The following is a 49,930-nucleotide window of genomic DNA, read 5'->3' as shown; positions in this document are numbered from 1 at the left end:
TGGCGCCGTATACCTAACTCGACGAGGTGTAGACTAGGTGCTCGACGCCGCCATGGCGGCATGCTTCCAGCACGTTGATGAAGCCGACCAGGTTGGCCTCGATGTACGCGTACGGATTGGTCAGCGAATAGCGCACGCCGGCTTGCGCAGCGAGGTTGACCACGCGCTGCGGGCGGAAGTCGGCAAATGCGCCCTCGAGCGCCGGGCGATCCTCGAGCGAGGCGCGCACGAAACGGAAGTTCGCATGCGGAGTCAGCCGGGCGAGCCGCGCTTCCTTGAGCGTGGGGTCGTAGTAGTCGTTGAGGTTGTCGTAGCCGAGCACTTCGTCGCCACGCGCGAGCAGGCGATGGCTCAGCGTGGATCCGATGAAGCCGGCGGCGCCGGTGACGAGTACGCGCATGAAGGGCCTTGGACGGTTCGGAGGGAGGGACCGACGGTAGGCGGAGCCGTGTCTACAGGCTGTCGTCGACCGCCGCGCGCGGCAAGGCGCGCTTGACGTCGAATAATACCGCGCCGGGCTTGCCGAAGCCGCGGATGCCGTCCGCGCCCAGGGCGATGAACTCGCGGTGCGAGACCGCCAGGATCACCGCGTCGTACTTGCCCGCTTCGGGCTGCGCGACCAGCTCCAGGCCGTACTCCTCGTGCGCCTCGGCCGGGCTCACCCACGGGTCGTGGATATGCACGTTGGCGTTGTAGCTGCGCAGTTCGGCGACGATGTCCACCACCCGGGTGTTGCGCAGGTCCGGGCAGTTCTCCTTGAATGCCAGGCCCAGGATCAGCACGTTGGACTGCGTGGTCTGCAGGCCGCGCTGGCCCATCAGCTTGGCCACGCGCTGGGCCACGTGCCCGCCCATGCCGTCGTTGATGCGGCGGCCGGCCAGGATCACGTCCGGGTGGTAGCCGATCTGCTGGGCCTTGTGGGTCAGGTAGTAGGGATCCACGCCGATGCAGTGGCCGCCGACCAGGCCGGGACGGAACGGCAGGAAGTTCCACTTGGTGCCGGCGGCTTCGAGCACTTCATGGGTGTCGATGCCCAGGCGATGGAAAATCAGCGCCAGTTCGTTGATCAGGGCGATGTTGACGTCGCGCTGGGTGTTCTCGATGACCTTGGCCGCTTCGGCCACCCGGATGCTGGAGGCCTTGTGGGTGCCGGCGACGACGATCGCCCCGTACAGCGCGTCGACGAAATCGGCGACCTCGGGGGTGGAACCGGAGGTCACCTTGGTGATGGTTTCCAGGCGGTGCTGCTTGTCGCCCGGGTTGATGCGCTCGGGGCTGTAGCCGGCATAGAAATCGTCGTTGAACACCAGTCCGGATTCGCGCGCGATGATCGGCACGCAGACTTCCTCGGTGGCGCCGGGGTAGACGGTGGATTCATAGATCGCCACGCCGCCGGGGCCGATCGCGCGGCCCACGGTGCGGCTGGCCGACTCCAGAGGCCGCAGGTCCGGGCGCTTGTACTCGTCGATGGGGGTGGGAACGGTGACGATGAAGACGTTGCAGCCCTTCAGCGCCTCGGGATCGTCGCTGAAGTCGAGCAGGGCGGCTTCCTTGAGCTCGGCCTCCGAGACCTCCAGGGTGTGGTCGTGGTGGCGGCGCAGTTCCTGCACGCGCTTGCCGTTGATGTCGAACCCCAGCGTGGGGAAGCGGCGCCCGAAGGCCGTGGCGAGCGGAAGGCCGACGTAGCCAAGGCCGATGACGGCAATCTTGACCTGGTCGAGCGCGGGCAGTGAGGCATTCATCAAGCGTCGTTCCCCTGTGGTGGACATGCGCACCGCTGGAAGTCTAGCGGGTGTGTACGCCGGGAAACGCGCAAACCATCGCGGAGAGGACACGCCGGATGGATTTGGCGGCGGGTTGGCCTGTCCGGCGCGGTCCTCGCGTATCAACCGGTGGAGCATGGCCCATCCCGGGCCGCGCCATGGAACGAATCGACAGGAACGGGGCATGCGGATCCTGCTGTGCGGCGGCGCCGGCTACATCGGGGCCCATACCTATGTGGAACTGGTGGCGCGCGGTCATCGCGTGCACATCGCCGACAACTTCTCCAACAGTTCGCCGCGGGTACTGGGCCGGCTAGAACGGATTACCGGCCAGCCGCCGGTGTGCCATACCCTCGATCTGCGGGATCGCGCCGCCATCCACGCGCTGTTCGACACCCATGCGTATGACGCGGTCGTCCATTTCGCCGCGCTGAAGTCGGTGGGCGAATCCTGCGAACGTCCGCTCGACTATTTCGAGAACAACATCGGCGGCACCATCCACCTGCTCCAGGCCATGCGCGACGCCGGCGTGCGCCGCCTGGTGTTCAGCTCATCGGCCACCGTCTACGGGGATCCGGAGCGGGTTCCCATCCATGAAGAAGCGCCGTTGCGGGTCACCAATCCCTACGGGCGGACCAAGCTGGTGATGGAGGAACTGATCGGCGACCTGTGCCGGGCCGATCCGGATTTCCAGGTCGTGAACCTGCGCTACTTCAATCCGGTCGGGGCCCACGTCTCGGGGCTGATTGGCGAGGACCCGGCGGGCATCCCCAACAACCTGATGCCCTACATCTGCCAGGTCGCGGTCGGCCGGCGCGAGCGCCTGAGCATCTTCGGTGGCGACTATCCCACCCGCGACGGCACCGGCGTGCGCGACTATATCCATGTGACCGACCTGGCCCGCGCGCATGCCGACGCGCTGGCCGCCCAGGCGCATGCGGGCGGCAATCTGACCGTCAACCTCGGGACCGGGCAGGGCGTCAGCGTGCTGGAACTGGTCCGCGCCTTCGCACGAGCCTCCGGACGGGACATTCCGTACGAGATCGTCGGTCGTCGCAGCGGCGACGTGGCCGAGGTCTATGCCGATCCGACGCGGGCACAGGCACTGCTGGGCTGGCGGGCGGGATTGGATGTCGACGCCATGTGCGAGGATGCCTGGCGCTGGCAGTCGATGAATCCGCGAGGCTACGAGGCCGCCTGAACCGACATCGCGCCGGAGCGATCCGCGCCGGGACGCTGGACGCTGCCGGCCTGTTCGCGGAGAATCCGCCGGACGGAGCCACCGACTGCTTGTCTTGCCACTGGAACGCGCGAACCGCATCGACGAGCACACCCGGAGCCGTTTCGGCTTCCGCACCTATCGGATGCGGGTGCTCGGGCTGGGCCTGGGCACGATCTGCGTCGGCGCGGTCCTGCACGACCATGGCGACGGCATCGCGCCGTGGCTGCTGCTGCTGTTCAATGGCCTCATCTGGCCGCACCTGGCCTACTGGCGGGTCCGCCGCAGCCACGACCCGATCAACGACGAGTACCGCAACCTGACCCTCGATGCCGCGATGGGCGGGTTCTGGGTGGCGGTCATGCGCTTCGACGCACTGCCGAGCACGCTGCTGGCGGTGATGCTCACGATGGACAAGATCATCATCGGCGGGCCGCGGTTCGGCGCGCGCACGCTGGGCGCGATGGCGCTTACGTGCCTGGCGACCAGCGCGGCCATGGGATTCGCCTTCGAGCCGCTGACCAGTTACGGCGTGGTTCTGGCCTGCCTGCCGTTCCTGGCGGTTTATCCGATGGCGATCGGCTTCGCCACCCACGCGATTTCGCGCAAGGCCCAGCAGCACAAGGAACTGCTGGAAAAGATGGCGCGCTTCGACGCCGCCACCGGCCTGATGAACCGCCAGCAGTGGCTCTACGCGGTATCGGTCGAATTGAACCGCTACCAGCGCGCGCGCCGGCCGGCGGTGCTGGTGCTGATCGACATCGACCACTTCAAGCAGATCAACGACACCCGCGGCCATACCGTCGGCGACAGCGTGGTGGAGGAATTCGCCCGGCTGATGAAGGCCTGCCTGCGCGATGGCGATACCGGCGGGCGCTATGGCGGCGACGAATTCGGCATCGTCATGCCGGATGCGCAATGGGAGGACGCGATCGTCGCGGCCGAACGCCTGCGCCGGCAGGTGGCGGCCTATGCGTTCACCCGCGACGGTCTGCGTTGCACGGTCAGTATCGGCCTGGCCGAAATCAGTCCCTCGATGGCGACCGTGAGCGACTGGATCGACGCCGCCGATCGCGGCCTTTACCAGGCCAAGCGCAAGGGCCGCGACTGCATCGTGGTCGGTTGAATCCTCAACCCTCGTCCTGTCCGCACAGCGCGGCGGCGACGGCGTCCGGTTGTTTCATCCAGGCGAAATGATCCGCGCGCGCGCCCAACGTGCTCGCGCCCAGCCGGGTGACGTGCTTGCGCCCGCGCGGGAACTTGGCGAGCAGGCCGGCCAGCGATGCCGGCGGCGCCAGCCAGTCGCGTTCGAACAGCACGCCGCGGATGGCCGGGGCAGCGGCGGCCATGACCGCCTCCAGATCCGCGTCCAGGCTGGCGGCGGCGTAGTGGCCGCTCAGGCCGACGGTGGCCCAGTCGCCAATCAGGCCGCGCGCTTCCTCGCCGCCGAAACCGAGCCGGCGACCCGGAAACGTGCCGCGACGGCGCGCGATCCAGATCGCGAACTGGTAGAACCAGGGCAACAGCCAGCCGCGCGGCGGGGCGAACGTCTTCCAGTACGGCGTGCCGCTGGCGACCAGCCACAGCCGTTCGAAGTCCTGCGCGTGCAGGCCCAGGTAGCAGGCCGCCAGTTGTCCGCCCAGGCTGTGCCCGCCGATGATGGTCCGTCCGCCGGCCCCCTGCGCGCGCATCGCCGCCTGGCTGGCCGGCAGATCCACGGCCAGCAGGTCGCGGTAGCCCCAGTCGTGCCGGCGATCCGGTCGCAGGCTGCTGCTGCCATTGCCGCGCCACTCATGCAGGTAGACCGCGATGCCGCGGGCCGCGAGCGCCTCGGCGAACGGCAGGTAGTGGCGGGCGGCCACGCCCAGCGCGGGCAGCCACAGCAGCTGCGCGCGGATCTGTTCCGGCACGCGCGCGGCCAGCGTCCAGCGGTGGCCATCGTCGCTCAGGACCGGCAGTTCCAGGGCGCGGATGCTCATGGGCGGGGCGAGGCTCCGAAATGATCCAGGACGAGGATCGCGCTGCGGCCGGGCCGATAGCCTTGCCGGAGCGCGGCATGCACGTAGTCGGAAGCGGCGAAGCAGGCGTCGGCCAGCGACATCCCACGGCACAGGTTGGCCGCGATCGCCGAAGCCAGCGTGCAGCCGGTGCCGTGCGCTTCCAGCGCCAGCCGCGGATGGGAAATGGCGCGCACGCCCGTCGCGTCGGCGAACAGGTCGGTGACGTCGCCGGTGCCGGGCAGGTGGCCCCCTTTCAGGAATACCGCCCGCGCGCCGAGTCCGAGCAGCGCCCGCGCGGCCGCATGCATGTCTTCCACGTTGGTGATGCGCCGGCCGAGCAGCAGCTCGGCTTCCGGCAGGTTGGGCGTGACCACGTCGGCCATCGGCAACAGGTGTTCGCGCAGCGCCTGCAGGGCGCTGTCCTCCAGCAGCTTGGCGCCGCTGGTGGCGACCATCACCGGATCCACCACCACGAACGCCGGCGCGCGTGCGCGCAGCACGTCGGCGACGGTGCCGATGACTTCGGCGGTGGCCAGCATGCCCAGCTTGGTCACGCGCACGTCGAAGTCGTCGAAGCAGGCGTCCAGCTGGGCACGCAGGAAATCCATCGGCGGCACGTTCACCGCGGTCACGCCACGGGTGTGCTGGGCGGTGAGGGCGGCGATGGCGGACAGCCCGTGCACGCGATGGGCGGCGAAGGTCTTGAGGTCGGCCTGGATGCCCGCGCCACCCCCGGAATCGGAACCGGCGATGGTGAGGGCGGAGACCACGGAAGGCAGCGTCATGGCCGGTATTGTGCCATCCGCCCGCGCCCAGGCCGCGTCAGGGCAGTGCCCGGTGCCGCGTCCAGTGCCGGTAGATCACGTACCCCAGCCCGGTCATGCCGGTCAGCAGCGCCGGCGCGAACAGGGCTTCATAGCTCCAGCGGCGGAACAGCCAGGCGCCGATCACGCCACCGACCAGGAATCCGCTGATGATCAATCCGCTCAGGGTCAATCGTCGCATCGGCAGCGGGCGACCGCGGATCAGATGGCCCAGGCCGATGCCCAGGTCGGTGAACATGCCGCTCAGGTGGGTGGTGCGGACCAGCGCGCCGCTGTAGGTGGTGACCATCGCGTTCTGCAATCCGCAGGCGGTGGCGGCCAGCAGCCCGCCCCAGATCTGTTCCTGCTGGAACAACGGCACCGACGCGGCCAGCAGCAGGGCTTCCACGGTCAGCACCACGCCATAGCGGCGGCCGAGCCGCAGCGTCTGGTCCTGGATGATCAGGCCGCTCAGGGTGGCGCCGAGACAGAAGGCGATCAGCACGCCCCAGAGATGCGCGATGGAACGACCATCGCCCGCGGCCAGCGCGGCGCCGAGCAGGCTGGTCGTGCCGGTGAGATGACTGATGGCCTGGTGTTCGAAGCCCAGGAAGCCGATGACGTTGACCATGCCGGCCACGCAAGCCAGCGCTATCGCGCCGATCCAGACCCAGCGCGGAAGATGCATGCCCATGTACAGGACGGAGTCGCCGAACCAGGAATGAGTCTAAGCGATCGGGTCCGGGTTCGCCTGCCGACGGACGCGATGGCGATGCCGGCGGTTGCCGGTATCGCCATTGCGGTTGCGATTGCGGGAGACGCCGCGCGCTCTACAGCACTTCCGACGCGTAGTCGGCCAGGCGCGAACGCTCGCCGCGGCGCAGGGTGATGTGCGCGCTGTGCGCCCAGACCTTGAACCGATCCACCGCGTAGGTGAGGCCGGAGGTGGTCTCGGTGAGATAGGGCGTATCGATCTGCTCGACGTTGCCCAGGCAGACGATCTTGGTGCCCGGCCCGGCGCGCGTGATCAGGGTCTTCATCTGCTTCGGGGTCAGGTTCTGCGCTTCGTCCAGGATCAGGTAGCGGCTCAGGAAGGTGCGTCCGCGCATGAAGTTCATCGAGCGGATCTTGATCCGGCTGGCCAGCAGATCGTTGGTCGCCGCGCGTCCCCATGCGCCGCCTTCCTGGTTGTGGGTCAGCACTTCCAGGTTGTCGGTCAGCGCGCCCATCCACGGCGTCATTTTTTCTTCCTCGGTACCCGGCAGGAAGCCGATGTCCTCGCCGACGCTGACGGTGGCGCGGGTCATGATGATCTCGCGGTAGCGCTGCTGATCCATCGTCTGCGCCAGTCCGGCCGCCAGCGCCAGCAGGGTCTTGCCGGTGCCGGCGGTGCCGAGCAGGGTGACGAAATCGATTTCCGGATCCATCAGCGCGTTCAGCGCGAAGTTCTGCTCGCGGTTGCGCGCGGTGATGCCCCAGACCGCGTGCTGGCCGTGGCGGAAATCGTCGACGATGGTCAGCGTGGCCTTGCGGTCCGCGCCGACCTTGACCACGCGCAGTTCGACCTCGTCGTCGCCGGGCAGGTACAGGTACTGGTTGGGATACCAGTCCTCGTCGTCGGCCAGGGTGATCTCGTAGCTGGTGCGGCCCTTGTCGCTCCAACTGCGCAGATCGGCGTTGTGCTTGTGCCAGAAATCCTCGCCCAGCTCGGTGGCGCCGGTGTACAGCAGGCTGAAGTCGTCGAGCGCGCGATCGTTCTCGTAGTCCTCGGCGGCCAGCCCGCTGATCGAGGCCTTGATGCGCAGGTTGATGTCCTTGGACACCAGGATGACCGGGACTTCCGGATGTTCCTCGCGCAGTTCCAGCACCGACGCCAGGATCTTGTTGTCCGGCGCCACGGTGCCGAAGGTGCGGCCCGGCTCCACCGGCTTGACCTGGAAGTACAGCTTGCCGATCTGGCCGCGCGACTTCAGCTGCAGGCCCTGCGGGTGGGTCAGGGTGATGCCGGCCTGGATGTGATCGGCGCCGGCGCCGACGATCAGTTCGTTGAGGAAACGGCTGACCTGGCGGGCGTTGCGGCTGACTTCGGAGGTGCCTTTCTTGGCGTTGTCCAGTTCCTCGATCACCTGCATCGGCAGGAACACGTCGTGTTCTTCGAACTTGAACAGCGCCGTGGGGTCGTGCATCAGCACGTTGGTGTCCAGCACATAGATGCGCTTGCTTCGGGTCATTCAGGCAGCCTCATGGAGGATGATATGTGTGAACACGCGTCGCGGAGAGCGCACAGCAGCGAACCACCACGCCCGCCGCGACACGGGATGGTGGAACAGGTGGAGAACGGTTCGATCACTGGGTTTGGAGCGCCTTCAATGCGTCCAGCACGGCCTGGGCGTGGCCGGGAACCTTGACGCCGCGCCACTCCTGCGCGAGGCGGCCGTCGGGAGAGACCAGGAAGGTGCTGCGGACCACGCCCAGCACCTTGCGCCCGTACATGTTCTTCTCGTGGATCACGTCGAACGCCTGGCAGAGTTTCTCATCGCCATCGCTGACCAGCGGGAACTTGAAGCCCTGCTTGGCGCAGAAATTGTCGTGCGACTTCACCGAGTCGCGCGACACGCCGAGCACGGTGGCGTTCAACTTCTTGAACTTCGGCAGCAGCGCGTTGAAGTCCAGGCCTTCGGTGGTGCAGCCGGGCGTGCTGTCCTTGGGATAGAAGTACAGCACCAGCCATTGGCCGGCGTAGTCGGCGAGGGTGGCGTGTTCGCCGCCGGACAGCGCCAGCGGCAGCTTGAGGGTGGATTTCGGTAGTGGTTTGCCGACGGTGGCCATTTGATGCTCAGGCATTCAGGGCGGGAGCCGGGCCAACGTCCATGCCATCGTATGTGCCGATGCCGTGGTCCGAGGCCAACGCGTAGAAATGCTGATTGCGCTCGTGTAGCGACAAAACGGTGTGCGATTCGACGCGTTCCACGTGCAGGAAGTAATACTTGTCCTGTCCTTCGTCGAGTTCCGGTACGAACAAATCGACAAACGAGTAGCCTTGCTGCTCCAATGTACCTTTCAGGACCATGAGCTGTTCGGGCGATGAGTCCGTGAAGAAATAGCCCCACAGCATCGGGCCATCGATATCCCAATCCGTCTTCTCGCGGATATCGCTGAACATCGCTTCGAGCGTCGGAAGGTCGATCGCCATCAGAACTTCATCGGATCCATGATCGCGTCCAGGTTCAGATGGTCGCAGAATTCGAGGAAATCGTCGCGCAGCGCGGCGATGTGCATGTTGGCGGGCACCCCGATGGTCACCTGCGCGGAAAACATCTCCGCCCCGGTCTGCATGGCCCGGTAACGGGTGCTCTGCAGGTTTTCGATGGTGATGCCCTGGCGGTCGAAGAAGTCGGCCAGCTGGAACAGGATGCCCGGCTTGTCGGCGGCCACCACTTCCACGATGTAGGGCAGCAGGTTGGACTGCACGACCTTGGGGCCGGTGCGATACCAGACGAGCTTCAGGCCCTCCTCGCGTTCCAGCCGGGTCATCATCGCTTCCAGCTTGGCCACCGAGTCCCAGGAACCGGTCGCCAGGGCCGTCACCGACACGTCCCGGCCCACCGTGGACAGGCGGGCATCGACCAGATTGCAGCCGCTGTCCGCGATCCGGCGCGTCACCGCCAACAGCGGGGACTCCGGATGCGTCGTGTAGGCGTTGATCAGGAGGTGATTTTCGTTCGGCGAAGGCCGGGGCGTGGGATCGGTCAAAGCGGCTTCCGGCAAGGCGGCGAGTCTGAATGGCACCCCGGGCGGGCACCCGGCACGGGATCCAGCATACTTGCCCGCGCTTTCACGCCGCAAGTAACATCGCAGGGTGCGCGGACGCCGCGCGGCCCCCTGTTCCACAAGACGTTCAAGAAGGCAGACGCTTGTCCCTTTCCGGCAGCATTACCGCATTGGCCACGCCGTTCACGGCGACTGGCGACCTCGACCTCGACGCCTGGCGCCGGCTGCTCAAACAGCAGTTGGACGGCGGCACGCAGGGCGTGGTCGTCGCCGGTTCGACCGGCGAGGCGGCGGCGTTGTCGGACGAGGAGTTCGAGCGCCTGCTGCGGAGCGCGGTGGAAATCCTCGGCGGCCACATTCCGGTGCTGGCCGGCACCGGCCAGATGAACACCGCCAAGACCATCGCCCAGACGCGCCGCGCGCAGGCGGCCGGCGCCGAGTACGCGCTGGTGGTCACCCCGCCTTACGTGCGGCCGACCCAGGCCGGCCTGATCGCGCACTATCGCGCGGTGGCCGAGCAGGGCGGTCTGCCGGTGGTGCTGTACAACGTGCCGGGCCGCACCGGTTGCGACATGCTGCCGGAAACGGTCGCCGAGCTGGCGCCGCATCCGCACATCGTCGGCATCAAGGAAGCCCGCTCCGAGCCGGAGCGGATGACCGCGCTGCTGGCGCTGCGCAACGACGGTTTCGTTGTCCTCAGCGGCGACGACCCCACCGCCGGCCGGGCCATGCTGGCCGGCGCGGACGGACTGATTTCGGTGGGTTCCAACGCCCTGCCACGCACGTTCCGCCGGCTCTGCGCCCACGCCCGCGCCGGCGATGCCGCGGCGGTGGCCGCGCTGGATGCGGAACTTGGCGAGATCTACGGTTTTCTCGGGGTGGAATCCAATCCCATCCCGGTCAAGGCGCTGCTGCAGCGCCAGGACCTCGGCGCGGGGCTGCGGTTGCCCTTGCTGCCGTTGTCCGCCGCCCATCAGGACACCGCGGATCGGCTGGCCGGACTGGCCCGTCGACTCGAAGAAGAATCCAGCCGCGAAACGATCGCGGCCTGAACCCAGGAGAACACCATGCGTTTTTCGCCTTCGCTCATGCGTCCGCTCGCCCTCGCGCTGCTGGCCGTTTCCGTGGCCGGCGGCCTGTCGGGCTGCAAGTGGTTCAGCAAGAAGGGCGCCAAGGGCGACTACGCGCTGAGCCCGGAAATGCGTCCGCTGGAAGTGCCGCCGGATCTCAACCTGCCCAGCAGCGCCGGTGCGATGACCCTGCCCAATACCGCCTCGCAGGTGCAGTCGCAGGGCCAGGGCAGCGCGCCCGCGGCGGCGTCCAACACCGGCTTCAACACCGCCGGCAGCCGCGATGAGGCCTTCGCCAAGGTCGGCGACGCGCTGGGCGGCATCGAAGGCGTGACCGTCGCCAGCCGCGCCCAGTTGCTGGGCACCTACGACGTGAACTACGAAGGCAGCAACTTCCTGGTGCGCGTGGTCGGCCTGCAGAATGGCGCCTACGTGTCCGCGGTGGATCCGCGCGGCCTGCCCGCGCAGGGCGAGGCGGCCACCAAGCTGATTGCCGCGCTGAAGGCCAAGCTCGGCAACTGAGCGCCCGGGCGGCGGTCACGAAAAAGGCGCCTTCATGGCGCCTTTTTTCTTGGTCGGATCTCCATGTCCGTGAAGACCCGGAGGGACGGGTATCAGCGTTCCAGCAGCGGCAGCTTGCCGGGCTTGCCTTCCCACTCCTTGGCATCGGGCAGCGGTTCCTTGCGGGTGGTGATCACCGGCCAGGCCTTGGCCAGTTCCGCGTTTAACTGCACGTAGCTTTCCTGCCCGGCCGGCACGTCGTCCTCCGGATAGATCGCGTTGATCGGGCATTCCGGCTCGCACAGGGTGCAGTCGATGCACTCATCGGGGTCGATCACCAGGAAGTTCGGACCTTCGTGGAAGCAATCCACCGGGCAGACTTCCACGCAATCGGTGTATTTGCATTTGATGCAGTTCTCGGTGACGACGAAGGGCATTGGCAGAGCATCGAAACGGGAAACCCGGCAAGTTTAAAGCAACGCGCTCATCGGGATGACATCGAGAGCGGTTCGTGTCGCGCCAGCCATGCATCCCGGCCGCAGTTCGTGCGACCAGCAATCCGGGCACGCCCGGAAAAAGCCATCCCTGTTGCCGGCGGGGTGGGAGCGGGTTGTTCCGTTACGGCCTGATTTTTGATTGTCAGGACGGTTGTTGTCCTGAAAATGGAACAACCCATTGGTCGGCCAGCTGTTTATCCTGCCGGTCCGGAACCGCATCCTTGCGCCCAACGTTTCCCGTGGAGGTTCCCGATGATCACTTTGCGTCCGGCCGCCGAGCGCGGCCACGCCAACCATGGCTGGCTGGATTCCTGGCACAGCTTTTCCTTCGCCGGCTACTACGACGACAACCACGTGCACTGGGGCCCGCTGCGGGTCATCAACGAGGATCGGGTGGAAGCCGGGCGCGGTTTCGGCCAGCACGGCCATCGCGACATGGAAATCATCAGCTATGTGCTGGAAGGCGCGCTGGGCCACAAGGATTCGATGGGCAATGCATCCAGCATCGTGCCCGGCGACGTGCAGCGGATGAGCGCCGGCACCGGCGTGCAGCATTCGGAGTTCAACTACAGCGAGTCCGGTACGACCCATTTCCTGCAGATCTGGATCATTCCGGATCGGCAGGGCGTGCCGCCGTCCTGTGAGCAGAAGGCGTTCTCCGCCCAGGACAAGCAGGGCCGCCTGCGCCTGATCGCCAGTCCGGACGGCGCCGACGGTTCGGTGGGTCTCCATCAGGACGCGCGGGTCTACGCCGGGTTGTTCGACGGCGACGAAAAGGCCGAACTGCGGCTGGCCGAAGGCCGCCTGGGCTACGTGCACGTCGCGCGTGGCGAGGTGACGGTCAATGGCCATGCGCTGGCGGCCGGCGACGCCCTTTTGTATGAAGGCGAGCCGCTGGTCTCCGTGGCCGCCGGGCGCAGCGCGGAAGTGCTGGTGTTCGATCTGCCCCGGATCTGAGTCGGGAAGGCCCGGGCGACGGCGTCGCCCGGGGCCATCCGGCGGGGCGGGAGTGGGATAATGCCGGGCGATCGTTTCCGACCGGAATTCCCGCTCCATGTCGCACCGTCACTGGGTGGCCGCGTCCATCCGCCGAATCGAGGCCGACTTCAATCGCTCGGCCGATACCCATCTGATTCCGCTGTCGCTGCCCGGCTATCCGGACATCGATTTCTATTTCAAGGACGAATCCAGCCATCCGACCGGCAGCCTGAAGCACCGGCTGGCGCGTTCGCTGTTCCTGTACGCGCTGGCCAACGGCTGGCTGCGCGAAGGCGCGCCCGTGATCGAGGCGTCGAGCGGATCCACCGCGGTGTCGGAAGCCTATTTCGCCCGGCTGCTGGGGCTGCCGTTCATCGCGGTGATTCCCGCCAGCACCTCGCCGGAGAAGATCGCCGCCATCGAATTCCAGGGCGGGCGCTGCCACCTGGTCGAACGCGCCTGCGATCTGGACGAAGCCTCGCGCCAGCTCGCGCGCGAGACCGGCGGGCATTTCATGGATCAGTTCACCTATGCCGAGCGGGCGACCGACTGGCGCGCGAACAACAACATCGCCGAATCGATCTTCAAGCAGATGGCGGCCGAACCGCATCCGGTGCCGGCCTGGATCGTCTGCAGCCCGGGCACCGGCGGCACCGCCGCCACGCTCGGGCGCTACGTGCGCTATCGCCAGCACGCCACCGACATCCTGTGCGCGGATCCGGAGATCTCGATGTTCTATGACGGCTATCGGGAAGCGCTGGCGGGCCGGCCCTGGCGTGACCTGGCCAGCACCGGCGGCTCGCGCATCGAAGGCATCGGCCGGCCACGGGTGGAAGCGAGCTTCCTGCCCAGCTGCGTGGACGCGATGGTCAAGGTGCCGGACGCGCTCTCGCTGGCGGCGATGCGCGAGGTCAGTGCGCGCCTCGGACGGCGCGTGGGTGGTTCCACCGGCACCAACTTCGTCGGCGTGCTGTGGGCGGCTCAGCGGATGAAGCAGGCCGGGCGCGCCGGCGCCATCGTGACCATCCTGTGCGATGCCGGCGAACGCTATGCGCACAGCTACTACGACCCGGCCTGGTACGCGGACAGCGGCATCGACGTGGACGACAGCGACAAAATGATTGCCGCCACGTGCGCCGGCCAGCCTTTGCCCGATCTGCCCTGGGTGGCGCAGGCGACCGGCTGAAAGCTTGCATCCCGGCCTGTCGCCTCCACCTTGGACAGGCATTCCCGTGACCCCGATGCCGATTCCTGGAGTTCCGACGTGACCCTTCCGCTGCTCGACTTTTCCGGCCTGCCGCGTTTCGACGCGATCCGCGCCGACCAGATCACCCCCGCCATCGAGCAATTGCTGGCCGAAGCGGAGGCGGCGGTGAAACGGGCGGAGACCGTGACGCCGATCAGCTGGGACGCATTCGTGGTGCCGCTCGACGACGCGACCGAACGCCTGTATCGGGCCTGGGGCCAGGTCACCCACCTGCAGGCGGTGGTCAATACGCCGGAACTGCGCGAGGCCTACAACGCCAACCTGCCCAAGGTGACCCGGTTCGGCAGCGCGCTGGGCCAGAACCTGGCGCTGTACGCGCAGTACAAGGCGCTGGCGCAGGCGCCGGAAGCCGCCGGTTACGACGAGGCACGGCGCAAGACGCTGGAAAACGCGCTGCGTGATTTCCGCCTCGGCGGCGCCGAGCTGGATGAAGCCGGCAAGGCGCGTTTCACCGCCATCCGCGAAGAGTTGTCGGCATTGTCGGCGAAGTTCTCCAACAACGTGCTCGATGCCACCGACGCGTGGGCGCTGTATGTCGAGGACGAGGTGCGGTTGGCCGGATTGCCCGCGGACGTGCTGGCCGCCGCCCGCGCGCAGGCCGAAAAGGAGGGACGCGACGGCTGGAAGCTGACCCTGCAGATGCCGTGCTATCTGCCGGTGCAGACCTACGCCGAGGACCGCGACCTGCGCGAACAGCTCTATCGCGCCAGCGCGGTACGCGCGTCCGAACTGGGCGGGGATGCCGGCCTGGACAATGGTCCGCTGATCCAACGCATCCTCGCGTTGCGCGCCGAACTGGCGGCGCTGCTGGGATTCGCCAGCTACGCCGATTACTCGGTCGCGACCAAGATGGCCGAAAGTCCGCAGGCGGTGCTGGCCTTCCTGCGCGACCTCGGTGGCCGGGCACTGCCGCATGCGCGGCGCGATCGCGCGGAACTGGAAGCGTTCGCGCGCGACGAACTCGGTTTGGCGCAGTTGGAAGCCTGGGATCTGGCCTGGGCCAGCGAAAAACTCAAGCAGGCGCGCTACAGCTATTCCGGGCAGGAAGTGAAGCAGTACTTCACTGAGCCGAAAGTGCTCGCCGGCCTGTTCGATCTGATCCACACGCTGTATGGCCTGCGGGTCGAACCGGATCAGGCGCCGGTCTGGCATCCGGATGTGCGCTTCTACCGGCTCAGTGACGACGAAGGCCGCCTGGTCGGGCAGTTCTACCTGGATCTGTACGCACGCGAGGGCAAGCGCGGCGGCGCCTGGATGGACGATGGCCGCAATCGCCGCGAACGCGGCGCGGGGCAGGGCGCGCAGACGCCGCTGGTGTATCTGGTCTGCAATTTCGGCCGCGGCGCCGATGGCAAGCCGGCCACCTTCAGCCACAACGAAGTGACCACCCTGTTCCATGAAATGGGCCACGGCCTGCACCAGTTGCTGACCCGGATCGGCGAACTGGCGGTGGCCGGCATCAACGGCGTGGAATGGGACGCGGTGGAACTGCCCAGCCAGTTCATGGAGAACTTCTGCTGGGAATGGGAGCGTGTCCAGGCGATGACCGCGCACGTGGACACGGGCGCACCGCTGCCGCGCGATCTGTTCGAGCGGATGCTGGCGGCGAAGAATTTCCAGAGCGGCATGGCCACCGTGCGGCAGCTCGAGTTCGGCCTGTTCGACATGCTGCTGCATGCCGGCGGGCTGGACCCGACCGGTGACGGCGTGCTGGCGCTGCTGGAACGCGTGCGCGACGAGATCGCGGTGAACCGGCCGCCGGCATGGAACCGCATCCCGCACCAGTTCAGCCACATCTTCGCCGGCGGCTATGCGGCCGGTTACTACAGCTACAAATGGGCCGAAGTGTTGAGCGCCGATGCCTACGCGGCCTTCGAGGAAGCGCCGGCGCGGCTCGCGGAAACCGGTGCCCGGTTCCGCAGCGAGGTGCTGGCGCGTGGCGGCAGCCGTGGGGCGGCGGAGAACTTCCGCGCGTTCCGCGGCCGCGAGCCACGCATCGACGCGCTGCTGCGGCACAGCGGCATGGCGTGAGTCGAGGGGAAGGGACGCCGGCGGAAACGCCGGCCCCGGAACGACACGGGCCCCGCGGGCCCGCATGGTGTTCAGCCGGTTTGGCGCTCCCTAGGGGACTCGAACCCCTGTTTTAGCCTTGAGAGGGCCACGTCCTAACCACTAGACGAAGGGAGCGTTTGGGTGATGCCGGCGAAGCGCATTAGTATATGCGGCTACCCCGGCCTTCGGCAATCGCCCGCGCCGGGGCACGAGACCACCTGACGGAACCGCCACCATTACCCCGATCATCGCCCTGCGCACCATTCCCCGCGACCAGCACCCGATCTCGCGCAAGGACATCAGTCCCAATGCCCTGCGCGTGCTGTACCGGCTGCGCGACGCGGGTTTCGCCGGCTACCTGGTCGGCGGCGCCGTGCGCGATCTGCTGGTCGGCGGGCATCCCAAGGATTTCGACGTCGCCACCGACGCCACCCCGGAGCAGGTCAAGCAGTTGTTCCGCAACTGCCGCCTGATCGGCCGCCGCTTCCGCCTGGCCCACGTGGTGTTCGGCAGCGAGATCATCGAGGTCGCCACCTTCCGCGCCAACAGCGACGACGGCAGCGGCGATCGCGAAATGGAGAACGGCCGGCTGGTGCGCGACAACGTCTACGGCACCGTCGAGGACGACGCGATCCGCCGCGACTTCACCGCCAATGCGCTGTACTACGCCATCGAGGATTTCTCGGTGCGCGACTATGTCGGCGGTTTCGAGGACGTGCAGGCCCGCACGCTGCGGCTGATCGGCGATCCGGAACAGCGCTATCGCGAGGATCCGGTGCGCATGCTGCGCGCCGTGCGCCTGGCCGCCAAGCTCGGCTTCTCGATCGAGGCCGCCACCGCCGAACCGATCGCCCGGCTGGCGCCGTTGTTGTCCGACGCCGCGCCGGCGCGCCTGTTCGAGGAAATCCTCAAATTGTTCCTGTCCGGCCACGCGGTCGCCAGCTTCGAGGGCCTGGAGCGGTTCGGCCTGCTCGGCGTGCTGCTGCCGGAGACCGCCACGGCGCTGGCGTCCAACCGCAGCGGCGCGCTGCGCCGGATGCTGGTCGAAGGGCTGGCCGGCACCGACCGGCGCGTGGCCAATGACGAGCCGGTCTCGCCGGCGTTCCTGTTCGCGCTGCTGCTGTGGCCGGCGTATTGCCGCGCGTTGATGGCGCTGCAGGCGCAGGGCGTGCACGCCGAAGAGGCGCAGCGCCGCGCCGCCGATCGGGTGACCCTGCACCAGCTCAACACGGTCGCGCTGCCGCGCCGCTTCTCGCTGCCGATGCAGGAAATCTGGCTGCTGCAGACGCGCTTCGGCAACCGCCAGCGCAAGCGGGTCATGCGCCTGCTCAGCCACCCGCGTTTCCGCGCCGCGTTCGACTTCCTGGTCCTGCGGTTGTCCGCCTCCAGCGAACATGCCGAGGACGTGGCGTTCTGGCGCGAGGCCCAGGCGCAGTCGCCGGAGGTCCTGGCCAACTCGCTGGTTTCCATGGCGGGCGCCGCGGACGAGGAGGGCACCGCCCCGGGCCGCCGCCGCCGCCGTCGCCGCCGTCGTACCGGCGCCGCTTCGCCGGAATGATCCCGCCAAACGTGGCCTTCGTCGGCCTGGGCGCGAACCTGGGCGACGCCCAGGCCAGCGTGCGCGCCGCCGCGGCCAGGCTGGGGCAACTGCCGGCGACCGAGTGCCTGGCGTTGTCCCGGCTGTACCGCACGCCGGCCTGGGGACTGGAAGCGCAACCGGATTTCATCAACGCCGTGGCCATGCTCCGTACCGGACTGGAACCGCTTGCACTGCTGGAGCACCTGCTCGCGGTGGAGCGCGACTTCGGTCGCGATCGCAGTCGCGAGCAGCGCTGGGGGCCACGCCGGCTGGATCTGGATCTGCTGCTGTTCGGGGATCGGGTGCTGGATGTACCCGGCCTGCAATTGCCGCATCCGCGCCTGCACGAACGCGCCTTCGCGCTGGTGCCGTTGCTGGAGGTGGCGCCGGATGCCTGGATTCCCGGCCACGGTTACGCACGGGACGCACTGTCCGGCCTGGAAAAGTCGAACATCCAGCCGTTATGAGGGGATAATGCATCCCCATGAGCACTCACGCCGATAGCAAGCCCTGGACCGTTCCCGCCCTGGCCGAAGCCAAGCGGGACGGACGCAAGCTGGTCATGCTGACCGCCTACGACGCCGGCTTCGCCCGGGTCTTCGACGCCAACGGCGCCGACCTGATCCTGGTCGGCGATTCGCTGGGCATGGTGGTGCAGGGACACGATTCGACCCTGCCGGTGAACACCGCCGACGTCGTCTACCACACCGCCGCCGTCGCCCGCGGACTCAACCGCGCGCTGCTGATCAGCGACCTGCCATTCCAGTCCGACGCCACGCCCGAGCGCGCGCTGGACGCATCGATCGCGCTGCTGCAGGCCGGGGCGGAGATGGTCAAGCTGGAAGGCGCCGGCCACAAGCTGGACGTGATCCGCTTCCTGGTCGAACGCGACATTCCGGTATGCGCGCACCTGGGCCTGACCCCGCAGTCGGTGCTCAAGTTCGGTGGCTACAAGGTGCAGGGACGCGACGAGGCCGCGGCCGCGCGCCTGCGCGCCGACGCCCGCGCGGTGGCCGACGCCGGCGCCGCGCTGCTGGTGCTGGAATGCGTGCCGTCGCCGCTCGCCGCCGCCATCACCGCCGACATCGCCATCCCGACCATCGGCATCGGCGCCGGTCCGGGCTGCGACGGCCAGGTGCTGGTGCTGCACGATTTCCTCGGCCTGGACACCGGCCACCGGCGCCCGAAGTTCGTCAAGGATTTCCTCGCCGAGGGCGGTTCGGTCGCCGGCGCGGTGCGTGCCTACGCCGACGCCGTGCGCGACGGCAGCTTCCCCGACGCCAGCCATTCCTACTGAGCCGCGCCATCGCGCGGTGATCCAGCGGCCTTTCCTGCGGACACCTTCATGCTAGAAACCATCACCGAACTGCACGATCTGCGCGCCCGCGTCAGGCAATGGAAACGCGAGGGCCTGAAAGTCGCGCTGGTGCCGACGATGGGCAACCTGCATGCCGGTCATTACTCGCTGGTCATGCTGGCGCGGCAGTACGCCGACCGCGTGGTGTCCAGCGTGTTCGTCAATCCGACCCAGTTCGGTCCGAACGAGGACTTCACCCGCTACCCGCGCACGCCGGAAGCGGACATGAGCGGTCTCGAAGGCGCCGGCTGCGATGTCCTGTGGTTGCCCACGGTGGAATCGATGTACCCCTTCGGCGTGGAACTGGCCGCCCGGGTACACGTGCCCGGCGTCAGCAGCCTGCTGGAGGGCGCGCATCGCCCGGGCCATTTCGATGGCGTTTGCACCGTGGTGAGCCGCCTGTTCAACCAGGTGCAGCCGGATCTGGCGGCCTTCGGCAAGAAGGACTACCAGCAACTGGCGGTGATCCGGCAGATGGTGGCGGACCTGGCGTTCCCGATCGAACTGCTGGCCGGCAGCATCGTGCGCGAAAGCGATGGCCTGGCGATGAGCTCGCGCAACCAGTACCTGTCGGCGGACGAGCGTCCGCGCGCCGCGGAAATCCGCCGCGTGCTCACCGCCATGCGTGACGGCATCGTGGGGGGAACCCCGCGCGCCGAGGTCGAAGCCGACGCCGCCCGCCAGCTGACCGCGGCCGGCTTCGTGGTGGACTACACCACGGTGCGCCGCCCCGACCTGAGCGAGCCGGCCGACGGCGAGCCCGGCAGCCGGGTCGCGCTGGTCGCCGCCCGCCTGGGCCGGACCCGGCTGATCGATAACCTGGAGTGGTGAGCGCGGCGCCCGCCGCCTGCTTCCACGCCCGCGCGTTACCGCTCGCCGCGTCCACGGCGGCGGCCTCCGGCCGCTGCTAAACTCCCGCTTCCTCCGTGGTCCGTTCCCCCGCCATGCAACTCAGCCTGCTCAAGACCAAAATCCACCGCGCCACCGTCACCCACGCCGAACTCAACTACGAAGGCTCCATCGCCATCGACGGCCTGCTGCTGGACGCCAGCGGCATCCGCGAGTTCGAGCAGGTGCACATCTGGGACGTGACCAACGGTGCGCGGTTCTCCACCTACGCCATCCGCGCCGACGAAGGCAGCGGCATCATCTCGCTCAATGGCGGCGCCGCGCGCCACGTGCAGATCGGCGACCTGATCATCATCGCCGCGTTCGCCGGCATGAGCGAGGAGGAAGCCGAGCGCTTCCAGCCCAAGCTGATCTACGTCGATGGCAGCAACAAGATCACCCACACCAACCACAGCATCCCCAAGCAGGCCGCATGAGCCAGACACCGGGTTTCGACGCATTGCAGTCCCACGCCACGCGCCTGCGCGGGCAGTCCCTGCCGGCGCTGCTGGCGCAGGATCCGGCGCGCGCCACCGACTTCGCTCTGCGCCACGGCCCGCTGTATTTCAACTTCGCCCGCCAGGGCTATGACCGCGACGCGCTGTCGGCGCTGATCGCGCTGGGCGAGTCGCGGGATCTGAAGGGCGCGTACCGGCGCCTGTTCGACGGCGAGAAGGTCAACGTCACCGAAGGCCGCGCCGCGCTGCACACCGCGCTGCGGGGCAATCACTCCGGCGCCGCCGCCGCGCGCGAGGCCTTTGCCACCGCCAGCGCGGTGCGCGAACGCATGGCCGCGCTGATCGCGGATCTGGAAGCCGGCGACGTCACCGACATCGTCAGCGTCGGCATCGGCGGTTCCGACCTTGGCCCGCGGCTGGTCGCAGACGCGCTGCGCGGACCGTTGCCGGGCCGCTTCCGGGTGCATTTCCTCTCCAACGTCGACGGCGCCGCCGCCCAGCGCGTGCTGGCGCCGCTGGATCCGCGCAAGACCGCGGCCATCCTGATTTCCAAGACCTTCGGCACCCAGGAAACCCTGCTCAATGGCGGCATCCTGCGCGACTGGCTCGGCGGCAGCGATCGGCTGTATGCGGTCAGCGCCAATCCGGAGCGGGCCGCCGCCGCGTTCGCGATCGACGCCGCGCGCGTGCTGCCGATGTGGGATTGGGTGGGCGGCCGCTATTCGCTGTGGTCGGCGGTCGGCCTGCCGATCGCGCTGGCGATCGGTTTCGAGCGCTTCGAGGCGCTGCTGGCCGGCGCCTCGGATTTCGACGCGCACGTGCTGGATACCGCGCCCGCCGACAACATCGCGGTACGCCACGCGCTGACCGCGATCTGGAACCGCAACGCGCTCGGCCATGCCGCGCACGGCGTGATGACCTACGACCAGCGCCTGGCGCTGCTGCCGGCCTACCTGCAGCAACTGGTGATGGAAAGCCTGGGCAAGTCGGTGAAACTGGACGGCAGCCCGGTCGGCGTGGACACCGTCCCGGTCTGGTGGGGCGGCGCCGGCACCGACGTGCAGCACAGCTTCTTCCAGGCGCTGCACCAGGGCACCGGCATCGTGCCGCTGGATTTCGTCGGCACCGTCCGCAACGATGATCCGTACGCGGAGAACCACCTGGCGCTGATGTCCAACCTGCTGGCGCAGACCGAGGCGCTGGCGAACGGGCAGGGCAGCGAGGATCCGCACCGCGCGTATCCGGGCAGCCGTCCGAGCACGCTGATCCTGCTGGATGCGCTGACCCCGCAGACCCTGGGCGGCCTGATCGCCATGTACGAGCACAGCGTGTACGCGCAGTCGGTGCTATGGGGCATCAACGCCTTCGATCAGTTCGGCGTGGAACTGGGCAAGCAACTGGCCAACGGCCTGTTGCCGGCGCTCAAGGGCGAAGCACAGGCGAGCGACCCGGTCACCCGCGTGCTGCTGGAAGAGTTGCGCAAGCGCGGTTGATTCGAGCGGGAAACGCCTTGTAGGAGCGACGTGAGTCGCGACGACGGAAACCATCCGGTCGCGACTCACGTCGCTCCTGCGGGGCTGGGCTCAGCCGAGCCCGTGCCGTTGCAGCGCCCACGCCACGTGTTCGCGCACCAGCGGTGACGCATCGTCGCGGCGCGAGGCCAGCGCGGCCAGCACGTCCGGCGTCGTCGGCGCGTTGCCCAAGGCCACCGCGATGTTGCGCAGCCAGCGCTCATGGCCGCTGCGGCGGATCGCGGAGCCTTCGGTGCGGCGCAGGAATTCGGCTTCGTCCCAGGCAAACAGCTGCGCCAGGGTCGCGGTGTCCAGATCGTTGCGGGCGCGGAAATCCGGCTCGTCGTGGCGTTTGGCGAACTTGTTCCAGGGACAAACCAGCTGGCAGTCGTCGCAGCCGAAGATGCGGTTGCCCATCGGCGCACGCAGGTCTTCCGGTATCGCGCCGTCATGTTCGATGGTCAGGTAGGAGATGCAGCGCCTTGCGTCGAGCCGGTACGGCGCGGTGATCGCCTGGGTCGGGCAGATCTCGATGCAGCGCATGCAGGTGCCGCAGTGCGCGCTGGCGGGCGCGTCGACGGGCAGCGGCAGATCGACGTAGATCTCGCCGAGGAAAAACCAGGAGCCGCCATCCTTGTCGATCAGGCAGGTGTGCTTGCCGATCCAGCCGAGCCCGGCGTTGCGTGCGAGCGCGCGTTCCAGCACCGGCGCCGAATCGACGAACACGCGGTGGCCGAATGGCCCGATTTCCTCCTGCAACCGATCGGCCAGCCGTTGCAGGCGGTTGCGCATCAGCTTGTGGTAATCGCGTCCCAGCGCATAGCGCGCCACGTAGGCGCGTTCGCCGTCGGCGAGCGTCCGCCAGGCGTCGTCGCCGTCGTTGCGGCCGTAGTCCAGGCCCACCGAGATCACCCGCAGCGTTCCGGGCAGCAGTTCCTGCGGGCGGCTGCGCTTGTCGCCGTGACGCGCCATCCAGTCCATCGAGCCGTACAGGCCCTGCGCCAGCCAGTCGCGCAGATGGTCCTCGTCCGGCCCCAGTTCGACGCCGGCGATGCCGCAGCGCTGGAAACCGAACTCGCGCGCCAGCCCACGCACCCGCGCGGCGAGCGCGGCGGGGTCCGGCGGGAAGGCGGGCGCGGTGGAAGACATGCCGCAAGTATAGAATCGGCCGCATGTCCGGCAGCTTTCCCCTGTACGACACCCGTGCCGCGCGCGAACTGGACGCGCGCGCCAGCGCCCGCCTGGGCGGGGATCCGTACGTCCTGATGCTGCGGGCGGGTCAGGCGGCGTGGCGTCACCTGCTGGCGGAATGGCCGCAGGCGCAGCGGATCGTGTTGGTGTGCGGGCCCGGCAACAACGGCGGCGATGGCTACGTGCTGGCGCACCTGGCGCGCCGCTCCGGCCGCGCGGTCGTGGTGGTGCATCTGGACGAGCACGCGCCGCGCACGCCGTCCAGCCAGCGCGCCTGCACCGACTACATCGCCGCCGGTGGACGGGTGGAGCTGTTCGACACGCTCCTGCCCGCCGCGGATCTGGTGGTCGACGCGCTGTTCGGCATCGGCCTGTCGCGCCCGCCCGATGCGGGAGCCGCGCGGTTGATCGAGGCGATCAACGCGCAGAGCGCGCCGGTGTTCTCGCTGGATGTCCCCAGTGGCGTGGACGCCGATCGCGGACACGTGCCCGGCGTGGCGGTGCTGGCCTCGCGCACGCTGCAGTTCATCGCCGAGCATGTCGGGTTGCGGACCGGCGACGCGCTGGAATACACCGGCGCGTGCGCGCTGGACGAACTCGATGTTCCGGACGAGATCTACACCGATATCGCGCCCGCGGCGAACGGGCTGGGACAGGGCGCGCTCGCGCGCTGGCTGTTGCCGCGGCGGCGCAATACCCACAAGGGGGAATCGGGACGGGTGCTGTGCATCGGTGGCGATCACGGCAGCGGTGGCGCCATCGCACTGTGCGCGGAGGCGGCCTTGCGGGCCGGCGCCGGCCTGCTGCGGGTGGCCACGCGCGAGCGCCACGTCGGACCGATCCTGGCGCGCAGACCCGAAGCGATGGTGCGCGCGGTGGAATCCGGCGAGGACCTGGCACCGCTGCTGCCGGCGGCCGACCTCATCGCGCTTGGGCCCGGACTGGGACAAGGCGAGTGGGGCCAGGGCCTGTACGAACTGGCGTTGCGCGCGGGAAAACCCTGCGTGCTGGATGCGGATGCGCTCAACCTGCTGGCCGCTCATCCACACGAGCTGCACGACGCGATCCTGACGCCGCATCCCGGTGAGGCCGCGCGCTTGCTGGGCGTGGACACGCGCGAGATCCAGCAGGACCGCCTGGCCGCCGCGCGTGCGCTGGCCGAACAGCATCGCGCCGTGATCGTACTCAAGGGCGCGGGCACGATCATCGCCGCGCCCGAGGTCATCCCATGCGTGCTCGATGCGGGCAATCCCGGCATGGCCGTCGGCGGCATGGGCGATGTGCTGACCGGCATCATCGCGGCGCTGCGTGCGCAGGGACTGGCGGCTTTCGATGCGGCGCGCGCCGGCGCGTTGCTGCATTCGCTGGCGGCCGATGCCGCCGCCGCCGAAGGCGAACGCGGTTTGTTGCCCTCGGATCTGATGCCGATCGTGCGTCAGCTGGCCAATCCCTGAGCACCGGGCGAACGCTAGAATCGCGACATGGAATCCCTGTCCCTGTTTCTTTCCGACAGCGACGCGACCGACATGCTCGGACGCGCGCTGGCCTTGAGTCGGCCCGCGAGCGCCGTCGTCCATCTGCAGGGCGACCTGGGCGCTGGAAAATCCACGCTGGCGCGCGCGTTGCTGCGGGCGCTGGGCGTGCAGGGCGCCATCCGCAGCCCCACCTACACGCTGGTCGAACGTTATCCGCTGGATGACGGTGAAGCGTGGCATCTGGATCTGTACCGCATCGGTGATGCGGGGGAACTGGATTTCCTTGGGTTGGACGAGGGCAGCGCCACGCTCTGGCTGGTGGAATGGCCCGAGCGCGGCGGGGCAGGCTTGCCGGCCTGCGACCTGCGGGTGCGGCTGGCGGTGGACGGAATCGGCCGTTCGGCCCGGCTGGAAGCCCTCAGCGGGCCTGGCCGGGACTGGCTGGCGCGCCTGGCGGAAGATCGCCAGTTGCCTCGATCACCTGTCCAGGCGGTGTAGGAAGATCCGGCAGGTCACGGATTATTAAGGGAAAACTTCTTGCATTCCGGCGCGGTTGGTGCTTGAATCCGCCGCATGCGCCCGGGGAAGCCTCCATTCCAACGTCTTCGCATCGCCGCCCTGGGGCTGGCGATGGCGACGGCGTGGGCCGGAGCGGCCAGCGCCGGCGAGGTCAGCGCGGTCCAGCTGAGCAACGGTGCGACCGGTACCCGGGCGGAAATCCATCTGCAGGGCAAGGGCGAATTCAAGACCCTGGCCCTCCACGGCCCGGAACGCCTGGTGGTGGATCTGCCGGCGTCCAGCGCCGCGCGCGGCCTGAAACTGCCGGCCGGCCAGGGCGCGGTCACCTCGGTGCGGACCGGCCAGCCCAGCCCGGGAACGCTGCGGGTGGTGTTCGATCTGGCGGGCCCCATCACCGCGCTGAAGCCGCGCGTGGAAAACGCGGGCGATGGCGCGCGCCTGGTCATCGAATGGCCGGGTGACGGTCCGGCCAACACGGTCGCCAAGGCGCCCCCGTCGACGGCTCCCGCATCCACATCTTCTTCCACGCCGACCGGGTCGCCGGCGTCGGCCGCGCCCGCGCCTTCGGCGGGGCAGGCCACCGCGGCCCTGGCGGCGCAGGTCGCGCAGCAGGCCAATGCACCGTCGCCGCGGGCACCGGAGCAGGCGCCGGCCTCGCCGTCGCCGCAGGCGATTCTCAATGGCCAGCCCACCGCCCAGGTCGTACCGACGCAACCGAACACCGCCGGGGTGACGCCGGGCGGCGTGCCGTACACCATCGCAACCGGAAAGCCGGCCACGCCGGCGCCGGAAGAACAGACCGCCGCCGCGGCGCCGCAGGAACCCGCGCCCAAGGTCGGCATGCGCGCCGGCATGCGTCCGCTGATCGTCGCCATCGATCCCGGCCACGGTGGCCAGGATTCGGGCGCGGTCGGCCAGGGCGGGACCTACGAGAAGAACGTGGTGCTGGCGATCGGTCGCGAACTGGCGCGCCAGATCAACGCCACGCCGGGCATGAAGGCCTACATGACGCGCGACAGCGACGTCTTCATTCCGCTCAACATGCGCGCCCGCAAGGCCCGCGCGGCCGGTGCCGACATCTTCGTGTCCATCCACGCCGACGCCGCGGAAAACCGCGCGGCGCGCGGTTCCTCCGTGTACGTGCTGTCGCTCAAGGGCGCGTCCTCGCAGCGCGCGCGCTGGCTGGCCGACAAGGAAAACGCCTCCGACCTGATTGGCGGCGTCGCCCTGCAGAAAGTCGACAACACGCTGGGTTCGGTACTGCTGGATCTGGCCCAGAGCGGGCACATGCGCGCCTCGGAAGACGCCGCCAACCATGTGCTCGATGGCCTGAAGCGGGTCGGCAACAACCACAAGCCGAACATCGAACGCGCCAACTTCGCGGTGCTGCGCACCTCGGACATGCCGTCGATGCTGGTGGAAACCGCCTTCATCTCCAATCCGGACGAAGAGAAGCGGCTGAAGGATCCGGCCTACCAGCGCAAGGTCGCCAGCGCCGTGCTGGATGGCGTCAACACCTACTTCACCCGCCAGCCGCCGCCGGGCACGCTGTTCGCCGCACGCGCGCAGGCCGAAGCCGAGGCGCGCAGCGCCGCCGCGGGTGGCGCCGCCGGCGCGCCCTGAGCGCCCCGCGCCGGGGCAGCGCTCGGCTATCATCCGCATTGACTTCCCGCGACGGCGAACGCGCCGCCCCGACGTGCCGATCCGCCAACTGCCCGACACCCTCATCAACCAGATCGCCGCGGGCGAGGTGGTGGAACGCCCGGCGTCGGTGGTCAAGGAACTGGTTGAGAACGCGCTGGACGCGGGCGCGCGCCGCATCGACATCGATCTGGAGGATGGCGGCATCCGCCTGATCCGGATCCGCGACGACGGCGGCGGCATTCCCGCCGCGGAATTGCCGCTGGCGATCTCGCGCCATGCCACCAGCAAGATCACTTCGCTGGATGATCTGGAAGCCGTGGCCACGCTGGGGTTCCGTGGCGAGGCGCTGCCGTCGATCGCCTCGGTGAGCCGTTTCCTGCTGACCTCGCGGCGCGCCGGCGACGCACACGCCGCGGCGTTGCGCGTGGATGGGGGACAACTCGGTGAAGTGACGCCCGCACCGCATCCCCCGGGCACCACCGTCGAGGTGCGCGACCTGTTCTACAACGTGCCGGCGCGGCGCAAATTCCTGCGCGCGGGCCGCACCGAACTGGGCCACATCGAGGAGTGGCTGCGCTCGCTGGCATTGGCGCGCCCGGAGATCGAACTGCGGGTGGGCGTGGACGGCAAGCCGTCGCGCCGCTATCGGCCGGATGGCACCGATCCACTCGCGCGTGTGCGCGAGACCCTGGGCGAGACCTTCGTCGAACAGGCCCTGCGCATCGAACACATCGCCGCCGGCCTGCGCCTGCATGGCTGGATCGCGCAGCCAGGCTATTCGCGCGCGACCGGCGATCAGCAGTATCTGTACGTGAATGGCCGCGCGGTCCGCGATCGCAACATCGGCCACGCCGCCAAGAGCGCGTACAAGGAAGTGCTGTTCCATGGACGCCAGCCGGCCTACGTGCTGTTCCTGGAACTGGACCCCACGCGCGTCGATGTCAACGTGCATCCGGCCAAGCATGAAGTGCGCTTCCGCGACGCGCGCCTGATCTACGACTTCGTCCTGCGCACGCTGCACGAGGCCCTGGCCGAAACCCGGGCGACGATGGAGCAAGCGCTGGCGATGCCGCAGGGCGCCGAAGGGCTGGCCGGGCACGCCTTGCCGGCGGCGCAGGTGCGCGAAGCGCGCGCCTTCTACGAAGCGTTGTATGGCGATCACGGCGCCTTGCCGTCGCAGCCCGCGATGCCGCCCTTGCCCGCCATGCAGGACGGTGCGATACCGCCGCTCGGGTTCGCGATCGCGGTGCTGCATGGGCGTTACCTGCTGGCGCAGGACGAGACGGGGCTGGTGATGGTGGATCTGCCCGCCGCGCATCGGCAACTGATGCTGGCGCGCCTGCGCGCGGCGCGCGCGGGCATCGGCCTGCTCGCCCAGCCGCTGCTGTTGCCGATGGAACTCGACGTGGATCCCGGGCAGGCGCGTTGGAGCGTGCGGCATGCGGCCTGGCTGGCGTCGCTCGGCCTGACCGTCGAATCCGCGGGGGACGCCCGCCTGCGCCTGCGCGCGGTACCGGCGTTGCTGGTGGACGCCGATCCGCGGGCATTGCTGCATGATGTGCTGGCGGCCTGCGCCGGGGACGAGGCCACGGGCGACGGACCGGTGGACGCCGCGCTGGCGGTGATGGCGCGACATGGCGCGCCGGCGCCGCGCGGCATGACGCTGGCGGAAATGAACGCCCTGCTGCGCGAGGTCGAGCGCATCGAGGCGCGCGAAGGCGAAGCAGGGGGACTCTGGCGGCGCTTGGGCCTGCCGGAGATCGAACAAGGATTCAGGCGGGGGACGTGATGGGACATTGGCAACGATATGCCGGCATCGCTGGACTGCTCCTGCTGGCCGCCTGCCAGCGCGAGGCAGCCGATGGCCGGGCGCAGGCGCCCAAGGCGCAGGACGCCGCCTTCGTGGCGGCCGAGCAGCAATGGCGTCGCGAACGCCACGACGAATTGACCAAACCCGACGGTTGGACCAGCCTGGTCGGCCTGCACTGGATCCAGTTGAAGGCGCATTACATCGGCAGCGGTCCGGACAGCGGCATCCGTCTGGCGGTGGGCCCCGCGAAGCTCGGCATGATCACCGACGAGGACGGCCGCATCCACTTCACCCCGGAACCCGGCGTGGCGGTGACCCTCAACGGACAGCCGTTGAGGAACAAGGCTGAAATCCCCAGCGATCACGATGAGTCGCCTGGCGTCCTGGGCTTCGACGACGGCAAGGGATGGCTGACCGTGATCGAACGTGGCGGTCGGCACGCGCTGCGGGTGAAGCATGCCGACGCGGCCAGCCGTCTGCAGTTCGCGGGTCTCAAGTACTGGCCGGTGGATGCGGGCTGGAAGGTCCAGGCGCGTTTCATTCCACACCCGCCCGGCAAGACGATTCCCATCGTCGACATCATCGGCGTCACCACGCCTTCGCCGAATCCCGGCGCGGTCGAGTTCGAGCGCGAGGGACGCCGCTATCGACTGGAAGCACTCGGCGAGCCGGGGGGCGAACTATTCTTCGTGCTGGCCGATCGCACCAGTGGCCACGGCAGCTATCCGGCCGGCCGCTTCCTCGATGCGTCCGCGCCGGTCGATGGCAAGGTCTGGCTGGATTTCAACCAGGCCTACAACCCGCCCTGCGCGTTCACCCCGTTCGCGACCTGTCCGCTGCCGCCACCGGAAAACCGCCTGGACCTCGCGATTACCGCCGGTGAGCAGACGTACAAGCCCGCGTCCGCGAAGGCGGCGCACCCATCACAGAAGGCCACGCCATGAATCAGGAACCCTGCGGGAAGAAGATGCGCCGGTTGCGCGCCGCCGGTCTGGCCGCGCTCGTCGCGCTCGCATGCCCGGTATTCGCCGATGCGCCGAAACCGCAGGCCGAAGCGCCGGTGCCGTTGTTGTGGAAGGTTTCAGACAGCGACAACGCGGTGTACCTACTGGGTTCGTTCCACATGCTGAAGCCGGCGGACTATCCGTTGGCGCACGACGTGGATGGCGCCTTCGCCGACGCCGAATCGTTGATGTTCGAACTGTCCCCGGACGAGGTGGGGCCGGCGTTGTCGACCCAGATGATGCAAGCCGCGCTGCGCAGCGACGGCAAGACCCTGCGCGATGATCTGGACGAGGCGACCTGGACGAAACTGGAGGCCTATGCCGGCAGGAACGGCATGCCGATGGCCAACCTGGCCGCCTTCAAGCCCTGGTTCGTCGGCCTGACCATCAGCGTGACCGAGATGATGCGGCAGGGGCTGGATCCCAAGATCGGCCTGGATGCGCATTTCATGGAGCAGGCCAAGGCCGCCGGCAAGCCCGCCAGCGGGCTGGAACACGCGGCGGATCAGATCACGCTGCTGGACGGCATGGACGCGGTGGAGCAGCGGCAGTTCCTCAAGGAGGTCCTGGAACAGGCGGAGAAGGGCCCCGGCCAGACCGAGAAACTGCACGCGGCCTGGCGGCGTGGCGACGCCACGATGCTGTGGGAGGAAATGGCGGCGGAGATGAAGCGCGACTATCCGCGCCTGTACCAGCGCATTAATGTCGACCGCAACGACAACTGGGTGCCGAAGATCGAGAAGCGGCTGACCGAGTCCTCCAGCGACGACACGCTGGTGATCGTGGGTGCGCTCCACCTGCTGGGCAGTGATGGCGTGGTCGAGAAGCTGCGCGCGCGCGGCTACCGGGTCGAGCGCATCTGCTCGGCGTGCGAGGCGCCGCGGAAGTAGACAGGAACGCGCGGATATCCGCGCGCAACGGAAACGCAGGCTATGGAGCCGGCATCATCACGATGCAATCGACCGGGCAGGCCGGCACGCACAGCTCGCAGCCGGTGCACAGCGGATCGATGACCACATGCATGTGCTTGGCGCCACCGATGATGGCGTCGACCGGACAAGCCTGGATGCATTTGGTGCAGCCGATGCAGTCGGCCTCGATGACCCGCGCGACCGCGGGCGCCTTGTGTTCGCCGCGCTCGCGGTCATAGGGCAGCGCCGGGCGATCGAGCAGGCGCGCCAGCGCACGCGCGCCGGCATCGCCACCGGGCGGACAGCGGTCCACCTCCGCCTCGCCGCGCGCCATCGCCTCGGCATAGGGCCGGCAACCGTCGAAACCGCATTGGCCGCACTGGGTCTGCGGCAGCAGCCGGTCGAGCCGTTCCACCAATGCGGGCGTGGGAGCGCTCATGTCAGGACGAATTCCCGCCGCGGCCAACGAAGTCGGATCGCGTGAGCGCGTGTCAGCGAACCGGCATGCCCGGCTGCGCGCCGCTGTCGACGTCCAGCAGGGCGAGCGCGCCGCCGTCGAAGCCGGCCGACAGGATCATGCCTTCGCTCAGGCCGAAGCGCATCTTGCGCGGGGCCAGGTTGGCGATGAACACCACGTGGCGGCCAACCAGCTTCTCCGGTTCGCCGTAGCTGGCGCGGATGCCGGAGAAAATCTGGCGCTTGCCAAGATCGCCCGCATCCAGCTCGAAGCGCAGCAGCTTGTCCGAACCGTCGACGAACTCGCAGGCCAGCACCTTGCCGATGCGCAGATCCAGCTTGGCGAAGTCGTCGATGCCGATGAACGCGGTCGCACCGTCCGCGGGTTCCTGTTTGGCAGACGCGGCAGGCGCCTGCGCGGCGGCCTTCGCCGGTGCGGGCGCGGCGGCGGTGGGTGCGAGGGTTTCCTTGGAAGCTTCGGTCATGGCGTCGATCAATTTCGGGTCAATGCGGGTGAACAGGGCGGTATAGGGCTGGATGGAGACGCCGGTCAGGGGCGCGTCCAGATCCGCCCAGGCGGTGACCGGCGAAGCCAGGAAGGCTTCGGCCTCGGCGGCCGTGCGCGGCAGCACCGGTTTGAGCGCGGCGGCCAGCACGCGGAACAGGTTCAGGCCCTGGGTGCAGACCGCCTGCAGTTCGGCGTCGGCGCCGTCCTGCTTGGCGATCACCCAAGGCTTCCTGTCGTCGATATAGCGGTTGGCCTCGTCGGCCAGCGCCATGGTCGCGCGGATCGCCGCGGCCGGGTCGTTGCGTTCGTAGGCTTCGCGCACCGGCGCCAGCGCGGCGACGAAGCGGTCGTACATCGCGCGGTCCGGCAGCGCGTCGGCCAGTCGACCGGCAAAGCGCTTGTCGATGAAGCCGGCGCAACGGCTGGCGAGGTTGACGAACTTGCCGACCAGATCCGCATTCACCCGCGCGGTGAAGTCGCCCAGGTTCAGATCCAGATCGTCGACGCCGCCGGACGATTTCGCCGCGTAGTAGTAACGCAATGCTTCGGCTTCCAGGCCAACGTCCAGATAGGTGCGCGCCTTCACGAAGGTGCCGCGCGACTTGGACATCTTGGCGCCGTCCACGGTCAGGTAACCGTTGACGTGCAGGCGGGTCGGCGCGCGATGGCCGGTGCCATGCAGCACCGCCGGCCAGAACAGCCCGTGGAAGTTCACGATGTCCTTGCCGATGAAGTGGTGCAGCTCCACGTCGGTGCCCGCGCGCAGGTGCGCCTCGAAATCCAGGCCTTTTCGCGCGCACAGCACCTTGAAGCTGCTCAGGTAGCCAATCGGCGCATCCAGCCACACGTAGAAGTACTTGCCCGGCGCGCCCGGAATGCCGAAGCCGAAATACGGCGCATCGCGCGAAATGTCCCACGCGCGCAGGCCACCCTCGGCGTCCAGCCATTCCATCAGCTTGGCCTTCACGCCCGGCAGCGCCACGTCACCGGCCAGCCACTCGCGCAGGAACGCTTCGAAACGACCGACCTCGAAGAAGAAATGCTCCGAATCGCGGACCTCCGGCGTGGCGCCGGACAGCACCGACTTGGGATCCTTCAGGTCGGTGGGCGCGTAGGTCGCCCCGCACACTTCGCAGTTGTCGCCGTACTGATCCGGTGAACCGCAGTTGGGGCAGACGCCCTTGATGTAGCGATCCGGCAGGAACATGCCCTTGGCCGGGTCGTAGAACTGGGCGACGTTGCGGCGGGCGATGTGGCCGCCGGCGTCCAGCTTCGCGTAGAACGCCTCGGTCAACTCGCGGTTGGTCGCCGAATTGGTCGAATCGTAGTGGTCGAAGGCCACGCCGAAGGCGGCGAAATCGTTCTCATGGCCGGCCTGGATGTCGGCGACGAAGGCCTCCGGCGTGGTGCCCGCCTTTTCCGCCGCCAGCATGATCGGGGTGCCGTGGGTATCGTCGGCGCAGACGAAATGGGTGGTGTTCCCGGCCAGTCGGCGGGCACGGACCCAGATGTCGGCCTGGATGTAGCCGACCAGATGGCCCAGGTGCAGCGGGCCGTTGGCGTAGGGCAGGGCGGTGGTGACGAGGGCGGTGCGGCTCATGGCGGACGGCTTGCGGGGAGTCGGCCATTATCGCACGCCCCAAAAGGACAGCCCGGCGCGGAGCCGGGCTGTGGGGAACGCTGAATCCGGCGGCGCTTACTCGCGCTGCCAGGTCTGCGCGCGGCAGATGAAGGCGATGCAGCCTGACACATCCAGCTTCTGGCCGCCGGCCTGCAGTTCCATCTTGGACTTGTAGGTCTTGCCGTTGGCCGGGTCCAGGATGGTGCCGCCACTCCATTCGTTGGCGCCGTCGGCCTTCAGGCCCCACAGGATGACCATGCCCTTGACCGGCTTGTCCTTGCGGTCGCCGGTGCACTTGTCGCAGGTCGGGTTGGGGCCGCGGTCCGAATGCAGCACTTCGACCACCTTGCCGGCCAGCGAGCCGTTGGTGGTGGTGTAGATCTCCACGATCGACTTCACCTTGCCGGTCTTGTCGTCGATGGTCTTCCAGCGGCCCACGGCGCCATCGGCGGCGGACGCGGCCAGGGATGCCGCCAGCAGCGGCAGGGCCAGCAGGGTGGCGGTCAGGATCTTGCGCATGTTCCCCTCCCAGGGAGTTGGACGAACCGGCGGAACCCGCCGGAATGGCCTCCTTTATACCGCATCCGCTGGCGTATGGAAGCGGGCCGCGCGGCCGGTTCAGCCACGGCCGGTGGCTGGAAAGGCGGGGGCCGGGCGAGAAACGGGGCAAAAAAGAGCCCCGCCTTGCGGCGGGGCTCCAGTGCTGCATGCGCCAAGCGCGGCTTGCTTACTTGCCGAACTTGTAGCGGGCTTCCACGAAGAACGAACGGCCGTACACGTTGTACAGGGCGTTGTTGTACGGCGTGGCCTCGTTGCCGGGATAGCTGCGGGCCTGGTCTTCCGGGGTCTTGTCCAGCAGGTTGTTGACCATGAAGGAGAATTCCAGGTTGTCCATCGGCGCGTAGTTCACGCTCATGTTGTAGGTGATGTACGGCGCCCACCAGCCGGCACGCGGGTCGGTGAAGCCACGGGTGTTGTAAGCGACCCAGTTCGGCGTCTTGCCGATGCGGTTCGCGTAGACCGTGGTGGTCCACTTGTCCTTGTTCCAGGCCACCGACAGGTCGGCGCGGGTCTTGGCGTACGCGTCGTACACCCACATGGAGTACGGGTCGCGCAGCAGGTCGATCGCGGGATCGCCCGGCAGCGGGGTGACCGTGTGCTTCAGCGTGTTGGTGTAGTTGCCGGCGAACTTCAGCGCGCCGAAGCGGCCGATGTCCAGCAGGTAGTTGACGCTGGCGTTGACCGCGCGCAGCTTCTGCTTGGCGACGTTGACCTTCGGCGTGAACACGGTCTCGATCGCGCCGCTGCCGTCACGCGTGATCCAGGCCAGCGCGTTCTGGCAACCCTGCGAACCGGTGTCCATCTGGCCGGTGCGGCAGTAGTACTCCATCAGCGACAGCTGGTCGGTGCTCTGCAGGTCGACTTCGTTCTCGATGTCCCATGCGAAGTAGTCCACCGACATCGACAGGTTGTTGCTCGGCGCCCACACCACACCGGCGCTCCACACGTCGGCGGTGATCGGCTCCAGCTTCGTGTTGCCGGCCTGCTGGCCGAAGAACTGCGAATCGTCGTAGGCGCAGTCGGCGGTGTTGCCCGGCAGGTAGCCTTCCTGGGCGCAGCGGTAGTAGTCGGTCACTTCGTCGTAGTAGCCGCTGACACCCTGGAAGGTGTCGGACAGGGTCGGCGCGCGGAACGCGGTGCCGTACTTGCCGCGCAGCAGCAGGCTTTCGATCGGGCGGTATTCCAGGCCGATGCTGTAGGTCGGCTTGTCGACGGTTTCGCCATAGGCGTCGAACGCGTCATAGCGACCGGACAGGGTCACGGTCAGCGGTTCCAGCACCGGCAGGCGCAGTTCGCTGGTGACCGCGTAGCGGGTGCGGTGACCGGCGCCGCTGACGGCGGTGGTGCCCCACACCTGCGATTCCAGCGTTTCCGGATCGGCGATCAGGCGTGCGTCGGGGGTGTAGTCCCAACCCTGGTTGCCGCCTTCGACCACCACGGCCAGGCCGGCGTCGCCGCCCGGCAGCGAGAACAGCGCGCTGTTGGTGACCTGCGCGCGGATCATGTTGTCCCAGGTCTTGCTGCGCGAGGTCGCGAAGCCGGTGAAGCTGGCGAAATCGGCCGGCGACATCGGGGTGTAGAACGCCGCGTAGTCCGGACGGAACACCGGGTACAGGCCCTGCACCGGATCCAGGCCCAGCTGCGGGCCCAGCACGTTCTGCTCGAAGTAGTTGTTGATCGGATCCGCCCAGCGGGCGAAGCGGCGCTGCTTCAGGCGGTACTCGGTGCGGGTCAGGCCCAGATCCCAGTCCCAGTTGCCCAGTACGCCATTGGCGCCGAAGGTCACCGAGTAGGAACTGCTGCGATCGGTGTTCATGATGTCGCGGTAGCCCTGGCCGCCGATGTCCTCGGGCGAGAACGCGCGCTGCAGGTTGACCAGCGCATCGAGGTCCGGATCGTAGAAGTAGCCGTACTTGGCGCTGGTGCTCCACCAGGTGTAGGCCGAGCCGGTGGCGTACTTCACCTCTTCATGGCTGTACAGCACGTCGCCGTAGAACTGCAGGCTGTCGCTGACGTCGAAGGTGGCGTGGCCGTAGGCCTGCGCCGACTCCTTGCCGTTGGTGATGGTGCGGTAGCCCGGCGTGGCGAACGAGCCGCAGTACTGGCCGAAGCCCGGACGGTTCTGCAGGCCCTCGCTGCCACCGAACTGGCCGCCGACGGTGGAGCAGTTGTTCGGATCCAGGAAGAAGTAGCCGTTGTTGGCGGCCTTGATGCCGCCGTCGGCCGCGTAGTTCCTGTAGCCGGCGACCAGGTAGTCGCGGCTGGCCAGCGGCGGGGTGTAGCCGTTGACGTTGTACTGCTTGGTCAGATCGCGCTGGTAACCCCAGATCGGATCCTTGGTTTCGGCCTGGATGCCGGCCAGCACGTTCAGGCGGCCGTCGTAGCCGGTGAAGCCCTTGGCCAGGCTGACGCGGAAGCTGTCGCCGCCGCCGTCGCCATAGGCGCCGCCGCGCACGCTGAGCGCGCCGCCGTCCATGTTCTTCTTCAGGATGATGTTGATGACGCCGGCAATCGCGTCGGAACCGTACAGGGAGGACTGGCCGCCCGGCAGGATTTCGATGCGCTCGACCAGATCGATCGGAATGCCGCTGATGTTGTTGAAGGTGTCGCTGCCGTTGTACAGCGCCGGATAGTTGGCCATCGGGCGGCCGTCGATCAGGTACTTGGTGTAGCCGGGATCAAGGCCGAACATGCTGACCGTCTCGGCGCCCTGGGTGAACGAGGCGGAGGTCTGGCCACCCTGCACGCCGCCGGTGGAGAACGCGGACTGCTGCAGGGCATCGGCGACGCTGGTGAAACCGCGGGTCTTGATGTCCTCGGCGGAGATCGTGGTGACCGGGGTGAAGTTTTCCAGCTGGGTCTGGGGAATCAGCGAACCGGTGACCGTGACCTTGTCGAGGTTGGTGGTGTCGCCGGCGGGAGCGGGGGAGGTGTCTTGAGCGAAAGCGGCGGTCGGCGCCAACAGGACGGCGACCATCGCCGCGGTCAGGCGGCTCCGCTTGATGTTGCGAACTGGCATTGCTTGTTATTCCTTGGAACAGATTGCAAAAGGTGCGGCCCTTCGCGCTGTTCCCTCAGCCAGACCACAGAGTTCCCCGACATTCCTGGGGGGCGGCGAACTTAACACGTGTTTAACCCGTTCTGTAACGCTTGTTACTGTTTGTGAAGACGGGCGGACAGGCGTGGTTAAGCGGTCCGGGAAAAAAGAAAGCCCGGCTTGCGCCGGGCTTTCGTGTCGCGGGCTGCTTCGATCCGATCAGTTGAACTTGTAGTCGAACTGCACGAACACCTCGCGGCCAATCGGGCTGTAGGCGCGCCAGAAGTAGGGATAGGTGTTGAAGGTGTCGTCGCGCGGATGCAGCTTGTCGAACACGTTGTTGACGTACACGCCCACCGTCGCCTTGTCCGTGATCTTCTTCGCCACGTTGAGGTTCCACAGGATGTACGGTGCGATGCGTCCGGTCTCGGCCCAGTTCGGCAACGAACCCCAGCGGGTGTAATAGGCCGCGGCGCGCCAGTCGTTCTTCTCCCAGCTGACCGTGCCGTTGATGCGGCTGCGGAAGTTGAAGTACTGGGGATGGTCGCGGACATTGATCATGTCGCCGCCTTCGAACTCCTGGAAGTCGAGCTTGAGCACATGCGTCCAGTTCAGCTGGAAGCCGAACGAGCCCCAGCGATCCGTATCCAGTTCGTAACGCCACGCCGCATCGATGCCGCTGGTCTTGTTGAGCGACTGGTTGATGGGGAATGAACGGAACTGTTCGACCTGCTCATCGGCCAGACCGCCGGAACCCGCGCGCTCCACCAGTGCGGTATAGAACTGGCAGGTGCTGGAGTTGGGATCCACCGGCTGCCCGTCGCGCGTCTGTCCAAGCAGACAGTCGGCTTCGTTGCGGAACAGCAGGCCGGAGATGTCGCCCACCGCATCCTTCAGCTCGATGTTGTAGTAATCCACGGAGATCGACATCTGCTCGGTGAGGTCCCAGACAAATCCGACCGTGGTCGATTTGCCGGTCTCGGCCTCCAGGTTCGGATCGCCCCGGCGGGTTCCGAACACCTGGTAGTTGTAGTCCGCGCCCGCGCAGGGATTGGGACTCACGCGCGGATCGAAACCATCGCGACGACACTTGTACTCGTCGAAGATCTGGGTGTAGAAGCCCGACTCCTCGGCGAAGATGTAGTGCATGTCCGGCGCGCGGAAACTGGTGGCATGGCTTGCGCGCAGCAGCAGGCTTTCCACCGGCCGCCATTCGAGGCCGACCTGCCAGGTGCTGGCGCCATCGATCTCGCTGATGTCATCGAACTTGTCGTAACGGCCGGCCAGGTTGGCCTTGAAGTTGCTGGTGATCGGCACGCTGAACTCGACGCCAAACGCATAGCGCGTGCGATCACCGTGTCCGCCGGAACTGGTCAGGTTGTAGATGGGTTCGGGGCCGGTATAGGTCGGCGAGGTGCGCGCGTCGGGCTTGACTTCGTACTTCTGCTTGGCGCCCTCCAGCACCGCCGCCATGCCGACCGGGCCGGCCGGCAGCTCGAACAGATCGCCCGAGAGCACGAAGTTCGCCTGGGTAACGCTGGATTCCGCGCGATCCCTGACCAGGGTGTTGAGCGAGGCGAAGGTCGCCGGGTCGATCGGATTGAAGAAGCGATCCAGATTGAGCTCGAAGGAATCGTAGGCGTCGAAGTAGGGGTCCGGCCCCAGCGACTCGCCCAGGAAGTAGTCGTTCAGCGGATTGGCGAGGAAGCGTGGCTGGGAGGTATTGAGCTTGTACTCGGAGCGCGACAGCGTGGCGTCCCAATCGAAACGGCCATTGGCGAAATTGCCTCGCAGGCCGACCGCGAAGTCGAGCGATTTCTCCTCGCTGGTGGTGACCAGGTTGCCGCCGGTCTCGGACGGCGTGAAGATGCGCTGGGGCTGCACGAAGGCGCCGAAGGGAAGTTCCTCGGACGTGACATTGGGCGCGAAGATGTAGTCCGGGGTCGTCCAGAACTGGGTGCCGGACGTGAACTTGGCTTTCGCGCGGGTGTAGTTGAACTGCGCCCAGCCCTGCATGCCGCCTTCGAAATCCCATGTTCCGTACAGGTACGCCGACTGGTTGCTATCGGAGTTGCGGATGGACTGGGTGGCCGGATAACCGGGATAACCGCAGCGTGGGCCGGTATAGACCGAAGAGGTTTCGAAGAAGTAAATCTCGAAGTCCTTGAAGCGGTCGCAGGTGGCCTGTGCGCCATCCGGGAAAATGCGCGAGCTGTTGAAGCCATCGAACAGCAACAGGCCCTCGGTGGGATTGATGTCGTCACGCGAGCGGCCGGGTTCGTCGTAGAAGGAATCCATGAAGCTGCGCTGCGAGGCGAAGATCTCCTCGCGTTCGAGCGCCTCGAATGCGTAGGTGAGGCTCCAGTTGTTGCCGGTCTTGCCGCCAACCCACTGGAGCCGGCCGGTATCGCCGCCGCCGCGGGCGGTGGTGCCGGCGCGCACCGAAAGCTGATCACCATCGAAATTGGTCTTCATGATGATGTTGACGACGCCGGCGACGGCGTCGGAACCGTAAATCGCCGAGGCGCCGCCGGTCAGCACCTCGATGCGCTCGATCGCCGCGGCCGGAATGTTGGCAAGATTCACCGCGTTGGACTGGCTGTTGTAGGGCAGCGGATAGTCGGCGGCGCGCCGGCCATTGATCAGGATCAGCTGATAACCCGGGCCGAGGCCGCGAAGATTGAGGAAGCTGGCATTCGGCGTGAAGCCGTTCTGGACCAGTTCGTTCTGCACGCTGCCGGTGAACTGGGTCAGTGTGTTCAGCGCGTCGTAAACGGTGGAAAAGCCTTCCTTCTCGATGTCGGCCGCAGTCACCACGACAACCGGTGCGGGGCCTTCGACATCCACGCGCTTGATGCGTGAACCGGTCACGGTGACCTTGTCCAGCGTCTGAGCGCCCTGCGTCGGGGGCGACGTCGACGAGGAAGCGGAATCCTGCTGGGCGTCCTGGCCGTGGGCCAGCACGGGAGCCATCAGGACGGTGAACATGGCGGTCGCCAGGCGACTGCGCGGGAACGGGCGCTTGTTGCCACTACGCATAGCATCTACCCCCAGAGCTGATTGGTGTGCGACGAACGGCCCTTCCTTGGCCTTCCCCAGTTGCCAAAAATCCGTTAATTCGACGCTAGCACGACTGAAATCACATTTCTACTTTCTCAAGTAATTGATTATCAAAGGTAATTTGAATTACCCAGGCGTTGCGAGGCAAAAAAGCCCAATGGGAATCGGCCGAACTTTGCGAGTCGAGAGGCCCGGGGGCGGGGCCATTGACTGGAATGAGGCGCAATGCGCCTCCGACTCCGGGAGCGATCCGCCCCGGCGGCATCAACGATGCAGCGGCCCAAAAAAAGAACCCGGCGTTGCCGCCGGGTTCTTCTGGTTTGCCTGCTATCAGAACCGGTACTTCAGGGTCAGATAGAAGCGGCGGCCCAGCGGGTCCGCACCCACGTACGGATCAAAGAAGGGATAGCCGGTGTTGCTGACGTCGAAGCGGTACTGATTGTCGGTGACGTTGACCACCGTGAAATCAGCCGACACGTTGTCGCCGAACTTCTTCGAAACCTGCAGGTTGTACAGCATGAACGGAGCCAGGCGACGCGAGTAATGGCGTCCGGTCTGGCTGTCGACGCCATCCGCCAGGGCGCTGCTGCGCGCGGTGCCGAAGCGGGTGCCGAAGACCGTCGCCGACCAGTCACCCTTCGACCAGTTGAGCGAACCGCGGGCGCGGCTGCGCGAGTTGCGGCTGGGTTCGTCGCGGTAGTCGATCAGTTCATCCTGCTCGTACTGCTTGTACTTGTCGGTCAGCACCAGCGAGTAGCCCAGATCCAGGCGGAACGTGCCCAGGCGATCCGTATCGAGGCGGTACTTGTAGGTCGCATCGATGCCGCTGGTATCGGTCAGCGCCGCGTTGATGTACGCGGAGTTGATACGCTGGATGACGCCGGTGGACGAACCACCCTGACGGGTCACCAGTGCATACACGTTCTGGCAGTAGACCGAGTTGGTGCCATGCTCGAACGGGCTGCCGTCGGCCTTCACGCCGAGACGGCAGTTGGCCTCGTTGTCCAGCAGCGTCGCCACGGCCAGCTGCAGGGCCTGGTCTTCGAGCTTGATGCGGTAGTAGTCCACCGACATCGACATGCCTTCCATGATGTCCCAGACGAAGCCCGCGCCGAAGCTCTTGCCCTTCTCTTCCTCGAGCAGGGGGTTGCCCGCGACGACCGTCTGCATCTGGTAGATGGTCGGGTCACCGGAGACGTTGCACTGCGCGAGGGTGCGCGGACCCAGCGCGTCGGCCGGACCGGTGCCCGCGCGGCAGGAGTAGCGGTCGAGGCTGTTGGCGTACGAAGCCGCGCCTTCCGCGAAGACCTGCTGCATGTCCGGGGCACGGAAGCTGGTGGCATAGGACGCGCGCAGCAGCAGGCTGCTGAACGGACGCCATTCCAGACCGAACATTGAGGTGACGGCATCGTCCACCGCGGTGATGTCGTCGTACTTGTCGTAACGGCCCGCGATCTGGGCGCTCAGGCTGTCCAGAATCGGAACGCGGAACTCGATGCCCAGCGCATAACGGTTGCGCTCGCCCTTGGTGCGGCCGGCGCTGCCCAGGCCGAAGACGGTCTGATCATCGAGCGGACGGGTCGGGCTGGTGCGCGGATCGCTGTTGAGGTCGGTGGTCTGGCGGCCCGCTTCGAGCACGCCGGCAAAACCGACCGCACCTGCGGGAAGTTCGAACAGATCGCCGCTGACGTTGAAGTTGAACGTCGCCGAGGTCGCCTTCGCGGTGTTGGCCACGGTGGTCGTCATCGAGCGGTACTGCTCGGGCGTCATCGGGGTGTTCCAGCGGTCGAGGTTCAGCTCGTACTCCGGAAGGGTGACCCCATTGACCGTCCGCCAGCCCAGCTGCGGGCCGAGGAAGTAGTCGTGCACCGACTTGGACAGCAGCTTGGGACGGGTCGCCTCGTAGTCGTAGCGCGAATAGGCGACGCTGGCTTCCCAGTCGAACCGGTCGGCGAAGTCACCGCGGACGCCCGCCATGATGTCGTAGCTCTTCTCGTCGTATTCGGTGGTGACCGCGTCGCTGCCACCCACTTCGAACGGATTCAGCACGCGCTGCAGGAACGTCGGGCTGTTGAAGCGGCGGTCGTAATAGCCGGCCAGCTGCGCGCCGGCCTGGCTGCGCATGAACTGATCGCTCGAGGTGCTCCAGAACTCGGTGCCCGAGCTGGATTCGGCGTCGCTCTTGTAGAACGAACTGGAAGCGAACAGCTGGACGCTGTCGTTCAGGTCGAACGTGCCGTAACCGTAGGCGGTGTAGAACTGGTTCTTGTTCGAGATCGAACGGGACGCCGGCTGGGTGAACGAACCGCAGTAGCGGCCGCGCGTGGCCGTGGTGACGGTCGTATACCCGAAGGCATCGCAGTTGGCCTGGCCCGGATAGTAGACGCTGCTGCCCAGCACGCCGGTACGCGGATTGAAGTTCAGGGTCGCCAGCGACAGGCTGGGATTGGTGAACTGCGGACCCTTCGGGCCGCGGCGGCTGTCGGACAGCCAATCACGCTGGCTGGCGAACACCGGCTCTTCCGAACCGAACTGGAACGAGTAGACCGCGCTCCAGCGATCGCCGGTGCGGCCGCCGGTGTACTCGAGCGTCACGGAATCGCCACCGCCATTACTGGTGGTGCCGGTCGTCAGCTGGACGCTGTTGCCTTCGTACTGCTCGCGCAGAACGATGTTCACTACGCCGGCGATGGCGTCGGAACCGTAGATCGCCGAGGCGCCGCCGGTCAGGACTTCCACGCGCTCGACCGCGGCCGACGGAATCGCCCGGATGTTCACGACGTTGTTGTCGCGGTTGTAGGGGCTCGGATACTGGGCCGGGCGGCGACCGTTGACCAGGGTCAGGGTGTAGCCGGGACCCAGGTTGCGCAGGTTGACGACCTGGGCATTGGGGGTGAAGCCGGTGACCGCCAGATCGCCGGTGAAGGACGCGGAGGTGTTCTGGGTCAGCGTCTGCAGCATGTCCGCAACGGTATTGAAACCTTCGCGTTCGATGTCGGCGCGGGTGATGACAGTGACCGGAGCCGGTCCTTCGATTTCGGCACGCTTGATGCGTGAACCGACGACCGAGACCTTGTCCAGGTTGGTGGTACCACTGTCGGACGACTGCGACGACGAATTGTCCTGGGCGGACGAACTGTCCTGAGCGAATGCCGCTGTGGTCGGCAGCACGAGTGCCGCGATGAGGGCGGCGCACAGGTGGTTGCGCTTCAATGCGCGTGAGTTACGAACTGGCATGTGGTGAATCCCCTAAAGGAAGACGCGGCGAAAGTGGTCGTTCCGTCGACCCGCCACATCAATGTGAAATCCTTGTTACGAAACTTAACACGGAGATAACGATTGGTGTGACTTGCGTCATGCGAGGAGCGTAATTTGTATTGTTTTGTGATGATTGTCACATTTTTCGGGGGTTTTTCCCGTAGCGCAGCAAAAAAGAAACCCGGCCGAGGCCGGGTTTCTTTATTCACATGGGTGCTGGACGTCAGCGGAAGGTGTACTCGAACTGCGCCGAGATTTCGCGGCCGACCGGGCTGAACGCACGCCAGAAGTACGGATACGAATTGTAGGTGTCGTCCTTCGGATGGAAGTTGTTGAAGATGTTGTTCACGAACAGCGTCAGCTTGGCCTTGTCCGTGATCCGCTTGCTGACGTTCGCGTTCCAGACGAAGTAGGGGCCGGTTCGACCATAGCTTTGGCCCTTGGCCGCGCGGGCGTCGGAGATTCCCCAGGCCGGAACGCTGCCGTAGCGGACCATGAACAGGTTGGCCGACCAGTCATCCTTTCTCCAGGCGGCGCTGCCCCGGATGCGGCTGCGGAAGTTGTAGTTGCCGTAGTAGTCGCGGTAGTCCTCGTCCACCTTGTCGGTGGCGAACTGCTGGTACTCCTCGGCGAGGGTGTGGGTCCAGGCCAGTTGGGTATTGAAGGTGCCCAGGCGATCGGTGTCGAAGCGGTAGTTGATGGTGGCATCGATGCCGTTGACGCGGTTGTAGGCGGTGTTGACCGGGCCGCTGCGGATGTTGCTGACGCGATCGGTGGGCTCGCCGGGCGCCGGATCGCGGGTGACACGGCCCAGGATCTCCTGGCAGAAGGCCGAGCCCGCCTCGAACTTGAACGGCTGGCGGTTGCGATCCAGGCCGGTGCGGCACCCGCCTTCCATCTCGATGATGTAGGCCGAGGTCAGGTTCGACACCGCGCCATACAGGCGGATGTTGAAGTAGTCCACGCTGATGGAGAGGTCATCGAGGATGTCCCAGACCACGCCGGTGGTGAACGACTTGCCGGTTTCCTCTTCCAGCGTGGGCTCGCCCATGCTGGTGGCGAACATCGAGTAGTTGTAGGTCGCACCGTTGCAGGTGGCCTGGCCCGGCGTGCCGCCGGAGGACAGGCAGCGATAGTAGTCCAGCGTGGTCGTGAAGGAGCCACTGCCTTCATTGAACACGTAGTGCATGTCCGGCGCCTTGAAGCTGGTCGAATAGCTGCCGCGGAACAGCAGGTTTTCGAGCGGGCGCCACTCCAGGCCGGCGCCCCAGGTCTTGGCGTCGTCGACGTTGGTGATGTCGTCGTACTTGTCCCAGCGGCCGGACAGGCTGGCCGTCAGCGAAGACAGGATCGGAACGTTGAACTCCACGCCGGCGGCGTAGCGGTTGCGGTCACCGCCACCGCTGGTGCCGGTCAGGTTGTAGATCTCGCGGCGGCTGGGGAGCAGGCGTTCGTCGGTGTTGAGGGTGTAGCCCTGCTCGCTGGCTTCGACGACGGCCGCCATGCCCAGCGGGCCGGCCGGCAATTCGAACAGATCACCGGAGATGGTGAACTGGGCCTGGTTGACGTAGGACTCGGCGTCGTAGGTCACGACCGTCGACATGTCCGCGAACTGCTGCGGCGTCAGGGCGGTGTAGTAGCGGTCCAGGTTCAGGCGGTAGACCGGCAGACCCGACTGGGTGCCCTGGCGTGCACCGAAGAAGTACGAGGTCACCTTGTCGCCGTCCAGGCGCGGACGGGTGCGATCGGCGTTGTACTCGGCGCGGCCCAGGGTGACGTCCCAGTCCCAGCGGTCGGCGATGGTGCCGCGGAGGCCCACGGCCAGATCAAACGACTTCTCGGTGAACCGCTGGTACAGCTTGTCGAGACCACCGACTTCCTGCGGGGTGAACAACCGCTGGATGGTCATGGAGCTGTTGAACTGCGGGTCGTAGTAGTTGGAGAACACGCCGAGGCCATCGATGTGCGGACCGCTGATGAACTCGGTGCCGCCAGTCAACTTCGACTTCGAATGGTAGGCGCTGAGGCTCGCCCAGGCCTGCAGGCCGCTGTCGAAATCGAAGGTGCCGTAAAGATAGCCGGAGAGATCGCGGTTGCCGTTGGTGATGGTCTGGTAGGCGGAGTTCTTGTAGCTGCCGCAGGCCTGGCCTAGATTGGTGATCACGCCGGTGGTCGCATTGCGCGACTGGAAGTTCCAGCGCACCCATTCGTCACCCAGTTGTTCGCACGCGCCGGCGCGCGGGGTCAGGTAAGAACCCGTCGTCGAACCCGAATTGCGACGCAGCAACATGGTGGAAGTGGGTTGGATGCCGACAACCGCGGGGGGACGGGGATTGTCCAGCGACGAGTCCATGAAGTCGCGCTGGGTGCCGAAGATCGGTTCATCGGCGAAGTACTCGAATGCGTACGTCAGGCTCCAGTTGTCGCCGGTGCGCCCGCCAATCCACTGCACGTCGCCGAAATCGCCGCCTCCCTCGGTCGTGGTGCCGCCACGAAGCTTGAACACGTCGCCCTCGAAGTTGGTCTTCAGGATGACGTTGACCACGCCGGCGACCGCATCCGAGCCATAAATCGCCGATGCGCCGCCCGCGAGGATCTCAATGCGATCGACCGCGGCGGACGGAATGTTGCCGAAGTTCTGGAAGTTGCTCTGGCCGTTGTAAGGGAACGGATAGTCGGCCGCGCGGCGACCGTTGATCAGCAGCAGGGTGCGGCCGGGACCCAGGCCACGCAGGTTGACCGGGCTGCCGTTCGGCGTGAAGCCGCCCGCCGAATTGAGTTCGTTCTGGGTGACGCCGGTGTTCTGGCTCAGTGTCTCCAGGGCGTCGAACACCGTGGAAAAACCTTCTCGTTCGATTTGGTCGGCCGTGATGACCGTAACCGGCGCCGGGCCTTCGATATCCGCGCGCTTGATGCGCGAGCCGGTCACTGACACCTTGTCCAGGGTGTGGGTGGGCTGGTTTTCGGTCTGGCTGGAAGCCGGGGTGGCGGCCTGACCGGAGTCCTGCGCGAACGCGGAACCGGCGACGGTCAGGGTCAATGCGGAAAGCAGGGCCGCACTCAGGCGGCTGCGCGAGAGCGCGCTGACATTACGAACTGTCATGTAGTGAATCCCCTAAACTATGCAAGGTCTGCAGCCACCGGTCCGCCCCTTGGACGCCGCTGCAAAGTGAAAAATCTCCCTGTTCTTGGACGTTAACACGGCATAAATATCGTGTGATCGTTTTGTGAACGGATCGACCTTATTTTCCATTAGAACGTAATTCGTTTTTCGCATATGACCGATAAAACAAGGGTTTTTCCGCATGCGGTGCAGGCCAATCTCGCACCGTCTCCGCGCGTCAAGAACGTCATCGCCGTGGGCTCGGGCAAGGGCGGCGTGGGCAAATCGACCACCGCGGTCAACCTCGCGCTGGCCCTGCACGCGGAAGGAGCGAAAGTCGGATTACTCGATGCGGATGTGTACGGTCCCAGCATCCCGGCGATGCTCGGTCTGTCGGGACGTCCGGACAGTCCCGACAACAAATCCATCGAGCCGATGCGCGCGTTCGGCGTGGAGGCGATGTCGATCGGCCTGCTGGTCGATCAGGACACGCCGATGATCTGGCGCGGTCCGATGGCGACCTCGGCGCTGATGCAGTTGTTCACCGATACCCTGTGGGACGATCTGGACTATCTGTTGATCGACCTGCCACCGGGCACCGGCGACATCCAGCTGACCCTGGCTCAGAAGATCCCGGTGGCCGGCGCGGTGGTGGTGACTACGCCGCAGGACATCGCCACCCTGGACGCGCGCAAGGCGCTGAAGATGTTCGAGAAGGTCGAAGTGGCCGTGCTGGGCATCGTCGAGAACATGGCCGTGCACACCTGTTCGAACTGCGGCCACGTGGAGCATCTGTTCGGCGAAGGCGGCGGCCAGCGGATGGCGGCGCAGTACGGCGTGCCGCTGCTGGGTTCGCTGCCGCTGGACATCGCGATCCGGGAGCAGGGCGATGCCGGCCAGCCGGTGGTGGTCGCCGCGCCGGATTCCGCCGCCGCGCGGGCCTATCGCCAGGCGGCCCGGGCGCTGGTCGCCCAACTGGAAACCCGGCCGCGGGCCAAGCCCTCGATCCTGTCCTCGCTGCTGTAGGCCCGGCCGCTCCGGCGCCCGTCCGCCCGTGCCGGGCGGGCCCGGTGCCGGGCTGCCCTACAATGGCGGCCCCATCCGCCCCCGCCCCCGCACCAGGAACCCTGCATGAGCATCAAGAGTGACCGTTGGATCCGCCGCATGTCCGAGCAGCACGGCATGATCGAGCCGTACGAGCCGGGGCAGGTGAAGCAGGTCAACGGCGAGCGCATCGTCAGCTACGGCACTTCCAGCTACGGCTATGACGTGCGCTGCTCGCGCGAGTTCAAGGTGTTCACCAACATCAATTCGACGATTGTCGATCCGAAGCACTTCGATCCTGGCAGCTTCGTCGACATCGAATCCGACGTCTGCATCATCCCGCCCAATTCCTTCGCCCTGGCGCGCACGGTCGAGTACTTCCGCATCCCGCGCGACACCCTGGTGGTGTGCCTGGGCAAGAGCACCTACGCGCGCTGCGGCATCATCGTCAACGTGACCCCGCTGGAACCGGAATGGGAAGGGCACGTGACCCTGGAGTTCAGCAACACCACGCCGCTGCCGGCGCGCATCTACGCCAACGAGGGCGTGGCGCAGATGCTGTTCTTCCAGTCCGACGAAGTCTGCGAGACCTCCTACAAGGATCGCGGCGGCAAGTACCAGGGCCAGACCGGCGTGACCCTGCCGCGCACCTGAGGCGCGGCGGGCATCAGCCCAGGCGCGCTTTCCAGCGCGTGGTTTCCGCGGCGAGCGCCGCCTCGTCGTAGCGTTCGGCCTGGCCATGGCCCCACACGGGCCCCGGCCAGGCGGCGTCGCCTTCATGGCGGCCGACCAGATGGACATGCAGTTGGCGCACGATGTTGCCGAGCGCGCCGATGTTGAGTTTCCGCACCGTGGGGACCGCGCGGATCAATGCGCCGGCCTGGTTGATTTCCGCCAGCAGCAGCCGTTGCTGGCCGCCATCCAGGTCCAGCCATTCGCTGGCATCCGCCACCCGCGGCACCAGCAGCAGCCACGGGTAGCGCCGGTCGTTCATCAGCCGCACCTGCGAAAGCGGACCGTCGGCGACGAACACGCTGTCCGCGGCCAGCCGGGGATCCAGTTCAAAGCCGCTCATCCGATCTGCTCCGCCAGGAACGCCAGGCTGCGTGACCGCGCCAGTTCGGCGCTCTGGGCGTGGTAGATGTCCGGGCTGGCGTCGCGATTGAACGCGTGACCGGCCGGATAGGTGAAGACGGGAAGCCCGGGCAGGCGATCCCGGTGCAACTGGATGGCCGCGGGGGGAATCGAGGCGTCCAGCTCGCCGAAGTGGAACATCGCCGGCGCCGCGAGCGTCGAGCCGGACGGCATGTCCTCTAGGAACAGGCGGTTGCGCGAACCGTAGTAGCTCACCCCCGGCAGCCCCAGCCGCAAGGCCGACAGGAGGGCGACCGTGCCGCCCCAGCAGTAACCCACGGTGCCGACCTTGCCGGCCCACGCCAGCGCGCCCGCGGCGGCGGAGACCACGTCCAGCGCCGCGTCGAAACCCAGCTTGCCGATGAGTTCACGCCCACGATCGTGGGCGGAGGGGGCGTAGGGGAGTTCGACACCCGGTTCCACCAGATCGAAGAAGGCCGGCGCGAGCGTGGCGTAGCCGGCTTCGGCATAGCCTTCGGCCACGCTGCGGATATGCGCGTTGGCGCCGAAGATTTCCTGGATGATCACCAGGCCGCCGCGCGGCGCGCCCGTCGGCCGCGCCTGCCAGGCCGCGACCGGGCCGCGCGCGGTTTCGAGAGTGGTCCATTCGCCCATCGGGAACTCCTGCTGTGGTGCTGCGTGAAGGCCGCATTGTCGCCCATCGGGCGGAAGCGCCGGGTGACCGCACGCATCATTCAGCCTGCCGGACGGAGCGGCCGGGCGGGAAAGGTATAATCCGCGGCCCTCGGCGCCGATGCCGTTTCTCCCGTTCCCGCTTCCATGTCCCTGCAGAACCCCAAGGTGGGCTTCGTCAGCCTCGGCTGTCCCAAAGCCCTGGTCGACTCCGAACGCATCCTCACCCAGCTGCGCGTGGAGGGCTACGACATCGTGCCCACCTACCAGGCGGCGGACGTGGTGGTGGTCAATACCTGCGGGTTCATCGACGCAGCGGTCACCGAATCGCTGGACGCCATCGGCGAGGCGCTGGCCGAGAACGGCAAGGTCATCGTCACCGGCTGCCTGGGCAAGCGTCCGGAGCAGATCCGCGAGGCGCACCCGGACGTGCTGGCGATCAGCGGTCCGCAGGACTACCAGAGCGTGATGGAAGCGGTGCATGCGGCGCTGCCGCCCAGGCACGATCCGTTCCTGGATCTGGTGCCGGACTACGGCCTCAAGCTGACCCCGCGGCACTACGCCTATCTCAAGATTTCCGAAGGCTGCAATCACCGCTGCTCGTTCTGCATCATTCCGTCGATGCGCGGCGATCTCGTCTCGCGTCCGGTCGATCAGGTGCTGATCGAGGCCGAGAAGCTCGTCAAGGGCGGCGTCAAGGAGCTGCTGGTGATCTCGCAGGACACCAGCGCCTACGGCGTGGACGTGAAGTACGCCGAGCACCTGTGGCGCGACAGGAGCTACCGCACGCGGATGACCGAGCTGTGCGAAGGGCTGTCCGAACTGGGCGTGTGGACGCGCCTGCACTACGTCTACCCGTACCCCCACGTGGACGAGCTGATGCCGCTGATGGCGGCCGGCAAGATCCTTCCCTACCTGGATATCCCGTTCCAGCACGCCAGCCCCCGTATCCTCAAGCTGATGAAGCGCCCGGGCAACATCGACAAGACGCTCGAGCGCATTCGCAACTGGCGCAAGGCGGTGCCGGACCTCACCATCCGTAGCACCTTCATCGTCGGCTTCCCCGGCGAGACCGATGCCGAGTTCGAGGAGCTGCTGGACTTCCTGCGCGAGGCCGAGCTGGACCGCGTGGGCGCCTTCACCTATTCGCCGGTGGACGGCGCCAGGGCTAACGAGCTGCCCGACCCGGTCTCCGAGGAACTGAAGGAAGATCGCCTGGAGCAGTTCATGGCGGTGCAGGCGGAGAT

At 67.1% G+C, this 49,930-nt stretch carries 41 protein-coding genes, 1 tRNA gene and 1 pseudogene; 22 read left to right on the top strand and 21 right to left on the bottom strand.

All coding sequences use genetic code 11. The features are described from left to right. Nucleotides 1-16 precede the first annotated feature (16 nt). A pseudogene (locus ACTHN1_RS13180) lies at nucleotides 17-400 on the bottom strand (NAD-dependent epimerase/dehydratase family protein); the annotation flags it as partial. Between the two features lie 52 nt (nucleotides 401-452). Beyond that, the gene (locus ACTHN1_RS13175) at nucleotides 453-1,742 is read right to left on the bottom strand and encodes a nucleotide sugar dehydrogenase (protein ID WP_440471393.1); all 1,290 of its coding nucleotides are present in this window, start codon (nucleotides 1,740-1,742) and stop codon (nucleotides 453-455) included. Between the two features lie 205 nt (nucleotides 1,743-1,947). On the opposite strand from ACTHN1_RS13175, the gene galE reads away from it, so the two are divergent. Both galE and ACTHN1_RS13165 read left to right on the top strand, forming a co-directional pair. Beyond that, nucleotides 1,948-2,964, top strand: coding sequence for a UDP-glucose 4-epimerase GalE (gene galE, locus ACTHN1_RS13170; RefSeq protein WP_440471392.1), 1,017 nt, complete (start codon nucleotides 1,948-1,950; stop codon nucleotides 2,962-2,964). Between the two features lie 94 nt (nucleotides 2,965-3,058). Next, nucleotides 3,059-4,108: a diguanylate cyclase gene (locus ACTHN1_RS13165; protein WP_440471391.1), complete on the top strand. Its 1,050-nt coding sequence runs from the start codon at nucleotides 3,059-3,061 to the stop codon at nucleotides 4,106-4,108. A gap of 4 nt (nucleotides 4,109-4,112) precedes the next feature. Here the strand turns inward: ACTHN1_RS13165 and ACTHN1_RS13160 are convergent, their stop codons facing one another. The 7 genes from ACTHN1_RS13160 to ACTHN1_RS13130 all read right to left on the bottom strand — a co-directional run bounded on the left by ACTHN1_RS13160 (nucleotide 4,113) and on the right by ACTHN1_RS13130 (nucleotide 9,538). After that, nucleotides 4,113-4,961: an alpha/beta hydrolase family protein gene (locus tag ACTHN1_RS13160; RefSeq protein WP_440471390.1), complete on the bottom strand. Its 849-nt coding sequence runs from the start codon at nucleotides 4,959-4,961 to the stop codon at nucleotides 4,113-4,115. Then, nucleotides 4,958-5,767 (bottom strand): bifunctional hydroxymethylpyrimidine kinase/phosphomethylpyrimidine kinase, encoded by an 810-nt coding sequence (gene thiD / locus ACTHN1_RS13155; protein ID WP_440471389.1) that lies wholly within the window; start codon nucleotides 5,765-5,767, stop codon nucleotides 4,958-4,960. Before thiD ends, ACTHN1_RS13160 begins: the two co-directional genes overlap by 4 nt. Nucleotides 5,768-5,804: 37 nt before the next feature. Next, a complete protein-coding gene (locus tag ACTHN1_RS13150) occupies nucleotides 5,805-6,479 on the bottom strand; it encodes a YoaK family protein (RefSeq protein WP_440471388.1) in 675 nt (224 codons plus the stop codon). 136 nt (nucleotides 6,480-6,615) lie between these two features. Then, a complete protein-coding gene (locus ACTHN1_RS13145) occupies nucleotides 6,616-8,016 on the bottom strand; it encodes a PhoH family protein (protein ID WP_440471387.1) in 1,401 nt (466 codons plus the stop codon). 115 nt (nucleotides 8,017-8,131) lie between these two features. Next, entirely contained in the window at nucleotides 8,132-8,614 is a 483-nt protein-coding gene (locus ACTHN1_RS13140; protein WP_440471396.1) for a peroxiredoxin, read from the bottom strand. Between the two features lie 7 nt (nucleotides 8,615-8,621). Beyond that, entirely contained in the window at nucleotides 8,622-8,972 is a 351-nt protein-coding gene (locus ACTHN1_RS13135; RefSeq protein WP_440471395.1) for a ribonuclease E inhibitor RraB, read from the bottom strand. Nucleotides 8,973-8,977: 5 nt separating this feature from the next. Continuing rightward, nucleotides 8,978-9,538, bottom strand: a complete 561-nt coding sequence (locus tag ACTHN1_RS13130) for a glycine cleavage system protein R (RefSeq protein ID WP_141453362.1) — start codon at nucleotides 9,536-9,538, stop codon at nucleotides 8,978-8,980. Nucleotides 9,539-9,699: 161 nt separating this feature from the next. Between ACTHN1_RS13130 and dapA the strand changes: the two genes are divergently transcribed. After that, entirely contained in the window at nucleotides 9,700-10,608 is a 909-nt protein-coding gene (dapA, locus tag ACTHN1_RS13125) for a 4-hydroxy-tetrahydrodipicolinate synthase (RefSeq protein ID WP_440471386.1), read from the top strand. A 15-nt stretch (nucleotides 10,609-10,623) separates the two neighbouring features. Next, the gene (locus ACTHN1_RS13120) at nucleotides 10,624-11,148 is read left to right on the top strand and encodes a hypothetical protein (RefSeq protein ID WP_440471385.1); all 525 of its coding nucleotides are present in this window, start codon (nucleotides 10,624-10,626) and stop codon (nucleotides 11,146-11,148) included. 92 nt (nucleotides 11,149-11,240) lie between these two features. Here the strand turns inward: ACTHN1_RS13120 and fdxA are convergent, their stop codons facing one another. Continuing rightward, the gene (gene fdxA / locus ACTHN1_RS13115; RefSeq protein WP_440471384.1) at nucleotides 11,241-11,564 is read right to left on the bottom strand and encodes a ferredoxin FdxA; all 324 of its coding nucleotides are present in this window, start codon (nucleotides 11,562-11,564) and stop codon (nucleotides 11,241-11,243) included. Between the two features lie 312 nt (nucleotides 11,565-11,876). Between fdxA and ACTHN1_RS13110 the strand changes: the two genes are divergently transcribed. The 3 genes from ACTHN1_RS13110 to ACTHN1_RS13100 all read left to right on the top strand — a co-directional run bounded on the left by ACTHN1_RS13110 (nucleotide 11,877) and on the right by ACTHN1_RS13100 (nucleotide 15,900). Then, nucleotides 11,877-12,581, top strand: coding sequence for a pirin family protein (locus ACTHN1_RS13110; protein WP_440471383.1), 705 nt, complete (start codon nucleotides 11,877-11,879; stop codon nucleotides 12,579-12,581). 97 nt (nucleotides 12,582-12,678) lie between these two features. Further along, entirely contained in the window at nucleotides 12,679-13,788 is a 1,110-nt protein-coding gene (locus ACTHN1_RS13105) for a PLP-dependent cysteine synthase family protein (protein WP_440471382.1), read from the top strand. A 78-nt stretch (nucleotides 13,789-13,866) separates the two neighbouring features. Next, complete coding sequence (locus tag ACTHN1_RS13100) at nucleotides 13,867-15,900, top strand: M3 family metallopeptidase (protein ID WP_440471381.1); 2,034 nt, start codon at nucleotides 13,867-13,869, stop codon at nucleotides 15,898-15,900. An 81-nt stretch (nucleotides 15,901-15,981) separates the two neighbouring features. Here the strand turns inward: ACTHN1_RS13100 and ACTHN1_RS13095 are convergent. After that, nucleotides 15,982-16,056, bottom strand: a tRNA-Glu gene (locus tag ACTHN1_RS13095). Between the two features lie 100 nt (nucleotides 16,057-16,156). On the opposite strand from ACTHN1_RS13095, the gene pcnB reads away from it, so the two are divergent. The 6 genes from pcnB to pgi all read left to right on the top strand — a co-directional run bounded on the left by pcnB (nucleotide 16,157) and on the right by pgi (nucleotide 21,696). Next, a complete protein-coding gene (gene pcnB / locus ACTHN1_RS13090) occupies nucleotides 16,157-17,479 on the top strand; it encodes a polynucleotide adenylyltransferase PcnB (protein ID WP_440471394.1) in 1,323 nt (440 codons plus the stop codon). After that, a complete protein-coding gene (gene folK / locus ACTHN1_RS13085; RefSeq protein ID WP_440471380.1) occupies nucleotides 17,476-17,967 on the top strand; it encodes a 2-amino-4-hydroxy-6-hydroxymethyldihydropteridine diphosphokinase in 492 nt (163 codons plus the stop codon). Before pcnB ends, folK begins: the two co-directional genes overlap by 4 nt. 17 nt (nucleotides 17,968-17,984) lie before the next feature. Beyond that, nucleotides 17,985-18,797, top strand: coding sequence for a 3-methyl-2-oxobutanoate hydroxymethyltransferase (gene panB, locus ACTHN1_RS13080; RefSeq protein ID WP_440471379.1), 813 nt, complete (start codon nucleotides 17,985-17,987; stop codon nucleotides 18,795-18,797). Nucleotides 18,798-18,845: 48 nt separating this feature from the next. Beyond that, nucleotides 18,846-19,688: a pantoate--beta-alanine ligase gene (gene panC, locus ACTHN1_RS13075; RefSeq protein ID WP_440471378.1), complete on the top strand. Its 843-nt coding sequence runs from the start codon at nucleotides 18,846-18,848 to the stop codon at nucleotides 19,686-19,688. A 113-nt stretch (nucleotides 19,689-19,801) separates the two neighbouring features. Continuing rightward, entirely contained in the window at nucleotides 19,802-20,182 is a 381-nt protein-coding gene (gene panD / locus ACTHN1_RS13070; RefSeq protein ID WP_440471377.1) for an aspartate 1-decarboxylase, read from the top strand. After that, nucleotides 20,179-21,696 carry a glucose-6-phosphate isomerase gene (pgi, locus tag ACTHN1_RS13065; RefSeq protein WP_440471376.1) on the top strand — a complete coding sequence of 506 codons (1,518 nt, stop codon included), beginning with the start codon at nucleotides 20,179-20,181 and terminating at the stop codon, nucleotides 21,694-21,696. The genes panD and pgi overlap by 4 nt, the downstream gene beginning before the upstream one ends. Before the next feature lie 90 nt (nucleotides 21,697-21,786). On the opposite strand, the gene queG is transcribed toward pgi, so the two are convergent. Then, nucleotides 21,787-22,863 (bottom strand): tRNA epoxyqueuosine(34) reductase QueG, encoded by a 1,077-nt coding sequence (queG, locus tag ACTHN1_RS13060; protein WP_440471375.1) that lies wholly within the window; start codon nucleotides 22,861-22,863, stop codon nucleotides 21,787-21,789. 23 nt (nucleotides 22,864-22,886) lie between these two features. On the opposite strand from queG, the gene ACTHN1_RS13055 reads away from it, so the two are divergent. The 6 genes from ACTHN1_RS13055 to ACTHN1_RS13030 all read left to right on the top strand — a co-directional run bounded on the left by ACTHN1_RS13055 (nucleotide 22,887) and on the right by ACTHN1_RS13030 (nucleotide 30,247). Beyond that, nucleotides 22,887-24,359 carry an NAD(P)H-hydrate dehydratase gene (locus ACTHN1_RS13055; protein WP_440471374.1) on the top strand — a complete coding sequence of 491 codons (1,473 nt, stop codon included), beginning with the start codon at nucleotides 22,887-22,889 and terminating at the stop codon, nucleotides 24,357-24,359. A gap of 27 nt (nucleotides 24,360-24,386) precedes the next feature. After that, nucleotides 24,387-24,878 carry a tRNA (adenosine(37)-N6)-threonylcarbamoyltransferase complex ATPase subunit type 1 TsaE gene (gene tsaE / locus ACTHN1_RS13050; RefSeq protein ID WP_440471373.1) on the top strand — a complete coding sequence of 164 codons (492 nt, stop codon included), beginning with the start codon at nucleotides 24,387-24,389 and terminating at the stop codon, nucleotides 24,876-24,878. A 75-nt stretch (nucleotides 24,879-24,953) separates the two neighbouring features. Continuing rightward, nucleotides 24,954-26,522, top strand: a complete 1,569-nt coding sequence (locus tag ACTHN1_RS13045; RefSeq protein ID WP_440471372.1) for an N-acetylmuramoyl-L-alanine amidase — start codon at nucleotides 24,954-24,956, stop codon at nucleotides 26,520-26,522. Nucleotides 26,523-26,595: 73 nt separating this feature from the next. Continuing rightward, nucleotides 26,596-28,332 carry a DNA mismatch repair endonuclease MutL gene (mutL, locus tag ACTHN1_RS13040; protein ID WP_440471371.1) on the top strand — a complete coding sequence of 579 codons (1,737 nt, stop codon included), beginning with the start codon at nucleotides 26,596-26,598 and terminating at the stop codon, nucleotides 28,330-28,332. Further along, entirely contained in the window at nucleotides 28,332-29,297 is a 966-nt protein-coding gene (locus ACTHN1_RS13035; RefSeq protein WP_440471370.1) for a DUF1684 domain-containing protein, read from the top strand. The genes mutL and ACTHN1_RS13035 overlap by 1 nt, the downstream gene beginning before the upstream one ends. After that, the gene (locus tag ACTHN1_RS13030) at nucleotides 29,294-30,247 is read left to right on the top strand and encodes a TraB/GumN family protein (protein WP_440471369.1); all 954 of its coding nucleotides are present in this window, start codon (nucleotides 29,294-29,296) and stop codon (nucleotides 30,245-30,247) included. Before ACTHN1_RS13035 ends, ACTHN1_RS13030 begins: the two co-directional genes overlap by 4 nt. A gap of 40 nt (nucleotides 30,248-30,287) precedes the next feature. Here ACTHN1_RS13030 and rnfB read toward each other — a convergent pair whose 3' ends face one another. The 7 genes from rnfB to ACTHN1_RS12995 all read right to left on the bottom strand — a co-directional run bounded on the left by rnfB (nucleotide 30,288) and on the right by ACTHN1_RS12995 (nucleotide 45,872). Next, entirely contained in the window at nucleotides 30,288-30,707 is a 420-nt protein-coding gene (gene rnfB, locus ACTHN1_RS13025) for an Rnf electron transport complex subunit RnfB (RefSeq protein WP_440471368.1), read from the bottom strand. Nucleotides 30,708-30,759: 52 nt separating this feature from the next. Beyond that, a complete protein-coding gene (gene metG / locus ACTHN1_RS13020; protein ID WP_440471367.1) occupies nucleotides 30,760-32,832 on the bottom strand; it encodes a methionine--tRNA ligase in 2,073 nt (690 codons plus the stop codon). A 96-nt stretch (nucleotides 32,833-32,928) separates the two neighbouring features. Further along, nucleotides 32,929-33,372, bottom strand: a complete 444-nt coding sequence (locus ACTHN1_RS13015) for a DUF2147 domain-containing protein (RefSeq protein ID WP_440471366.1) — start codon at nucleotides 33,370-33,372, stop codon at nucleotides 32,929-32,931. Nucleotides 33,373-33,580: 208 nt separating this feature from the next. Further along, the gene (locus ACTHN1_RS13010; RefSeq protein ID WP_440471365.1) at nucleotides 33,581-36,433 is read right to left on the bottom strand and encodes a TonB-dependent receptor plug domain-containing protein; all 2,853 of its coding nucleotides are present in this window, start codon (nucleotides 36,431-36,433) and stop codon (nucleotides 33,581-33,583) included. A 237-nt stretch (nucleotides 36,434-36,670) separates the two neighbouring features. Next, a complete protein-coding gene (locus ACTHN1_RS13005) occupies nucleotides 36,671-39,439 on the bottom strand; it encodes a TonB-dependent receptor plug domain-containing protein (RefSeq protein ID WP_440471364.1) in 2,769 nt (922 codons plus the stop codon). Nucleotides 39,440-39,841: 402 nt separating this feature from the next. Beyond that, nucleotides 39,842-42,748: a TonB-dependent receptor domain-containing protein gene (locus ACTHN1_RS13000; RefSeq protein WP_440471363.1), complete on the bottom strand. Its 2,907-nt coding sequence runs from the start codon at nucleotides 42,746-42,748 to the stop codon at nucleotides 39,842-39,844. Nucleotides 42,749-42,992: 244 nt separating this feature from the next. Next, nucleotides 42,993-45,872, bottom strand: coding sequence for a TonB-dependent receptor plug domain-containing protein (locus ACTHN1_RS12995; RefSeq protein ID WP_440471362.1), 2,880 nt, complete (start codon nucleotides 45,870-45,872; stop codon nucleotides 42,993-42,995). A gap of 174 nt (nucleotides 45,873-46,046) precedes the next feature. On the opposite strand from ACTHN1_RS12995, the gene apbC reads away from it, so the two are divergent. Both apbC and dcd read left to right on the top strand, forming a co-directional pair. Next, entirely contained in the window at nucleotides 46,047-46,898 is an 852-nt protein-coding gene (apbC, locus tag ACTHN1_RS12990) for an iron-sulfur cluster carrier protein ApbC (protein WP_440471361.1), read from the top strand. A 105-nt stretch (nucleotides 46,899-47,003) separates the two neighbouring features. Further along, nucleotides 47,004-47,570: a dCTP deaminase gene (gene dcd, locus ACTHN1_RS12985; RefSeq protein WP_141453330.1), complete on the top strand. Its 567-nt coding sequence runs from the start codon at nucleotides 47,004-47,006 to the stop codon at nucleotides 47,568-47,570. A gap of 13 nt (nucleotides 47,571-47,583) precedes the next feature. Here dcd and ACTHN1_RS12980 read toward each other — a convergent pair whose 3' ends face one another. Both ACTHN1_RS12980 and ACTHN1_RS12975 read right to left on the bottom strand, forming a co-directional pair. Then, nucleotides 47,584-47,991 carry an HIT domain-containing protein gene (locus tag ACTHN1_RS12980; protein ID WP_440471360.1) on the bottom strand — a complete coding sequence of 136 codons (408 nt, stop codon included), beginning with the start codon at nucleotides 47,989-47,991 and terminating at the stop codon, nucleotides 47,584-47,586. Further along, nucleotides 47,988-48,665, bottom strand: coding sequence for a dienelactone hydrolase family protein (locus ACTHN1_RS12975; RefSeq protein ID WP_440471359.1), 678 nt, complete (start codon nucleotides 48,663-48,665; stop codon nucleotides 47,988-47,990). Before ACTHN1_RS12975 ends, ACTHN1_RS12980 begins: the two co-directional genes overlap by 4 nt. Nucleotides 48,666-48,830: 165 nt before the next feature. Here ACTHN1_RS12975 and rimO point away from each other — a divergent pair. Beyond that, nucleotides 48,831-49,930 (top strand): 30S ribosomal protein S12 methylthiotransferase RimO (gene rimO, locus ACTHN1_RS12970; protein WP_440471358.1); only part of this gene is annotated, 1,100 nt, incomplete at its 3' end.

Source organism: Pseudoxanthomonas sp. (genome assembly GCF_051953815.1).
GTDB lineage: Bacteria > Pseudomonadota > Gammaproteobacteria > Xanthomonadales > Xanthomonadaceae > Pseudoxanthomonas_A.
Note: the sequence above shows the minus strand (reverse complement) of the source record. Positions and strands in the feature narration are given on the sequence as shown.

Excerpts from the sequence above, each read along its gene's own strand:
- ACTHN1_RS13175 (WP_440471393.1), bottom strand. The coding sequence starts at position 1,742 with ATGAATGCCTCACTGCCCGCGCTCGACCAGGTCAAGATTGCCGTCATC.
- galE (WP_440471392.1), top strand. The coding sequence starts at position 1,948 with ATGCGGATCCTGCTGTGCGGCGGCGCCGGCTACATCGGGGCCCATACC.
- ACTHN1_RS13160 (WP_440471390.1), bottom strand. The coding sequence starts at position 4,961 with ATGAGCATCCGCGCCCTGGAACTGCCGGTCCTGAGCGACGATGGCCAC.
- thiD (WP_440471389.1), bottom strand. The coding sequence starts at position 5,767 with ATGACGCTGCCTTCCGTGGTCTCCGCCCTCACCATCGCCGGTTCCGAT.
- ACTHN1_RS13150 (WP_440471388.1), bottom strand. The coding sequence starts at position 6,479 with ATGGGCATGCATCTTCCGCGCTGGGTCTGGATCGGCGCGATAGCGCTG.
- ACTHN1_RS13145 (WP_440471387.1), bottom strand. The coding sequence starts at position 8,016 with ATGACCCGAAGCAAGCGCATCTATGTGCTGGACACCAACGTGCTGATG.
- ACTHN1_RS13140 (WP_440471396.1), bottom strand. The coding sequence starts at position 8,614 with ATGGCCACCGTCGGCAAACCACTACCGAAATCCACCCTCAAGCTGCCG.
- ACTHN1_RS13120 (WP_440471385.1), top strand. The coding sequence starts at position 10,624 with ATGCGTTTTTCGCCTTCGCTCATGCGTCCGCTCGCCCTCGCGCTGCTG.
- fdxA (WP_440471384.1), bottom strand. The coding sequence starts at position 11,564 with ATGCCCTTCGTCGTCACCGAGAACTGCATCAAATGCAAATACACCGAT.
- ACTHN1_RS13110 (WP_440471383.1), top strand. The coding sequence starts at position 11,877 with ATGATCACTTTGCGTCCGGCCGCCGAGCGCGGCCACGCCAACCATGGC.
- ACTHN1_RS13105 (WP_440471382.1), top strand. The coding sequence starts at position 12,679 with ATGTCGCACCGTCACTGGGTGGCCGCGTCCATCCGCCGAATCGAGGCC.
- folK (WP_440471380.1), top strand. The coding sequence starts at position 17,476 with ATGATCCCGCCAAACGTGGCCTTCGTCGGCCTGGGCGCGAACCTGGGC.
- panB (WP_440471379.1), top strand. The coding sequence starts at position 17,985 with ATGAGCACTCACGCCGATAGCAAGCCCTGGACCGTTCCCGCCCTGGCC.
- panC (WP_440471378.1), top strand. The coding sequence starts at position 18,846 with ATGCTAGAAACCATCACCGAACTGCACGATCTGCGCGCCCGCGTCAGG.
- panD (WP_440471377.1), top strand. The coding sequence starts at position 19,802 with ATGCAACTCAGCCTGCTCAAGACCAAAATCCACCGCGCCACCGTCACC.
- pgi (WP_440471376.1), top strand. The coding sequence starts at position 20,179 with ATGAGCCAGACACCGGGTTTCGACGCATTGCAGTCCCACGCCACGCGC.
- queG (WP_440471375.1), bottom strand. The coding sequence starts at position 22,863 with ATGTCTTCCACCGCGCCCGCCTTCCCGCCGGACCCCGCCGCGCTCGCC.
- ACTHN1_RS13055 (WP_440471374.1), top strand. The coding sequence starts at position 22,887 with ATGTCCGGCAGCTTTCCCCTGTACGACACCCGTGCCGCGCGCGAACTG.
- tsaE (WP_440471373.1), top strand. The coding sequence starts at position 24,387 with ATGGAATCCCTGTCCCTGTTTCTTTCCGACAGCGACGCGACCGACATG.
- ACTHN1_RS13045 (WP_440471372.1), top strand. The coding sequence starts at position 24,954 with ATGCGCCCGGGGAAGCCTCCATTCCAACGTCTTCGCATCGCCGCCCTG.
- ACTHN1_RS13035 (WP_440471370.1), top strand. The coding sequence starts at position 28,332 with ATGGGACATTGGCAACGATATGCCGGCATCGCTGGACTGCTCCTGCTG.
- ACTHN1_RS13030 (WP_440471369.1), top strand. The coding sequence starts at position 29,294 with ATGAATCAGGAACCCTGCGGGAAGAAGATGCGCCGGTTGCGCGCCGCC.
- rnfB (WP_440471368.1), bottom strand. The coding sequence starts at position 30,707 with ATGAGCGCTCCCACGCCCGCATTGGTGGAACGGCTCGACCGGCTGCTG.
- metG (WP_440471367.1), bottom strand. The coding sequence starts at position 32,832 with ATGAGCCGCACCGCCCTCGTCACCACCGCCCTGCCCTACGCCAACGGC.
- ACTHN1_RS13015 (WP_440471366.1), bottom strand. The coding sequence starts at position 33,372 with ATGCGCAAGATCCTGACCGCCACCCTGCTGGCCCTGCCGCTGCTGGCG.
- ACTHN1_RS13010 (WP_440471365.1), bottom strand. The coding sequence starts at position 36,433 with ATGCCAGTTCGCAACATCAAGCGGAGCCGCCTGACCGCGGCGATGGTC.
- ACTHN1_RS13005 (WP_440471364.1), bottom strand. The coding sequence starts at position 39,439 with ATGTTCACCGTCCTGATGGCTCCCGTGCTGGCCCACGGCCAGGACGCC.
- ACTHN1_RS13000 (WP_440471363.1), bottom strand. The coding sequence starts at position 42,748 with ATGCCAGTTCGTAACTCACGCGCATTGAAGCGCAACCACCTGTGCGCC.
- ACTHN1_RS12995 (WP_440471362.1), bottom strand. The coding sequence starts at position 45,872 with ATGACAGTTCGTAATGTCAGCGCGCTCTCGCGCAGCCGCCTGAGTGCG.
- apbC (WP_440471361.1), top strand. The coding sequence starts at position 46,047 with ATGACCGATAAAACAAGGGTTTTTCCGCATGCGGTGCAGGCCAATCTC.
- dcd (WP_141453330.1), top strand. The coding sequence starts at position 47,004 with ATGAGCATCAAGAGTGACCGTTGGATCCGCCGCATGTCCGAGCAGCAC.
- ACTHN1_RS12980 (WP_440471360.1), bottom strand. The coding sequence starts at position 47,991 with ATGAGCGGCTTTGAACTGGATCCCCGGCTGGCCGCGGACAGCGTGTTC.
- ACTHN1_RS12975 (WP_440471359.1), bottom strand. The coding sequence starts at position 48,665 with ATGGGCGAATGGACCACTCTCGAAACCGCGCGCGGCCCGGTCGCGGCC.